Raw genomic sequence first — 57671 nt, forward strand, 5'->3', positions numbered from 1 at the left:
ATACGGCTGGGTGAAATCAATGTGCCTTACCGGCAACTCCACACCATCGTGGTAAGTATTATCCCGGCCATAGGTGTAATCCAGAATCTGGTTAGGCAAAACGATATCTCCAGGAATAAGGTGTTGTGAAATACCCCCTACCGTCGCTACTGCCAGCAAGTCTCTCACACCCACCGAATGCAACGCCCAGATATTAGCGCGGTAATTGACTGCATGTGGCGGAATGGTATGTCCGCCGCCGTGTCGCGCCAGGAAAACCACTTCCTTACCGTTTATTTCACCAAAAACCAGTGGCTGTGAAGGTTTGCCATATGGCGTGCGCACAATCAGGCGTTTTGAAATATTCAGATTGGTGAGCTCTGTCAGCCCGGTGCCCCCAATAATGCCTAACATCCTATGATCTCTCTCTATTAACGCTAGTTATATCCAAGGTGTAAGCGTATCACGGATTTATGGCATACTTAAGCCATGCAAGCCTTTTCCAAGCCAGTGAAGACACCGGCCAGCCTGCCACTGGCACAGACACATTATGAGAATTTCCCGGTAGCTTCATTGTTGCTCCCCGCGCATTTACGCTATGCGGTCAGTGTGATTTACCAGTTTGCGCGTGAAGCCGATGATATTGCCGATGAAGGCGACGCCAGTGAATCGGAGCGTTTGCAGGCACTACAGTCCTACGAAGACGAGTTATTACTGATCCAGGCCTATATTCAGGCTGAACGCCCGCTGTTTAAAACGCTGCAGCATGTAATCAGAACACACAAGCTTGAGGTGCAATCCCTGCTGGATTTAATCAGTGCCTTTAAGCAGGATGTCGTTAAAACCCGCTACGCCAATTTTGAAGAGTTACTGGATTATTGCCGCCGCTCAGCCAATCCGGTTGGCAAGTTGATGCTGCAATTATATGGCGTGGATACAGCGCAAAACCGGCAATGGTCAGACCAAATCTGCACTGCTTTGCAGCTGATTAATTTCTACCAGGACATAGCCATTGACCTGCAAAAGCATGGCCTAAATGGACGCATATATCTCTGCCAGGACGAAATGCTCGCTGCCGGTATCAGCGAACAGGATTTACACCAGCAACGATTAGATGCTATCTGGCAGGCATTCTTTTTGTACAATGTAGCCCGCGCCGAGCAATTATTGCAGGCCGGTAAACCGCTGGGCAGACATTTGACTGGCCGTATCGGGTTCGAGCTGCGCATGATAGTCGCCGGTGGCGAACGTATTATTTATAAATTGAAGCGTTGCCGTGGCGATATTTACCAACACCGTCCAACACTGAATGCTTTTGATTGGCCGATTATTTTGCTGAAAGCCCTGTTTAAACAATGACCCCGCAACAATACTGCCAGCAAAAAACAAAACAAAGCGGCTCCAGCTTTACCCTGAGTTTTGTGTTCTTACCCAAACACAAACGTGAAGCAATGACTGCGCTATATGCATTTTGTCGAGAAGTGGATGATGTCGTCGATGAATGTACGGATTACCAGATCGCACAAACCAAGCTGCAATGGTGGAAACAGGAAATACATCGTTTATTTCATGAAACCCCGCAGCACCCGGTCACCAAGGCATTGAAGCCAGTAGTGGAAGAATTTGGCTTGCAAGAAGCGCATTTCATAGAAATTATCGATGGCATGCAAATGGATACGCAGTACAACCGCTATGCCGATTTTGAGCAACTGGCATTATATTGCTACCGCGTCGCCAGCGTCGTCGGCCTGCTCTCGGCGCAAATTTTTGGCTACAGTGATAAATCCACCCTGGGCTATGCGCATGACCTGGGGATGGCTTTCCAGCTGACCAACATTATTCGCGATATTGGCGAAGACGCGCGACGCGGCAGGATTTATATCCCGATTGATGAACTGGAAAAAGCGGGTGTGACTGAACAGCAGTTACTGCAAAGCCAGGCCTCTGTACAGACACAGGCTTTATTACTCAAGCAGATTGAACGTGCAGAAATGTTTTATGACAAAGCCATCAGCCAGCTGCCTGAAGCTGATATCAAAACCCAGCTACCTGGCCTGATGATGGCAGGCATTTACCGCGCACTACTGCGGGAAATCAAGCAAGACCCTAATCTGGTGCTTAACCACAAAGTCATGCTGCCCCCTTTCAGGAAACTGAAACTGGCCCTGGGCGTATGGTTTAAACGCCGCTGATGCATTGGAATGCTTAACCACACACCTACTCCCCGCAATATCGCGGTTGTCGGTGCCGGGCTGGCCGGGCTGGCGGCCGCCTACACCTTACTGAGATCAGGAAACAAGGTATCGGTATTTGAAGCTGCTCCGCAAGCCGGTGGCCGTGCGCGTGGTGTGCCACATGCTGAAGCCATGCTAGATAATGGCCAGCATTTATGCATAGGAGCCTATCAGGCAACGCTGGCATTATTAGCTGAAGCTGGCCTTGACACTGAGCGACTCTTTACCCGTTTACCCCTGGCGTTGCATATGCATCATCGCGCAGATCGCATGTCACTCGTTACATCCACCTGGTTACCTGCTCCGCTGCATTTATTGTGGGGATTGCTCACCGCGCGCGGATTGACTGTTAACAGCAAATGGCGAGCCGTCCGCTGGATGTTGTGGTTAAAACAATCTGCATTTACATTAGCGCAAGATACCACTGTCGAACACCTTTTACAGCAAGGCCACCAAACAGAAACTGCTATCAAGGCGTTATGGGAGCCTTTGTGCCTGGCCGCATTGAATACCCCTATCCAGATTGCCAGTGCGCAGGTATTTCTGAATGTATTGCGTGACAGCTTTCAACAAAAGCGTTCAGACAGTGACTTTCTGATCCTGAAGTCGGATTTATCCAGCAGCCTGATTGAGCCTTTGCTGGGGAAAATTACCATCTCAGGTGGCAAAGTATCATTGCGCACGCCTGTGATTTCTGTCAAAAACGAACACTCTCATTGCGTGCTGGAAACCTCAGAAGGCACACAGTTATTCGATGATGTGATTCTGGCTGTAGGCCCGCATCAATTGAAAACCGTGGCTAGTGACATTGCGGTGCCAACATTTGAATACCAGCCGATCACCACGGTGTACCTGCAATATTCGACTTATTTCAGGCTACCCTACCCGGTAATGGGATTGTATGGCGGTCTGGCACAATGGGTATTTGACAGAGGGCAATGCTGTGACCAGGCAGGTTTGCTGGCGGTAGTAATCAGTGCACATGGGCCATTAAATGGTGTTAAGGCAGCATTGATACAGCAATGTATCAATGAGTTGAATCAGGCATTGTCATCGCATGACATCAAACTTGAAACAGCACCCTTGTGGACGCAAGTCATTACCGAAAAGCGCGCCACGTTCAGTTGCACGCCAGATTTACATCGCCCGCAACACAAGACTTCGCGGCCGCATATCTACCTTGCTGGCGATTATACTGCCGGACCGTATCCAGCTACCATTGAAGGCGCTGTCAGAAGTGGAGTCTCGGCTGCCAATCTGATATTGGGCTAGATCATACTCCACTAAAGCCAGCTTCAAGCTTGCGGATCTTTACAGCCTACTACCAAATGGTTTCTGGCCGGGACATAGATACCGTCACCTGCATCCGGATAAGTCTCACGATAGGAAAGATGCGGATCAACCTCAAAACCATGTGAGCAGTTTTCACTGGCTTTTTCCTTGCATTGCTCCAGCGTGGTATTAAATTCGCTACAGGTAAGTTTATAACCCGGCCTGCCATCGCTGGTGGCGTGTGAGGTTGGCTGGTTACTTGCGCAAGCAGATAGCAGCAGTGAAATCAGTATTAGCGTTTTTTTCATTGTTTCTCTCCATTTCCACCTTTATTACATCCCGTCATATTATTGTCATATTAGTGTGTTATGGACACACATAGGATAAGGCAAGAAACGAACCATATAGTTTCATGAAGATTTTGTGAAAATAACCGCGCCAATTCAACGCCAAGCCTTACCCAGACTTGTATCCAGACGGCTACAAACTGCTACAAAACCGGGCGCTTTGTAACTGACCTGCCAGTTCAAACTTCTTATACTGTACTCACTGGAATCAATACGCAGTCATGAATCAATATGAAGTCTTTAAAATGCTTTGTTAAGAATAAAACAGGATTTTATGCATAGCGGGCAGTTGCCCTGGAAATGCCTGTTGGCACAGTGAATAAAATTGAAAAAACTACAGGCAGATAAATAGCGAAGCTAGATTATCAAATATCAAACCCACTTCCCTGTGGCTGTTCAACCTCTTCTGAACAACCACCACTCAAGGCAACGATGCCACTCCCTGACATCGTTGCCATTTTTTTATCCCCGCAACAGATCGATAGCCTGTTCCAGCCTGTCAATTGCATCAATATGCAACCCAGGCACGCCGCCTTTAGGCGCATTGGCTTTGGGGATAATGGCATGGGTGAATCCCAGCTTGGCAGCTTCTTTAAGACGCTCTTGACCGCGTTGTACTGGCCGAACTTCTCCCGCCAGCCCTACTTCGCCAAACACAATTAATTTGTTTAGTAATGGCTTATTCTTAAAGGATGAAACAATCGACAGCAGTACTGCCAAATCCACGGCTGGTTCGCTGATTTTCACGCCGCCCACTGCATTGATAAATACATCCTGATCGAAACACGCGACGCCGGCATGTCGATGCAATACCGCCAGCAGCATTGCCAAGCGGTTCTGCTCTAAGCCAACACACAATCGCTTGGGGTTCGGAGCATGGGAGGTATCAACCAATGCCTGTATTTCAACCAATAAGGGACGGGTACCCTCTTGCGTTACCGTGATGCATGACCCTGGAACAGGGGTATCGTGATGAGACAAAAACAGGGCAGAGGGATTGCTGACCTCGCGCAAGCCCTTTTCAGTCATGGCAAACACGCCCAGCTCGTTCACGGCACCAAAACGATTCTTGAATGCACGGATCAGCCGAAAACTCGAATTCTGGTCACCCTCGAAATACAGCACGCTATCCACAATATGCTCAAGCACACGCGGGCCTGCCAACGAACCCTCTTTGGTGACATGGCCGACCAGTATCATGCTGATGCCCAATTGCTTGGCGATACGTGTGAGTTGCGCGCTACATTCCCGTACTTGTGCCACCGAACCTGGCGCAGACTGCAACGCTTCGGAATACACTGTTTGGATTGAATCAATAATCACCAGATCAGGCTGATGCTGCTGCAATACCTGGCTGATTTTTTCCAGATTGATTTCAGCCAGCACATCAACCTGACTGGCATCTAGCCCAAGCCGCTTTGCCCGCATGGCGATCTGCTGCGCAGACTCTTCGCCGCTGATATAAAACGATTTCAGGTTCTGTGACACCTTGCAGACTGTTTGCAGCAACAGTGTAGATTTGCCGATGCCGGGATCACCACCGATCAGCACCACACCGCCAGCCACCAGACCGCCACCGAGCACACGATCAAATTCATCGATTCCGGTTGGCTGACGCGAAACATCCTGTGCTTCAACATCTGCCAGCTTCTGCAACTGTGCCGTGGGTGCCAAACTGGCAAAGCGGCTTTGGGTAACGGTTTCCGGCACTGTTTCGACCAAAGTGTTCCAGGCATGGCAACTAGGGCACTGCCCTTGCCATTTAGGCTCGCTAGCACCACATTCGGTACAGGTATATTGTGTTTTTGCTTTAGCCATGAAGACCTTGATTTTGCTTATTGTGTGACCATGAATGACAGAGACTGCGTTTGGAACCTACCCATGGTTAAAGATCACCCGCAAATCTCAACTGATTTTTCTTCACAAGCCGAGCGGTTGCGACTAATCAATCACGTGCATAGGCACGCGTGCTGTCACTGCACAAAGCAGCTCATAGCCTATGGTTCCGCTGGCCTGTGCCACTGCATCGACAGGGACCAAACTGCCCCATAATTCAACCCTACTGCCAATATTGGCATCCGGAATATCCGTGATATCAACCGCCAGCATATCCATAGACACTCGGCCCAAAGTCCGTGTCAGCACGCCGTTGACAGCGGCAGGCGTTCCGGTAGGTGCATGACGTGGATAGCCATCTGCATAGCCGCAAGCGACGATGCCTACTCTGATGGGTTTATCGGCAGTGAACAAGCTGCCATAGCCTACACTCTCGCCCGCCTGAATTTCCTGTACGCCGATCAACCCGGATTGCAATGTCATCACCGGCTGCAACCCCAATGAAACGGCCGTTTTATCTGCAATCGGTGTAGCACCATACAGCATAATGCCCGGGCGTACCCAATCAGCATGGGTGTGTGGCTGCTGGACAATCGCCGCTGAATTAGCCAGTGAACGCTTGTAAGGCTGTATTGGCATGACTTGCCCCACGATAGTTATGGCCTGAGTGACACCGTCTGCAATATCTGAATTAGCAAAATGGGTCATCAGCACGATTTCACTGACATTTCCGCTGGCGGCCAATTGATCTAAAGCTGCTTGATAAGCAGAAGGCTGGAAACCCAGTCTATGCATCCCGCTGTCCAGCTTCAGGTAGACGCGGACTGGTAAATTCACTTGGTATTCCAGTAGCCATTGCAGCTGACCCCGGTGAGAAATAACCATATCCAGCCGGTAACGATCCACCTGTGCTATTTCTTCAGCTGAGAAAACACCTTCCAGCAACAGGATGGGATGCTGATATCCGGCATCCCGCAAAGTGACGGCCTCGCTGATATTCAAGACCGCAAACGCATCGGTTTCTTTTAGCCCACGCGCAGCATTCAGCAAACCATGACCATAGGCATTCGCCTTTACTACGGAAATGACTTTGGACTCTGGCGCATATTGCCTGACTCGTGCCAGGTTGTGTGCCAATGCTTTTTCTGAAATATAAGCAACGATAGGACGCATATTGAAAAACCCGGTGCGTTAATATTCGTCTTGCATGTATGCCGCATTAGCATAATTTTCGAAGCGTGTATGCGCGCCCATAAAGGTCAGGCGAACACGGCCAATCGGCCCGTTACGTTGCTTGGCGATAATAATCTCGGCAGAGCCTTTTTCAGCACTGTCAGGGTTGTAGTACTCATCGCGGTACACGAACATGATCAAGTCAGCATCCTGCTCAATCGCACCCGATTCACGCAAGTCACTCATGACCGGACGCTTGTCCGGACGCTGGTCCACACTGCGGTTTAACTGGGAAATGGCAATCAACGGCACATTCAACTCTTTTGCCAGCGATTTGAGAGAACGTGAAATTTCGGAAATTTCCGTGGCGCGATTTTCACCTGAGCGGCCAGAAGGTGCTGACATCAACTGTAAATAATCGATCACGATCAGTCCCAGTTCACCCGTTTGCCTGTGCAATCGCCGTGCACGTGCACGCACATCAAAACTGCTTAAGCCTGCACCTTCATCGATAAAAATCGGCGCTTCGTTGAGCTTACCCAGCGCAGTGGTCAGTTTTTCCCAATCTTCATCCTCGAGGTTACCGTTACGCATTTTGTGCTGGTCCAACCGGCCAATGGAGCCGATCATACGCGTCGTTAATTGTGTGGCGCCCATCTCCATCGAGAAAATGGCCACTGCCTTGTTGGTTTCCAAAGCGACATTCTCGGCAATGTTGATCGCAAAGGCAGTTTTACCCATGGAAGGACGGCCGGCAACAATCACAAGATCGCCACCCTGCAAGCCTGAAGTCATGGAATCCAGATCACTAAAACCGGTAGGCGTACCCGTCACATCTGAATGGTTTTCACGCGAATACAGGTAATCAATCCGGTCAGCAACTTGTGGCAGCAATACCTGCATCCCCAAAAAGCCCTGGCTTTTGCGGTTGCCGCCTTCAGCAATCTGGAAAATCTTGGCCTCAGCCTCATCCAGCAATTGCTGCGCATTACGCCCATTTGGCAGATAAGCGCTTTCGGCGATATCGGTACCTACAGTCACCAACTGGCGCATCACGAATCGCTCATGCACGATTTCGGCATAGCGTCGAATATTCGCAGCGGTTGGTGTGTTTTGTGCCAGCGCACCCAGATAGGCAACACCACCAATGGTAGTCAGCTCAGCCGTGCTTTCGAGTGATTCGGCGACAGTCACAATATCCGCTGGCTGATTGCGTTCAATCAACCTGGCAATATGTTCATAAATCAGCTTATGGTCGTGCTGGTAAAAGTCTTGTCCCGATAAAATATCAGCGATTTTGTCCAGCGCTTCATTGTCCAGCAACAGGCCGCCCAAGACGGATTGTTCGGCTTCGATAGAATGCGGGGGAAGTTTGAGAAATTCGAGTTGTTCATCAGCCATCTGGCGATTATACCGAAAAGCGAATCAGCGTTTTCGAGTTTTGAAATTAACTGTGGGCCTAGGCAGTTAAAGTGGGTAGATTATTAGTTGAGGATGTATCTTTTACAAAATAAAAAAGGCTACCGAAGTAGCCTTTTTATGTGTTATTAAACGCTTGAATTAAGCTTCAGCAACCACTGTGACATTGATATCAACAACAACATCATGATGCAGTGCAACGCTCACAACAAACTCACCCACATTTTTCAACGGGCCGTTAGGCAAACGTACATCTGATTTTTTCACTTCATGACCTTGTGCTTGCAAACCGGTTGCGATGTCCAGATTGGTGACAGAACCAAACAAACGACCATCAACACCTGCTTTTTGCGCAATAGTCAGAGCAAAACCAGCCAATTTTTCGCCGCGTGCTTGCGCAACTGTCAGCAAGTCAGCTTGTTGTTTTTCCAGATCTGCACGACGTGCAGCAAACTCAGCCTGGTTAGCTTCAGTTGCACGCTTTGCTTTACCTTGAGGAATCAGGAAGTTACGGCCGTAACCGTCTTTCACACGAACCACGTCACCCAAAGTGCCCAGGTTTGCTACTTTTTCTAATAAAATTACTTGCATGTTATTCTCCTAAGCCGCCAATTAACCTGGGTGTTTGTCTGTGTAAGGCATCAACGCTAAGAAACGTGCGAGTTTAACCGCAGTTGTCAGTTGACGTTGGTATTTAGCCTTAGTACCAGTCATACGGGCTGGAATGATTTTAAAGTTTTCAGAAACGAAATCCTTCAACAGATCTACGTCTTTGTAATCTACGTGTTTGATGCCTTCTGCACTGAAACGGCAGTAACGGCGACGTTTGTACATATCTCTTGCCATTTAAAACTCCTTCAATTCTTTATGCTGTATTAGCTGTATTTCTTGTATATGCATGACCACTTGTGTGCTTTTTGCACTGCGCTGCGCCAGGAAACCTTTAACTTTGATCTGATCTCCGCTTTGCAATGTCAGGTTGGCTTTTTCACCAATCAACACTGCCGCTAACTGGCACTGCACTTTGCGATTCAGACCTGCTTCCTGCTGCTCTGAATCATGTTGCAACTGCAAACGCAACAAGGGTAACCCGGCCGGTGTATAGCGTAACGGTTCAATTGCTTGCACCGTCGCTGCAATCACCAGCGTATTCACAACGATTTAGGCGGCTGCCTCAGTAGTGGCTGCAGGTGCGTCACCAACGATGGTTTTGGATTTTTCCTCTTTCATCATTGGGCTAGGTGCAGTTACTGCTGTTTTCGTCGAAATAGTCAGGTGACGTAATACAGCATCGTTAAATTTGAAGCCGTGTTCCAACTCTTCCAGCAACTCTTGGCTCACTTCAATATTCATCAGAACATAGTGTGCTTTGTGTACTTTTTGAATTGGGTAGGCAAGTTGACGACGGCCCCAGTCTTCCAGACGATGGATGTTGCCGCCATTGCCGGTGATTTGCGTACGGTAACGCTCAATCATCGCAGGCACTTGTTCACTCTGGTCAGGGTGGACAATAAATACGATTTCATAATGTCGCATGAGATCTCCTTACGGTTAAAGCCACCCTAAATGCGAATCAGGTGTGGCAAGGTTGGAAAAGAGCGGGATTATAGACTATAAGTCCAGTTTGAATCAAGGACTTATCTTGAATGCCTCAAAGGGAGCTTAGTTTCGCCAGGTGGAAAAATACCTGGCATCAGGAATTTCAAAGAAAACCGGAAAAGTTTGCTTGCCAGAATTAAATTTACCAATGCTTTAAAGCACTTTTTCTTAAATCACTTTTGAATTTTATTCTCAAGCTCTTTATCTTCTTTGGGTAGGTAATATGGGTCAGCCACATACCCGGGGCCCTTCATGATAATAATCACCACCAAGCCTATGATCATGGCACCGATAAAAAACCAGAACGTGAATAGCAAACCCAAAAACATGGAGGTGCGCTCAAGGTTCTGCGTCAGCAATTCGCCTTGCTGCCACCACGTATAGACTAGCGGGCTGGCAAATACCAGTGTTCCCAGTAACCACCACTTTGGCAGTTTCTTTAATAACTGCCATTCTTTATGGCTTGGGTAACGCACACCATTCGGAAGCTTGTTCAACAATCCCATCTCATTACTCACTTAAGCTACTTAACTTGGTAGACACTAAAAATAGTGATTGTTTCATTCTAATCCAGTGTCATTCAGATCTTCTTAAATGATTGTTTCATTCGATGAGCTTGGCTCTTCATAAAATCTCATATTAAAGAAACCCAGAATTCAGCCGTAAAAAACTCAGACCATGAATATTCACGGGCAAAGTTCGCCCTGAGCATAACAACTGAGGTGGCTTCATGCAGGCACAAAAAAAACAAACTCATTGGGAAGGCGTCTTGCATGCCATACAGACTTCCTATGCCATTAAACGCCATGTTGACCTGTTTAACTGGCTGAAACAGGACATTCATCCACTGATGCGTCACGATGTACTGCTTGCCGCATGGGGCAATTTCAGCACAGGTGACCTGCATTTTGATGTGTGCTCATCATTACCGGACGTGACAACACAATGCCTGTTACAAGACTCAGCCATCGTAAATTACCTGATGTGCAACCTGTACAAACGCTGGATTGAAAACGAAGAAAAGTGGTATGTCGTTAATCAATTCGATGCCAATGGCATTTATACACAATCGCCCAACCCGTTTACCCAGCAATTGAAAAAGATGCACTCACTGATGGTGTATGGGGTTCGCGATACCCGCCGCCAGGCTGATTGCATTTATGTATTTTTTGACCGCAGCAAAGAATTTCATGTGCCGGACCAGTTATTAGGAATGATCATGCCGCACCTGGATGCAGCCACTCGCCGCGTTGAACACCTAAAGCCAATTGTGAAGGATGAAGACCTGCTCGATACTATGGCGCAAGGTGGATTATCAGATCGCGAGCAGGAAATTCTGCATTGGGTACGCAGCGGTAAAACCAATTTGGAAATCGGCATGATCCTGGAGATCAGTGCCAACACGGTTAAAAACCATCTAAAACGTATTTTCCAGAAACTGGATGTTTCGTGTCGTGCCCAGGCGGTAGCCAAAACAGGTACTGTGACGGCCTACTCCAAGCCTAACTAGGCTAGCCCCATATTTAATCCCGACCAGTAAAGCGCTGAATATCACGCATTTGCCGTTTGGTGGGGCGGCCAACACCCCGATCCCGTTCGGCAAAGTGATCGGCGCCGCTTTCCTGGGCCTGTTGCCGCACACGCAGACTTTCTTCCGTTTCGCGGTAAAGCAAGGCTGCTTCTGGCGCTCCACGACGCACATTACTAAGCGCTAGCACTTCAACTTCTATTTGCATGTCTTTGTTTTTGATGCTGACGCGCATACCCGGCTTCATCTCCCTGGCATTTTTGGCGCGGTCACCATCTACCCGCACCTTACCGCCATCCACCGCATCTGCTGCCAGGCTACGCGTTTTAAAAAAGCGTGCCGCCCATAACCATTTATCCAGGCGGCAACTGTCGTTTTGGTCATTCTCTGACGTGGCTTTTTTATCTGCTTTTTGGTTGTGTGCTCTGGCCATTATCTTTATTAAGGCTTGCTTGTGTCAGCCTGCTGTTGAATGTAAGCCATGTGCGCCTGATTGCGTTCCAGGGTGGCTCTGAAGCTAGCGAGCACCGTTTGCGCGCGCGCCATCAGCGTATTACCGGTGTAAGTACCATCCGCCTCTTGTGTGCCTGCTTCACTATTGGTGAGGTAGGCAATCCCTTCCAGCACATGATCGATGGTGATAATTTTGAACATGCCATTATTAACTGCCGTCACTACGCTTTCATCCAGAATCAAATGACGCTGATTACGTTTCGGGATAATGACGCCCTGCTCTCCATTCAAGCCCAATGCCTGGCAAACTCGGAAATAACCTTCAATTTTTTCGTTGACGCCACCAATTGGCATCACTTCACCAAACTGGTTGAGGGCACCTGTGACCGCGATGCCCTGCTTGATAGGCAAGCCGGTCAATGCCGACAATAATGCAAACAATTCCGCGCATGAGGCGGAGTCGCCTTCAACGCCGTTGTATTCCTGCTCAAACACTAATGAAGCACTCAGGCTTAATGGTGCCAGTGCCCAAAAGCTGGCGCTTAACCAGTTTTGCAGAATATAGATGCCTTTATCGTGGCTAGGACCACTCATCTCGACCTCGCGGTCAATATTAATCACTCCGCTACGGCCAGGGTAACAGCGTGCAGTAATCCGAATCGGCGAGCCAAAACTGGCATCGCCCAATTCAATATGGGTTAAGCCATTCACCTGGCCGACCACGTCGCCATGGACCTGAATTAATAGTTCATTATCAATAATCGAATCACGGATTTGTGCTTCAAAAAACTGTTGGCGCAACAGGCGTGCAGATAATGCCTGATTCACATGCGTATCTGTCACCAGACGCTCATCCCCGGCTGCGGCTGCACTTTCATGCATAAGTTGATCCAGGTGTGCAAAGCGGATACTGAAGCGGCTTTGATCTTCTTCCAGCCTGTGCATGAATTGCAGCAACACATTGACGGCTGCACCACTAAAATGCGGCAGCGCTTGCTGCTGGCATTTTTGTGCGATATAGCCTGCCACCCAGGCATAATTTTCCAGCGTCGCCGACACCCGGTCCTCAAACTCGACCTTGACCGGGAAAAAATCAAAGAAATCCGGCTGGGCTTCCAGGCAATCATAATAATCTTCGCGGCTGGCAATCATGATCAGCTTCACATTCACAGGCAACGCACTTTGACGATTACCGCCTGTACCTTGTTGCGCATGGTTGGCCCAGTCTTCGATCTGAATCTCATGATTACGCATCAAACGGTACAGCTTCTCCAGCAAGGCACCGCCGTTACTTTCATCCTGCATCAGGTCACGCAAATGCAACATCAGCATGCCGCCGTCGGCGTGGTGCAAACTACCGGCACGCAAGCGTAAAAACTCAGGCCATTGCGCTGCTTCACCGGCAGCGCTCTCCAGCGTGCCAAACAAGGCAGCAAAGCCAGGGTCTTTTTCTTCCACGATAGGCTGCTTAACCCCTGCAGTCAGGTTGGCGCGCTGATCCACCAGCAGATTGACTCTAAAGCGCGACAAAAAGCCTTCATTCACCAGGCCATCCGCATTATTTTCGGGTTCATTGCCTAATTGTTGCCAAGCCTGCAAATAGGCCAAAATTTCAGGCTTGATCACATTGAAAAGTGGAGATAATTTGGCGCTGCTCAGCTGCGCGCGCATGCTATCGATACGCTCTTCCAGCCAAACTTCAGCCAGCGAAAGATTGGCTTGCCCATTGCTATCCAGCCACTGTGGCATTTCTGCCATCAGCGTCTTGATAAATATATCCATTACCGTACGCAGCTGTGAACCCAGCCCGGCGGGAAGCTTGATGTAATTAACACCGGATTGCTGGCTAAAATCGTATAAGGCGACCAGGTCTGTGAGTGAAGTATCAATACCGGTCACGGCTGCCGCTTTCATGGCGGCCATGGTCAGCCCGGCACGGCCGGAGCCTGGTGTACCCTGCACCAGCACATTGCAACCGGACTGCTGCATCGACAACCCCATCATCAGCGTTTTCTGTGCTTCGGGCTGGAGCTTCCAGCCATAATCGGTAAGGCTTAAGTCGCTGGCTTCCAGCAGCGTTTCGGTTGATTCAAACGACATCGGCGACAGTTTGTAAGAAACGGTCAGTTCATTAGGGTTTAATACTTGCATCATGTAGGTGACTTTCCATTATTCTTTTGCCACTGTTGTTTGGCATGTTCATCGGTCGCACGGGCTTCTACCCAGCGCTCACCAAAATCGCCTATTTCTTTTTTCCAGAAAGGTGCTTCTGTTTTTAAATAATCCATCATGAAAGCACAAGCTTCGAATGCCGCCTGCCTGTGCAGGCTGGTAGTCGCGACCAGCACGATCTGTGCTTGTGCAGCCAATGATCCCACACGGTGGATCAAGCGTATCCCCAGCAATGGCCATCGCTGGCAAGCCTGTTCGGCGATGCGCTGCAAAGCGGCTTCCGTCATGCCCGGATAGTGTTCAATGACCATTTCATCCAGTTTGCCATCTGCCGATAAATCTCGCACCATGCCGATAAAGTTGACCAATGCCCCCGCCTGCGGCGTGGCCGCTTTTAGCTGCTGCAACTCAGCCCCGGTATCAAAATCCTCCGGCTGTACAGAAATCTTGAGATACACAGGCGCGCTCAAGCTTAGCCTCCTGTCACCGGCGGGAAAAATGCCACTTCATCGCCTTCGTCCATGGTCGCCATATCATCAACCAGTTCATGGTTAATTGCAGCACGTACCACGCCACTGCCGTTAAACAGTTTCTGCCAGGTTTCACCGCGTGTAGACAGCCATGACTTCAAGGCGATAATAGTCTCTATACCCTCAGGCAACACCACATCTTCGGACGAGTAATTAACAACTTCCTTGATGCGTGCAAAATACAAAATGGTGATCTTCATGACGGGTTACTCTTCTCAATTTCTTCTAGTTCATCCAGCAGTTCCAACGTACCCAATCCTTCTTCCTGAGCCAGCTCCACTTTTTCAATCTGGGCAAAGCGCCGGGTAATCTTCTGGCTGCTGATATGCACATCCTGGGCATTTTCATGCGCCTGGCGGATATTATCAGCCAGTTTTTTCATGCGCGTATCAAAGCGGTTAAAGTCTTTGCTGAGCTTGCCGAGTTCATCTTTAATGATATGCACCTGCTTACGCATTTCCACATCTTTCAACACGGCGCGGGCAGTATTCAGCACGGCCATCAGGGTAGTTGGTGATACCAGCCACACACGTTTCTGCATGGCATAATCCACGACTTCGCTATGGTAGGCGTGAATCTCGGCAAACACCGCCTCAGCCGGGATAAACATCACCGCGCCATCCGAGGTTTCATTGGCAATAATGTATTTATGACTGATATCGTCGATATGTTTCCTGATGTCCGCCTTAAACTGTTTCCCTGCTTGCGCCTGCAATACTTCGCCCAGGCTGCTTTCATACATGCGATGGTAATTTTCGAGCGGGAATTTGCTATCCACCGCCACAGTCCCTGTTGGTTCAGGCAGGAACAACGCGCAATCCACGCGTGCGCCATTACTGAAAGTGTGCTGCATTGCAAAACTGTTGCTGGGCAGCACATTGCGCACCAGCCCCTCCAGTTGCACTTCACCAAAGGCGCCACGGCTGCGTTTGTCGCCCAATAACTCCTGCAAGCTGACCATGTTGACGCTAAGACCGTCAATTTTCTTTTGTGCTTCATCAATGGTCGCCAGGCGCGCCATCACGCTGACAAAAGTCTCGTTGGTTTTCTTGAATCCGGCTTCCAGCCGCTCGGAAACCTTGCCGCTCATTTCCTCAAGGCGCGAATCTACAATCTTGGTCAGCGCTTCAACGCTTTGCGACAATGTTTGTGTGGTCGTTTGCAATGCAGTCTTCAGCATGTTTTGCTGCGATATGCCTTGTTCAGCCAGGCCATTACGCAAACTCAGGCTGAGTTGCTCTGTGCTTTGGGTTAAATGATCACGCTGGGCAACCTGTAGCTCCTGCATGGCGACGCGCAATGTCTGCATGGATTCGCGCGTGGCGGTCAATTCTTGTGACAGTTGCGCACGCAAACGGTCCTGCTGGTCAGCGTTCAGGCTTTGCAATCTATCTGCCAGCAGATTGAGAGATTGATGCATTTCCCCCATCATCAGGCGATGCTTTTCTTCAAGTTGCTGTGAAAGCAATAACGCCAGGGCTTGCTGTGAGTTCTGTTGCTGCTTGCGTGAATGCCAGAGCAGAATGCCGATAATCAGCAGTAATAACAGTAATTGAATAATTTGAAGTGCCATGACGGCATTATAGCCGATGACAATAGCAGCCACATGGACTCAGGAAAATAACGACTAAAGGGGTTGCGTCTCCCGGCACGGGAGACTCTTAAAGGTTAAGTATGAATACTTTTAAGCGAGGCACTTACTAATGATTGTGCTCTTGCAAGCCAGGTGCACCATGCGCACGCGCCAGCCACTGCATTTCTGATGGGTTATGTTCCATGTCACCGAGGTCGGCATAATCCACATGCTGGTAATTGCTTAATGTCGCCAGTGTTGCCTTCGGCGGCTTGGCAGCATCGGTGGCAGCAAGCGCTCCGGTTTGCAAAGCTTGCATCCGGATGGTGACTGTATGCTCGGGATAGTGGTATTGCACTGTAAATGGCAATTTCAGCGCAGGCATCCACAATACTTCTGTACGCACACCGTTACCTAGTTCACCAGCATACTTTTCCACATCCTGGCCATATTGCTGTTGCTTGTCTGCCGGTATTTTTTTTAACTTCGCCAACTCTTCATCAGTGATCAGTTGTGACTTCACCTGCCAGATTTGCGCATCGGTTTTAATCGCCAGCAGTTTCAAGTCTACATCTGAATAATCAATGGCGCGGCCATCTTCGTGCATCAGGTAACTGTAGTTAAATTGCCCGGCCGGCTTTTTCATCCACAGGCTACTATTGTGTGCTGGCTGGCCATTCTGGTACAGGTGGCGGATCTCGACCTGGTCGTCTTCACGCATTAACCACCACTGCAAGCGTTTCGCTGAAGCAGCTGTGCAAGGTGTCGTGCACTGTGTCGTTTCAAAACGTGCATTGACGATTTCTTCTGCAATACTTGCTTTGGCAGCCATCATCAACACTGTCGCTAATCCTAGCGTTTGAATTATTTTCATACTTTTTTCCATCATGTGGCACAGGGCGACACATTGCCGCCCTGTATTGCAAAACACCTAAACTAGGTACGGACACTTTCTTAAAGAACCCGGAAGTGAGCGAGCGGGATAAAGTACAAGGCGCACGACACGCAAAAACCGGAATGTACATGAGTACATGAGGATTTTGAGTACCGCGCAACGCAATAATTTGCCCGCGCAGCCACTTGGCTCCTCAATTAATAACCAAAAGCGTCTTTCATCACTTGATAAATATAGCTTTGCTCTTGCACGCCATGTACCAGGTAAGATTTAGGACCCACCGCGTAAATCGCTACCTCTTCACCGGCGTGGGTTTCAGAGCTCAATGGCACCAAAGCTTCCTGGTGGAAATCAGGATCTTCAGTATCCACACCTGACATATCGACTACACGACCGGCAGCAATCGCTTCGTTATACACAGCGTCGCCTGGTGAGTTGGTGTGGAAGCCAGGGCCGTTAGCAAAGCTCACAGTGGTGTAAGGCTTGCCGTCAGCCGCCAGGGTTGGCGCTGTTTTGCCAGGCTCAACGACCTTACCCAAAATCGGGTTGCCACGTTTCGGGTAACCACCGATAGTCAGTGTATGACTATGGTCAGCCGTCACGATGATCAGCGTGTCGTTCAAGTTCACCTTGCTTGCGGCTTCGCGCACTGCGTCGGACAATGCCACTGCATCTTTAAATGTACGGTAAGCGTTACCTGCGTGTGATGCGTGGTCGATACGGCCACCTTCCACCATCAGGAAATAACCATTCTGGTTTTTCTTCAGGATATCAATCGCCTTGCCGGTCAATTCAGATAATGAAGGCTCGCCAGCGATATCGTTCGGACGGTCTTGTTCGTATTCCATATGTGATGGATTGAACAAACCGATCACCTTGTTGGTGGTCACTGGGTTCAATGCATCAAACCCGTTCTTGTCCTGAATATACACGCCACCAAACTTGCTCACATATTCTTGCGCCAGGTTACGGCCATCGGTACGACGACCTTTGCTACCTTCAATATCAGTCACTGTATTTGGCAGGAAGTAGCTGCGGCCTCCACCAAACACCACATCAATACCATCACCAATCTTGCCGCTACCAAAGTTGTCTATCAGTTGCGCAGCTATGTCTTTCACGCCGTTAGTCGCAGCAGCGGATGACAGGTTGGAGTTCGCTTCCCAGTCGCGGTTTGAAATATGGGCATAAGTTGCCGCTGGAGTTGCATGCGTAATACGCGCAGTAGACACCACGCCTGTAGATTTACCGGCAGCTTCAGCTTGTTCCAGGATAGTGGTTACCTTGCCAGCGTTGATCACAGATGGATTGGCTTCGTTTCTTGCCACAGACTGGTTCAGCGAAATAATGCCGTCATTGGTTTTCACACCAGAAATGATTGCCGTCATGGTCGGGGCAGAATCAGAAGTCTGCTGGTTAGTAGAGTAAGTCTTGGATAAGGCTACGTAAGGAAACTCTTCAAATGACAAGCGGTTGCGTTCGCCATCTATGCCTTTTAACTGGCCCTCAAAAATACGGGCACCAGTTACAGTAGAGATACCCATACCATCCCCCACAAACAGGATGATGTTTTTAGCTTTTTTAGCATTTGGCACCAGTTTTTTGCTGTCATTCAGGCTGGCAGCGCCATCATTCAGCCAGAACTGTGCATCTTCAGCCAGGGCAACGTTAGTAAGTGCGATTTGTGAGCCCAGTAGCATGGCAACCACGGCAGTGCGTTTCAAGTTTAAAAAGTCCATGATGATTCCTTTATTTAGAGTTTATAGTATTTTTAATTAATCTTTGCGGCGGCGCTTCACACCTGCCATCAGGCCCAGGCCAGCCAGCAACATGGCAACTGAATCGGCTTCGGGGACAGCAGATACTGTATTCAGGCTAATGTTATCGACACCCAGCTGTAATGAATTCTGGTTTGCCACAGTGGCAAAGCGCAGGATATAACTTCCGCCTGAAGCCAGGCTAGCACTCAGGTCAAAGCTGTAATTCACATAGTTGTTCGCTGCCAGCACACCATTGGCGCCGCCGATATAAAGACTTTGTACAACATCCGCGCTATTGATAGAGAAAGGGTCCGCACCTGCCTTCAAAATATCTACACGCACGTGCTGGTTAGGATTGTCTGTCGCATCTACGCTGTAATCCAAGCCTGCAGCATCGATATTAGTGGTGCTGTTCTGATTATTTACAAACATCTGGAAGCTTAAAGTAGCTGATGAAACCGCGCCGGTGTTGAAGGTCTGGAACAATGCATTGCTGGCATTACCGTAGTTATCCAGAATGCCATAGTAGCTGCCCTGATAAGCGCCAACGGTATTGTTTGCGGTGACTTCAGTAGAAGTGCCGGTTTGCGCCAGCACACTGCCAAAAAAGCCCTGCTCCGCCACTTGCCAGCCGGTGATATCGTAAACATCCGCGCCGTGTGATTCGAAACCGCCGTTTTGTATGAGTTCGGCCGCCTGTGTTGCAGGTGACAGTGCTGCCATTACCAGCATGCCAGTCATCGCCCAAGAGTTAAGCTTCATGTGAATATTCTCCCTGATTGTCTGTGATTAACTTGTACGCGGGTGTTTCGGCCTGCGTACTTACCCGAGTATTGTTAAAAACATCTGTTGCAGAAAGGTTTCACTCGCGTGAAGCTTATGTGACTAGTAAGACTACTGGCTAGTTAGGTACTAGAAAAGAAAAAACCCCGAATAAACGGGGTTATAAATGACTTTAACTTGAAAACACGACACAATCACACGAAGGCATCCATCATGCTGATGATCATGAGTAGCATAAATCCAAAAAACAGAATTTTCAGATTTAAACTCATAAACGGCCCTGTGCATTTGTGATGTTGCTAGAATAGGACTATCGCATTTGTCTCTCAATGGCCCGTTTGGGTCAATCCAGGCATGGCGTACGACAATAATACTAACCATCCCACCTTGGCGTCACACGTCATCACAAGGGAGCGATATGCTAAAACTAAAACTCATGCTGGGGTTCTGGCTGGCCAGCCTGACCCGCAGGCTGAAAAATAATTTTTACCTGTATCTGGCATTGCTGTTCAGCGCTTTTATTTTGCTGGATGCAGGTGTGTTCCATGTCGGGCAGAACATGCGTGACAAGGCGTTTGACATGATGGTGAAAAACCGCATTTTCAAACCGGACCCTGATCCTGCCATCGTCATTATCGATATCAATGAAGCCAGCCTGGAAGCGATGTCCAAGGAATATGGCCGCTGGCCGTGGCCGCGCCAGGTGATAGGCGAGCTGGTCGAGAATATCCAGCGCCAGCAACCGAAAGCGATCATCTTCGATATCGTGTTTTCGGATGCCGATGTGTATAACCCGGATAGTGACAGCTACTTCAATGATGTCATTACCGCTTGTGAAAACTGCTTCTTTCCGCTGTTGCGACTGGATGCCAGCCAGGACAGTAAAAGCCAGCTGACTTACGCGCAAATCCCCGGCTTGACTCATAGCACTGATGCAGACCAGCAAGCGACGTTTGCGGCTATCCCCCCGTATTTCAAAGGGGCATGGAAACAGCAGCGTATGGGTACCCATAATGTCTATCCGGATAGTGATGGCGTGGTGCGCCAATACCGCATGCGCCATCACGACAGAGGCTGGACCTTACCCGCCCTGCCCTTGCTGGTGGCAGATGCCATGCAGTTTGAGACCAGCAACACACCGGATGACATGCTGCTGAACTGGCGCGGCAAACCGTTTACCTACCAGTATGTTTCATTCAGTGATGTTTACACCGATAGCTCCAGCTCACAGCCAAAACGTGCTGGTGATGAATTCAAGGACAAGATTGTCATCATAGGTTCCACCGCGCCGGCACTGTTTGATATCAAGCCAACTGCGATGGATAAGCAATTTCCCGGCGTGGAGATTCTGGCAACGGCGCTGGATAACACCTTGCACCAGGATTACCTGAAAGTCTGGCGGGGCAAACTGCCTTATATTTTGCTTAGCCTGTTATTGGTGTGGCTGACCACACTGGCGTTTTATTTCAAGGTAGACCGCGACCGTTTCAATGGCATCTTTACCGGCAGCCAGATCGGCCTGCTGGTATTGTCATACCTGGCGATCAACTTTATTCATACTTATCTCGACCTGGCCGCGCCTATTGTCTGGGCAGTGGCTTATTTCGGTATCGCCAAAATCTATGCGCTGGCGACTGACCGTGCCCTGCAGCGCTGGCTGGCGTTTGGGCTCACATCTAACAGTGAAGAACTGGAAGTCTTGCTGATGCCGATAGCGATTGAAAGCCCGGAAACCCTGGGTGACGCCGTGATGAAACTGGTCCGCAAAGAAATCGAATTTGCCTGCCGCGCCCCCAACCAGACTGATATTCTGGTTGGCACCCAAAGCGGCATCTGGGGCTTGTTTGGCGACATGGTCATTGTTAGCTGGCAATATAAACCTGAAGACGCTTATCGTGAGGCTGCAGCACAGGATGCGCAGCAACTGGCGGCACAATTACCGTCATTGCTGAATAAGCTGGGTCTGCCAAACCACCCAACGCTGCGTTATGGCATGCACCAGGGCAATATCATCAACCGGGCCGACCAACTGGCGGCGCAATGGCGGCTCTTGTTTGCACAGGCGATGATAGAACTGGAAAAAGACTATTTATCAACCACGGAGAAAGTTGAGACACCTAGATGATAAAAAGAAGCATGATAAAGAACAGTCTACTGGGACTGTTGACCGCACTCGCTTGCAGCAGCGCGATAGCAGCCGAGACTGGCGTTGTATTAAAACCTGATCAATTACGCGCCGATGCTTTTAGCGATGCCAAAGTAGTCGGTAATGTGACTAAAAACGATACCGTCGACATATTGAACAAAAAAGGCGCCTGGCTGCAAATCAAATCCACAGGCAAAACCGGCTGGGTGCGTTTGCTGACGGTTAAACGTAACAGTGCTGGCGGTAATAACGTCGCCGGTGTAGTTGGCGTGGCTACCGGCCGCAGTGGCACGGGCAAAGTAGTCTCCACGACCGGTATCCGCGGACTGAGTGCCGAGGATCTGAAAACAGCACAATTCAATGAAGCTGAAACCAAAAAACTGGAGAGTTACACCGTCAGTGCGGATGAGGCAAAACAATTTGCCGCCAGCGGTGGCTTAAGCAGCCGCCAATATCCATACTTTCAGGGAGCCAGCCAGCCATGAATCACAGATTATTGAACAAAAACCTGTTAAAACAGGCAGTCATGCTGGCTATCTGTAGCGGCATGATGGCTGGCACCGCCGTCGCCCTGGACCTGAAAGGGGTGCTTAAAGATGCGGTGAATGAGCAACTTGGCGGCAAGACTGAACAGCCTGCACAAGCCAATGAGGGCCAGAATACTTCTGCGCAGGATAAACTAGCCAATATCAACTGGAAAAATCCCAGCCAGGAAGACGAAATTGCAGTTGGCCGTAACGTGACCGGCACCATACTTGGCGCCGCGCCGCTGGTCAACGATGCTAAGCTGCAAGCATACGTCAATAAAGTCGGGCGCTGGGTCGCCAGCCAGTCCGAGCGTACCAGCCTGCCCTGGCATTTTGGCGTGATTGATAGTACAGATGTCAATGCATTTGCAGCGCCGGGTGGGTATGTACTGATAACCAAAGGCCTGTATCAACGCTTAACCAGCGAAGCACAACTGGCTGGTGTACTGGGTCATGAAATCGCCCACATCGTGCAAAGGCATCATTTAAAAGTGATGCAAAAACAGGCGCTGATGGATGCCGGCACATCCTTCCTGAAAGAGAAAATCAGCAAAAATAAAATCACGCAGCGTGCCGTGACTACCGGTGCCGAAATCAGTGCCCGCAACCTGGATAAAAGAGCTGAATATGAAGCTGACAGCATGGGCACAGTATTAGCCGCAAGGGCCGGTTATGATGCTTATGGCCTGGCAGAAGTATTACAGGAGATGGAACTGCTAGGCAATAATGATGGGAGCGTAGCGCTGCTTTTCCAGACCCACCCTCACCCGGATGACCGTGTGGCGCAACTGAGTCTGGTCAGCGGTGACCAGATAGATAAAATCAGTGGTGGTAAAACCCTGGAAAACCGCCTTTACAAGCTGAAGTAAAATTTATTGCTGAAAACTAACAAGGCTCGCCGTGGCGAGCCTTGTTTAATCTAACAACCGGCACCTATACCCAACCGCGCTCGCGGCACTCATTTTTAATATAAGCGTAATATACAGGTGCAGCTACTATGCCCGCCAAACCGAAAGTGGCTTCCATTAGCAGCATCGCGACCAGTAATTCCCAGGCGTGTGCGCGTATCTGGCTGCCGACTATCCGCGCATTGAGGAAGTACTCCAGTTTATGAATCACAATTAAAAATAACAGTGACCCGATGGCGACGATAAAGGAGTGGCTGATACTCACAATCACAATCACGGTATTAGAGATCAGGTTACCGACCACCGGCAGCAAACCAACCAGGAAAGTCAGCAAAATCATGGTTTTGGTGAATGGCAAATGGATGCCGCAAAGCGGCAGGATAATCGCCAGGTAAATAGCAGTCAGGCTGGCGTTCACCGCAGAAATCTTGACTTGCGCAAATACGATATTCTTAAAAGCCTGCGCAAATAACCCCACTCGCTGCAACAGGCTTTGTGCAAACGGACGCTGGTTAGTTTTGGTTTGCACGTCATGCAAAGCCACCATCGCGCCAATCACCATACCAATGAGGATATGTGCAAAATGGTGCCCGGCTTCTTTACCCAGCAACTGCCAATCTGCCGAATGCGCACGTAACCATTCGATCACCGTTTGCTGTAGTGTAATGGCATCATCGGGCAGGCGGTCATTCAGCCAGACTGGCAGCACTGCACGCGAATCTTCAATAATACGGGCAAGCTGGTCAAACAGCATGGTCAGACCGCCAGTATCACTGCGGATCAGGGTCACGATACTCATACCCATCGCCACCAGTAAACCAATCACAAAGGTCGCGAGCAGAACCACCGCCAGCCACTTGGCATATTTTCCAGGCACCCTGCGCGCAATAATCGGTGAAATCACATGAATCAGCTCGAATACCAGCAGGCCTACCAGTAAAGCGGGCAGTAGCTGTACTTTTAATACCAGCCACATCAAAACGGCCATCAGCACATAGGTGGCGGTATCAAATTTTTGGGTTTGGGTCACAGCAGACTCCGGACTTTCGTCATGAATGGCTAATATTTGGCTTGCAACTGCCGGGCAGCATCGACCGGTAATTTAAGCAGGAAGTGGACAGCTTCATCAAACTGCTTGTCCAGCACTTCCCCGTTTAATCTTTGTACTTCCCGCGTCAGCTCATCAACGCGTTTGTAAGAAGTGGAAATTTTCAGGTGTACCATTTCAATAAACGGGATTGTCCCAGCCTGATCCATGGCCTGCCTGGCAGTACCGCCATAGGCACGCACCAGGCCACCAGTGCCCAGATTAATCCCGCCGTAATAGCGGATCACGGCGACGCAGCAATTGACATAATTTTGACCATCCAGCATTTGCTGAATCGGTTTGCCCGCAGTGCCTGCAGGCTCGCCCGCGTCAGAAAAGCGAGCGACTATGCCTTCAGCGGTTTTCATGCGGAAAGCATATGCCAGGTGACCTGCGCTTTGATGCTCACTGGCAAACTGGCGCAAAAACAATGCGAGCTCGCGTTCGTTTTCACACCGCGCAGCGCGGGCAATAAAGCGTGACTTGTTGATGGTTTGGTCGGTCTGGCCGAGTTGACTAAACGTCTGCATGACTAAGATTTCAGGAAAGGCCGCTTATTCTACCACTGGGATCCACGGTGATACGCTGGCTGGCGGGCTGTTTCGGCAAGCCCGGCATGGTCATAATGTCGCCACATACAGCGACAACGAAACCGGCACCACGCGATAATCGCAACTCTCGCACATGCAAGGTATGCCCTACCGGTACGTTGCGCAGCTTGGCATCAGAGGATAATGAATATTGTGTTTTTGCTACGCATACCGGCAAGCCGCGACTTGCTTCGGCCATGGCCTCTAACTGTTGTTCTGCCTGCGTGCTGAATGTCACATCTTTAGCACCATACAGCGATCGTGCAATGGCATGCAGTTTATCAGTTAATGACAAATCATCCTGGTAGAGCAATGTTGGACTGGCTGTTTGTTGCGCCAGGTTGGCAACCGCATGTGCCAGGTCGAGTGCACCCTTACCACCCTGCGCCCAATGCCGGCATACATGTAGACTGCTTCCCCAGGATTCAACGGCTGACTGTAACAACGCAACTTCAGCCTCAGTATCATGCGTAAAGTGGTTAAGTGCGACCAATACCGGCAAACCGAAATACTGGTGCATGTTATCCACATGTTTTTTCAGGTTAGCCATACCGACAGAGAGCGCTTGAAGATTCTCTGTATTCAGATCAGCCACTTCCACCCCACCGTGATATTTGAGTGCGCGGATAGTCGCCACCACTACAGCCATATCCGGCCTTAACCCGGATTGGCGGCATTTGATATCCATAAACTTCTCGGCACCGAGATCGGCACCAAAACCCGCTTCAGTCACTACGTAATCTGCCAGCCGCAAAGCGGTTTGCGTGGCGACCAGGCTATTACAACCATGAGCGATATTGGCGAATGGACCACCATGTAACAACGCTGGCGACCCTTGCAGGGTTTGCACCAGATTAGGCTGAAAGGCATCTTTTAACAAGGCGGTCATTGCGCCTTCCGCTTGCAAATCACTGGCAAAAATAGGCTCACCTTTTGTTGACTGTCCCACTTGCATACGACCCAGACGGCGGGTTAAATCTGCAAGATCAGTCGCCAGGCAAAAAATCGCCATCACTTCACTGGCTACCGTAATATCAAAACCGGTGTCATAGGCATACGGCTGGTTAATGGTAATCCTGCGCAAGGCGCGGTCATTCATATCCATACAGCGCCGCCAGCTTACATGATCAAACTGCAAGGCATTGCCATGGTAAATATGGTTATCCACTAAAGCAGCCAGCAGGTTATTGGCAGCACTGATGGCATGAAAATCGCCGGTGAAATGCAGGTTGATATTTTCCATGGGCACGACCTGCGCGTAACCACCACCGGTTGCACCACCTTTCATGCCAAATACGGGGCCTAAAGAGGGTTCGCGCAAACAGGCCAATGCCTTGTAGCCAGCCAAGTTTAAGGCATCGGTCAAACCCACCGTCGTGGTGGTCTTGCCTTCGCCTGCTGGCGTCGGATTGATGGCTGTCATCAAAATCAGTTTGGCACGCGCCGGTTGTATACGCAGTTGATTCACGGTGGATTGCGTAAGCTTGGCCATATGCTGGCCATGAAGATGCAAATCTGAATCAGAAAGCCCTAATTGCCGGGCAATATCAGTGATAGGGCTTAATGTGGCCGCTTGCGCAATTTCGATATCACTTAACATGCGTATCCCTGGTTCAGGTTTCAAGGTCAAGTTTGATGATTAACGTTTGGATTTGCTGCCTCCAAGAATAGATCCTAGCACGCCCCTGATAATGGCACGGCCCAGTTGAGAGCCAATCGCCCGTGCTGCAGATTTCGCTGCAGACTCTAATACCGAGTCGGAGCGGCTTGTTTTACCACTGAGAATTCCGCCCAGATCAAATCCGGAAGAGGACTCTTGCTCTTGCGGGGCTTTTTCCTCAGTGGCCGCAGCGGCTTGCTCAGCCCGTTGCTTGAGAGTCTCATAGGCAGATTCCCTGTCCACTAACTTGTCATACACTCCCGCAACCAGTGACTGCGTCATTACCTGGTTACGTTCAGCATCGGTTGCGGGACCCACCCTGCTTTCCGGCGGACAGATAAATGTGCGCTCTACCGGCGTCGGGGCACCCTTCTCATCCAGGAATGAAACCAGCGCTTCGCCTACCCCTAGCTCGGTAATGGCAGTAGCCACATTCAATTTTGGATTAGCGCGGAAGGTTTGCGCCGCGACCTGCACTGCTTTCTGGTCACGCGGCGTAAAAGCGCGCAAAGCATGCTGGACACGGTTACCCAATTGCCCTAGCACCACATCCGGAATATCCAGCGGATTTTGCGACACGAAATAGATCCCTACCCCTTTTGAACGCACCAAGCGCACCACTTGTTCGATTTTCTGCATCAACATTGCGGGTGCATCGTTAAACAGCAAATGCGCTTCATCAAAAAAGAATACGAGCTTCGGTTTTTCCAGGTCACCCACTTCCGGCAGTTTTTCGAATAGCTCGGATAACAGCCACAATAGTAAAGTGGCATAAACACGTGGTGAATTCAGTAATTTATCCGCCGCAAGGATATTGATATAGCCCAAACCTTTGGCATCGGTTTGCATCATATCTTCCAGGTTTAGCGCTGGCTCTCCGAACAAAGCATCTCCGCCTTCAGTTTCCAGTTGCAGTAACGATCGTTGAATCGCGCCCACACTGGCGGTTGAAATATTGCCGTATTGCGTCTGGTAGGTCGCGGCATTTTCGGCACAGTGCTGCGCCATGGCACGTAAATCTTTCAAATCCAAGAGCAGCATGCCATTGTCATCGGCCACCTTGAAAATCGCGTTCAGTACACCGCTTTGCACTTCGTTAAGGTTAAGCATGCGGGAAAGTAGCAAAGGGCCCATTTCGCTAAGTGTGGTGCGAACCGGATGCCCTTTAGCACCAAACATATCCCAGAACATGACCGGGTAAGCTTTATTGCTGTAATCCGTTAGCGCCAGCTGCTGCACGCGTGCCTCGACTTTGGCATTGCCACCGCCAACCTGGCTCATGCCGGATAAATCCCCTTTGACGTCAGCCATAAATACCGGCACACCAATACGTGAAAACTGTTCGGCCAGACTTTGCAAGGTCACGGTTTTACCTGTACCGGTGGCACCTGCAATCAGGCCATGGCGGTTGGCCATTTTTGGCAACATCACGCTGTCGGTTTCATTATTTTTGGCGATGAGCATCGGTTCTATCATTGGAAGCACTCGTTTAAGTAATTGTTTGGTTGAGTATAGGTGATGCCCCAGAAAAGTGGAAGGTAGTTGGCGGCAAACGATAGATCAAGAGTCGCTTAAAAATCACCGCGACGGGCTTTTTCCATCAAACCAATCAAGGCATCTTCCAGTTGTTGCGCAGAAGCCTGCGCCCTGGGAGTAGGATTTTTTATATTTTTCAGATCATGCGTAGGCCTATCCAGCCCTAGGTATAAACGCCGCTTGCCTTGCGCATCCGGTTTTTCATATACAGCCACCCGGCAAGGCGCAAATACCAGGAACTCGGGATGATCGAGGATAATTTCCGTGCCCATGCTGAGGTTACAAAAGGTGCGGACCTCCTTGATCCCTTGTGGGTCTTGCCCGCGCAATTTCATATGTTCGCCAATCGGGAAATTGGCTGGACTGACAAAATTCATGCCTTCAGAAATAGACTTTAAGCTATCCACCAGATCCTGGTAGCTGACATTTGGCTGAACCGGTACTTCATAAATCGCGTTATCCAGATCTACATCCGGCATGCCATGGCCGATTGCACGCATGTGCGGCCCTTTATCCATCGCCTGTGCACACCCCATAATCGGCATACATAGCCATAGCAAACAACATAAGCCCGAGATGCAGCGATGCATGGTCAACATTCCTTTTTTAATTGAAGTTCATTACAGCACAGCGCCCTAAGCAGTCATGTGACTAAAATCACGGCAAATCACCAGCAGGGTTTATAAGTCTTGATGAAAAGCGCGCTGCACCGTACGTTTGTCGTATTGCGGCGACAGCATGGTAATAAAATTCAACATATAGTCACGCAAAAAAGCATCACGACGCACGCCCAGATAAGTCGTGCTATTCGGGAATAGATGACTGCAATCCAGGCTTTTAAGGGGCGCATCTCGTACTTCGTCATAGGCCATATTCGCAATAAGACCTATCCCGAGACCAAGGTTGACGTAAGTTTTAATCACGTCGGCATCAATCGCGGTAAACACAACGTTCGGTTGTAAATCGGCGTCATGAAATACTTTAGAAACCAAAGTACCACCGGTAAATGCAAAGTCATAGGTAATCAGCGGGTAATCCGCCAGGTCTTTTAATGTCAGTTTGCCTTTTTGCAGCAAGGGATGTTGCGGCGGCACTACCAGGCAGCGGTTCCACTCGTAACATGAAAGGCACGACAAACGCTCGTCATCACTGATATTTTCGGTTGCGATGCCGATATCGGCCTCACCGGAAGCCACATGCTCGGTGACCTGTGCCGGGTTACCCTGGTGGATCGCCAGTTTGACGTTAGGATATTGCGCGATGAACTGTTTAACCGCAGACGGCAAACGGTACCGTGCCTGTGTGTGTGTCGTAGCAATGGTGAGTTCACCACTGTCCTCCTGGCTATATTCATCGCCCACGCGTTTGATATTCTGCATATCCAGGATCACGCGTGCTGCCAAATCTACAATCTTACGGCCGGGTTCGGTGACACCGATCAGGCGTTTGCCATTACGCTGGAATATTTGCAGGCCCAACTCTTCTTCAAGCAACTGAATCTGTTTGCTCACACCCGGCTGTGAAGTGTGCAGCACTTCTGACGCAGAAGAGATATTCAGCTGTTGACGGACAACCTCATGTATATAGCGTAATTGGTGAAATTTCATTGCCTGCTCAATATAACCAAAAGCTATATCATAGAACAACTGGTTATTAAATCAATAATTAAAAATCTGGTACATTTCGCGCACTAAAGTTAAGAAGATACTCCTCATGGAATTCGGATACATACTGGCAGGCTTTGTTGTCGGCTTTTTGGTGGGTTTAACAGGCGTTGGCGGTGGTTCGTTAATGACACCTATTTTGTTGCTGGTTTATAACGTGAAACCAGCGGTAGCAGTCGGCACAGACTTACTCTATGCATCCATCACCAAATCTGTCGGTATTTTTGCGCATGGCAAACTGGGGAACATTGACTGGCGCATTGTGAAGCGCCTGGCTATCGGTAGCGTACCTGCCTCTATGGTCACATTGTGGGCGCTGCAAAGTATGGACTTGCAATCTAGCAGTGCCGTCTCCACCATTAAGTTCTGGTTAGGCATTGCACTGATTATCACTTCTATCGCTGTTTTGCTGCGAAACAAACTTATCTCCCTGGTTGCCAGTGAAGAATGGATTCCCGTCCGCTATGTGCCCGCAGCGACGATAATTCTCGGCATCATACTTGGCGGATTAGTGACTCTCACTTCAGTCGGTGCCGGCGCTTTGGGCGTAACTGCGCTCATCATGCTCTACCCTAAAGAAAAGATCACCACTATTGTCGGCAGTGATATCGCGCATGCGGTGCCATTGACGCTGGTGGCTGGTGTAGGTCATGCCTCTTTGGGCACAATAGACTACACCTTGCTAGGCACATTATTGATAGGTTCAATCCCCGGCATCTACCTCGGTAGCCACCTGAGTTCGCGGGTTGCCGAGCACTGGGTGCGTATTGTGCTGGCTATGATATTGATTTATGTAGGCTTTAAGCTGGTTTTCCATTAAAATACTGCCTCTTCGCAATGGCGAAAAAGTGATTTAAGCATGTACAAATACGACCCTATAGACCAACAAATTGTCAACGAACGTGTCGCCCAATACCGCGACCAGACCCGCCGCTACATCGCTGGCGAGTTATCCGATGAAGAATACCGCCCGTTAAGGTTACAGAACGGCCTGTATATCCAACGCCATGCGCCTATGCTGCGTATTGCGATCCCTTATGGTTTGCTTGCAAGCAAACAGTTGCGCAAACTGGCAGATATTACAAAAAAATATGACCGCGGATACGGACATTTCAGCACCCGCCAAAACCTGCAATTGAACTGGCCAAAACTGGAAGATACGCCGGATATCCTGGCGGAGCTTGCCACTGTCGAGATGCATGCCATCCAGACCTCGGGCAATTGCATCCGCAATATCACGACTGATCAGTTTGCAGGGATTGCACCGGATGAAATTATTGACCCGCGTGCAATTGCAGAAATCATGCGTCAATGGAGTACATTCCACCCGGAATTTGCGTTGTTACCTCGTAAATTCAAGATTGCAGTTTCCGGTACAACGCAAGACCGCGCCATTGTGCAAGCGCATGATATCGGCCTGGAATTTTACAAAGACAGCAATGACCAGATGGCAATTAAGGTCTGGGTTGGTGGTGGCCTGGGCCGTACACCTATCCTGGGCACGGTAATTCGCGAGCATCTTGAATGGCAGCATATCCTGTCTTACTGCGAAGCCGTCATTCGTGTGTACAACGTGCATGGCCGCCGCGATAACGCTTACAAAGCGCGTATCAAGATTCTGGTGAAAGCCCTGGGCATTGAAGAATTCAAACGCCAGGTAGAAGAAGAATGGGCGCATTTGAAAGACGGCCCGCTCACGATTACCAATGCCGAACTCGACCGCGTGGCCCAATATTTTGAGCCTATGCCTTATGAAACCTTGCCAGCGCATGATCCATCATTTGATGCTGCTATTGCCTGCAACCCGGCATTTGCGACCTGGGTGAAGCGTTCAGTACAACCACATCGTGTACCTGGTTACCGTGCAGTGACCTTGTCATTGAAACCACATGGCAAAGCGCCAGGTGACGTCACTAGCGAACAAATGCATGTAGTTGCTGATCTTGCAGATGCTTACAGCTTTGGCGAACTGCGTTCTTCACATGAGCAAAACCTGATTTTGGCAGATGTGAAACTATCTGATTTGTTTGCCGTTTGGGAAAAAGCACGCGCAGCCGGTTTGGCAACGCCTAATATTGGCCTGCTAACAGACATTATTTGCTGCCCTGGCGGTGATTTCTGCAGCCTTGCCAATGCTAAATCCATCCCGATTGCAGAAGCGATTCAAAACCAGTTTGATGATCTGGATTACCTGCATGAAATTGGTGACATCGAACTGAATATTTCCGGTTGCATGAACGCTTGCGGCCATCACCATGTAGGCCATATTGGTGTGCTTGGCGTGGATAAAGACGGCTCTGAATGGTATCAGGTGACTATTGGTGGCAAGCAAGGCAATGACGCCAGTATCGGCAGCGTGATTGGTCCTTCTTTCTCGGCTGAAGAGATGCCGGGCGTAGTGCAAAAACTGATAGAAGTGTATATCCGTGAACGTCATGAAGATGAGCGTTTTATCGATACTGTCCGCCGGTTAGGCATCGCGCCATTCAAAGCGCATGTTTATGCAGACCAGAAAAAAGGAGCCACGGCATGAGTAACCTGATTCGTCTGAATGCCGAAGGTGTAGCTGAAATCGTGCAGGATGAATGGATACGTGTGATCCCCACTGCCCTCGGTGAAGAGTCTGTACGCAAGCAAGCGGGTAAAGTCGTATTGTTCAAGTTGACTGGCGAAACCACTTTTACACCTGAACAAATTGCCGACACACAAATCCCTGCAACTGGCAAAGTGCTGGTACCGCTGACGGTGTGGCAGGCTCGCAAGGCTGAGTTGCAAGCTCGTTTTGACGCTGGTGATGTTGGCATTGTGCTGGCAACCCATGAAACAGCAGAAGCTTTGCAGGCAGAATTTTCAGATATGAATAGCCTGCCGCTAGTTGCTGTATTCGTTGAGCGCTTTGCTGATGGCCGCATTTTCACCCTCGGCAACTGGTTGCGCACCCGCTTCGGTTACAAAAATGAATTGCGCGCCATTGGTGACGTATTGCGCGACCAGTTGTTTTTCCATAAACGTTCCGGCTTTAACAGCTTCCTGATCCGCGCTGACCGCTCTGCACAAGAGGCCGTCGCCAGCCTGAATGACTTTAGCCAGCCTTACCAGGGTGCTGTGGATGACGTGCCTGTCTGGCGGAGAGTAAATCGCTCATGAGTGGTGCTGTCAGCATGCTTAAGCCGGCCGCTAAAAATCCGGCTACCAGTCCTGAACTGATTGATGCATTGGTCAGCAGTGTGCAGGCCAAGCGTGCGCAAGCGTTAGAATTGCTGAAAGCAGCCGTTGCCGAATTTCCGGCAATCACCTTCGCCAACAGTTATGGCGCTGAAGATATGGTGCTCACAGACCTGATCGCAAAAGAGCAACTGCCTATCGAGATTTTCTCACTGGATACCGGTCGCCTGCCTGCTGAAACTTACACATTGATGGCTGATGTGGAAAATACCTATACCATTAAACCAATGGTGTTTTTCCCCAGGCACGAAGCGGTTGAAAATTATGTGCGCACGCAAGGCATTAATGCTTTTTACGAAAGCATTGAGCTGCGTAAAGCCTGCTGCCATATGCGTAAAGTCGAGCCATTGCAGCGCGCCCTTTCCGGCAAACAGGCATGGATCACAGGTATGCGTGCTGAACAGGCGACTACACGCAGCAACCTGCCGACCCGTGAATACGATGCAGGCAACAAGCTGGAAAAATTCAATCCTTTAAGTGATTGGACTGAAAAAGAAGTATGGGCCTATATCCGCATGTATAGCGTGCCCTACAATGATTTGCACGACCAGTTTTACCCAAGTATAGGCTGCGCGCCATGTACGCGTGCAGTCGCCATGGGCGAAGATATCCGTGCTGGCCGCTGGTGGTGGGAAGACCCGACGAATAAAGAATGCGGACTGCATGTTAAAAAGTAACGACAAATGAATACGGTTCAATACATACGCTGTGTTGAACCTGAAAGCATTTGTGGCTGATTGATAGAAGATTGAAATGACAACTAAACAACCTTTGTCCCACCTCGACTGGCTGGAAGCTGAAGCCATACATATTTTGCGCGAAGTCGCTGGCCAATGCTCAAACCCGGTATTGCTGTTTTCGGGTGGTAAAGACTCATTATGTATTTTACGCCTGGCAGAAAAAGCATTCCGCCCTGGCCGTTTTCCGTTTCCGCTTTTGCATATTGACACCGGTCATAACTACCTGGAAGTGGTGAACTTCCGTGACCAGCGTGCGGCTGAATTGGGTGAGCGCCTGATTGTGCGCTCAGTGGAAGACTCGATCAAACGCGGCACGGTGGTATTGAAATCGGCCGATGAACCGCGTAACAAGCATCAATCTGTGACTTTGCTGGAAGCCATTGAAGAATTCGGCTTCGACTGCTGCATTGGCGGTGCCCGCAGGGACGAAGAAAAAGCGCGTGCCAAAGAACGCATCATGAGTTTCCGTGATGAATTCGGTCAGTGGGACCCAAAAAACCAGCGTCCTGAATTGTGGAACCTGTACAACGCCCGCGTGCATAAGGGTGAAAACATCCGCGCCTTCCCGATTTCAAACTGGACCGAAATGGATGTCTGGCAATATATCGAGCGCGAAAAACTGGAACTGCCTAGCATCTACTTTGCGCATCAGCGCGATGTCGTGATGCGTAATGGCTCGATTTTCCCGGTGAATGTGCCCCTGTCTGACGGTAGCCTGATTAATCAGCCAAAAGCGGCTGAAGAAGTCATCAACATGCAGGTGCGTTTCCGTACTGTAGGGGATATCACTTGCACGGCGCCAGTGATTTCGGATGCTGATGATGTCAGCAAAATCGTGATAGAGACTGCTACAACGACTATCACCGAGCGCGGTGCGACCCGTCTGGATGACCAGACCTCCGAGGCTTCGATGGAGCAGCGTAAAAAAGAAGGTTATTTCTAAAAATGCAGATAAATCCATGGGTAGCATTCCATAGGGCGTTTCCCAAGAGTTCTTCAGCATTTTAATTAAGTGAACATTATGACAACACAACACAATGATTCTTTGCTACGCTTTATGACTTGCGGCAGCGTGGATGATGGCAAAAGCACTTTAATAGGCCGCCTGCTATACGATACTAAAACCATTCTGACCGATACGCTAAGTAATATTGAGCGTACCTCGAGTAAACGCGGTATGGATGCCGTGGACCTGTCATTACTGACTGATGGCCTGCAAGCTGAACGTGAGCAAGGTATTACCATTGACGTGGCTTATCGTTATTTCAGCACCGGCACGCGTAAATACATCATTGCTGATGCGCCTGGTCATGAGCAATACACGCGTAATATGGTGACTGCCGCTTCTACAGCGAATCTGGCAATCATTTTGATAGACGCCCGCCGTGGTGTGCTGACACAAACGCGCAGACACAGCTACCTGGCGCATTTGGTAGGTCTGCAGCATATTGTGGTAGCAGTGAATAAGATGGACCTGGTTGATTATGACCAGGCCACATATGAAAAAATTAAAGCGGATTACCTGGCATTTGCTACCGAAATTGGCTTGGCGCAAGCACGTGATATCAAGTTCATCCCGATGTCTGCCCTTAACGGCGACATGCTGGTAGACCGCCTGGACAACCTGGATTGGTATCAAGGCGAGACGCTGCTGGAAATCCTGGAACAGGTGCCTGCAGCGCACAGCGACCCGGCAGAACAATTCCGCTTCCCGGTGCAATTTGTTTGCCGCCCACATGATTCTGCTAATCCTGAACTGCACGACTTCCGTGGCTTTATGGGCAGGGTTGAGTCTGGTGAGATTGCTGTAGGCGATGCTGTTACCGTATTACCTAACGGCTACCAATCCAAAGTCAAAGCCATTCAGATTGGCAATGATCAGTTGCAAAGCGCGCAAACAGAACAAAGTATTACCCTGTTGCTCGAAGACGAAATCGACACCTCTCGTGGTGATATGATTGTGAAAACCGCAGAAGTGATAGAACCGGTGAAACAGATTGAAGCTCACGTTTGCTGGTTGTCTGAAACACCGCTGTCACCAGCCCGTACGTATGTCGTGCGTCACACTTCTCGTGAATCCAAGGCCAAAATTGGAGCGATTCAATACAAAGTTGATGTGAATACGCTGGAACAACAATCGACCGCTGACTTGAAAATGAATGACATTGCGCGTGTCAGCTTTAAACTGGCTCAGCCGTTGATGGTGGATAGTTACGATAAAAACCGTGCCACTGGCGCGTTTATCGTCATCGACGAAAGTACCAACAATACCGTTGGCGCGGGTATGATTGTTTGATCAATCGCAACGCAACTCATCGTCAATTAGACTAATTTGCAATAAAATATCGTTCTGGCTGACCCTAATATTTTGGCTGAAACCAAGCCGCTAAGGATTTGAAAAAATGACCTATGTAGTAACCGAAAATTGTATTCAGTGCAAATATACCGATTGCGTAGATGTGTGCCCGGTCGACTGCTTTGTTGAAGGCCCTAACTTTCTCGCCATTAACCCGGATGAGTGTATTGATTGCACCCTGTGTGTCGCGGAATGCCCTGCTGAAGCCATTTTCTCGGAAGACGATGTGCCAGCCGACCAGCAGCACTTTATCGAACTGAATGCGCGTCTTTCAACGGTATGGCCTACCATCACCTCGAGAAAAGATCCTCTGCCTGAAGCAGACGATATGAACGGTAAACCAGGTAAAACTGCGTTGCTGGTTGAGTAACCAACCTGCTCCAAATAAAAAACCGCTCAAGTGAGCGGTTTTTATTTGTTCACGCTTGGGTTTTAACCACTTGCCGTGACGGCCTGATGGCTTAAACCCACAACAAGCAGTTTTTTCACAGGTGCATAACTGCGACGGTGCTCAGCCGTTACACCGTATTCCGCCAGGCGCTCAAGGTGCAACGCAGTCGGGTAGCCTTTATGCTGGGCAAAGCCATACTGGGGATATTGTGTATCCAGTTCCAGCAAAGAAGCGTCCCTGGCTGTTTTTGCGAGGATAGAAGCCGCAGAAATTTCAGCGACTTTACTATCGCCTTTAACAATGGCTTCACATGGCAAATCAAACTTTGGCCGGCGATTACCATCTACTTGAATCAAGGTCGCATGCATATCAAAATCGTTCACCATTGCCAGATACGCGCGCTGCATCGCCAGCATACTGGCTTGCAAGATATTGATCTCGTCTATTTCCTGCGCGCTGACACTGGCAATGCCCCAAGCCAAGGCATGTGTTTTAATTTCAATAGTCAGTGAATTACGTTTGGCTTCAGATATTTTTTTGGAATCCGCCAACCCTGGGATGGGGCGTTCTGGATTAAGAATCACAGCCGCTGCATACACCGCACCGGCCAATGGACCCCTACCCGCCTCATCAATGCCACAGAGCCGCTGAATAGTCATGATGCGGCCGGCAAGAACTGCCTGATGACAGCAGCCGCCTTTTGCGCACTGTTCTGTTTTAATTGCGTATGGATAGCGCGATATTTTTCGCGCAGCACCGCCAGGCCGGTTTTATCTGCCAGTAAGTTATACAGCGTCTGTGCAATTTGTTCGGGATTGGCGTCCTTTTGTAATAACTCAGGCACAATAAATTCACCCGCCAGGATATTCGGCAAACCTACATAAGGTTGCAGACGCATGCGTTTCAGCAGTTGCCAGCTCATATTAGACATTTTGTAAGTGATTACCATCGGTTTTTTAAGCAAGGCTGCCTCAAGCGTTGCCGTGCCTGAAGCAACCACAATAGCATCAGCGGCTATCATGGCCTCATGGGCATGGCCGAACATGATCTGCATATCGATGTCGATATCAGGCTTTTGTGTCAGTAACTGATGCCATGCATTCTGGAATATATCGCGTGTTTCACGCGTCACCAGTGGCACCAGGAATTGCACGGTATTGCCATTCTCGCGCATCAACCGCTCAAATGAAATGGCCGTTTCCAACATCAGCTCAGCATGAAAAATCACTTCTGACTGACGGCTGCCAGGTAATAGTGCAATCACTACACTATTCTTCTTCAATTTGAGCTTTTCACGCATTTGCGGCACATCTGGTTCCATAGGCAAAGCATCTGCCAGCGGGTGACCGATATAGGTCACAGGAACGCCTATCTGCTGATACAGGGGGGGCTCAAACGGGAACAGTGCCAAGATATGCGAAACCGCACGTTTAATACTGTGAATACGGTTTTTGCGCCATGCCCAGATGGAAGGGCTCACGTAGTGAATAGTCGCAATGCCTTTGGCTTTCAGTTTCTTTTCTAACCAGAAATTAAAATCAGGCGCATCAATACCAATAAACACATCAGGTTTCTGTATCAGGATTTGTTTGAGTAACTCTTTGCGTAGCTTTAGCAAGCCCCAAAGATGCCGAAGCACTTCCAGGTAACCACGTACCGAAAGGCGTTCAATCGGGTAAAGAGATTTAGCCCCTAAACTCATCATTTTAGGTCCGGCAATGCCAAAAATCTGAATATCTGGATGCAGTGACTTGAGCTCCTGGATCAGGTGGTAACCCAGCAAATCACCGGAGGCCTCGCCCGCCACCATTGCAATTTTAGCCATAGTGTTTTTGAACTAACGCACAATGCCGCGCGTAGTTTGCGCGAGAAAACGGGTCATCAGGCCGATTTCAGGGCATGATTTTTCCATTTCAGCCAAAGCCAGTTTTGCTTCTTCAAATGACAAACCCTGGCGGTAAAGCACTTTGTAAGCACGCTTGATCTGCTGAATCGCTTCCGGAGTATATCCGCGTCTCTTCAGGCCTTCCGCGTTAATACCATGCGGTTGCGCATCATAGCCGGCAGCTGTGACGTAAGGTGGAATATCCTTGAATACAACTGAACCAACCGCAGTAATAATATGTTCGCCAATCTGGCAGAACTGATGCACCAGGGTAAACCCGCCGAGGATAGCGTGATCGTAAATGGTGACGTGACCCGCCAGGGATGAGTTATTGGCCATAATCGTATGGTTACCGACGATACAATCATGCGCAATATGCACATAGGCCATAATCCAGTTATGGTCGCCAATTTTGGTCGTGCCTTTATCCTGGATGGTGCCGCGGTTGAAAGTACAAAATTCGCGTATGGTGTTATGGTCACCGATTTCCAGTGTCGTCGGTTCATCCTTGAACTTCTTGTCCTGGGGTTTTGCACCCAGGGAAGAAAATTGGAATATCTCGTTTTGTTTGCCGATAGTGGTCGGCCCTTCTATGACCACATGAGAGCCAACTTTGGTACCCGCATCAATACGTACACCGGCGCCTATGGTGGTGAATGCACCCACTTCAACCGAACTATCCAGCTCAGCTTTGGGGTCAATAATGGCAGTAGGATGAATCAGGCTTTGCATCTTTTAATGTGTGCTGCATACCGCAGCAATACGGAGATAAGGGTTATTTTTCAATCGCTTTGAGAATACACATCATGCTGGCTTCAGCCACCACTTCGTCAGCCACTTTGGCGACCGCATTGTATTTCCAGATACCTTTTAAGATACGATCAATTTTGACATTCAGAATAATCTGGTCACCTGGGGAAACCGGCTTTTTAAAACGCACATTATCGATTCCGGCAAAATAATACACAGAGTCATTCGTCGGTTTAATGTTCATGGTTTTGAATGACAAGATGGCAGCTGCTTGCGCCATTGCCTCCACAATCAATACACCTGGCATCACAGGATGATAAGGGAAATGACCTGGGAAGAACGGCTCGTTCACTGAGACATTTTTCACTGCCACAATTTCCTTGCCTAGTTCCATCGATAAAACGCGATCCACTAATACGAACGGGTAACGATGCGGCAAGTGTTCCAAAATCTCATGAATATCCATGCTATTCACTGCATTCTCAGCCATAAATTCTCTCAATCTTCTGTATGTTTTTTTATACTGCTTACTGCTTGCTCAAGCTGCTTGAGCTTGAGATTGGTTTGTTCTAAATGCCGGATATTCGCAGCTGTCCGTAACCAGTCTTCATGTTTCTGGAACGGCATCAACGCAGTGTAAGTACCCGGTTGCTGGATTGAACGCATGATCATGGAGCCTGGTGATATCGTTACGCCATCTGCAATCTGCAGATGGCCCAATATCATTGCGGCGCCTCCAATTTTACAATGCTGACCTATCACAGCGCTGCCCGCAATGCCGGTACAGCCTGCAATCACTGTATGCGCGCCAATGCGGACATTATGGGCGACCTGTATCAAATTGTCCAACTTCACACCATCTTCGATGACAGTATCATCCAGGGCACCCCGGTCTATGGTGGTATTAGCACCTATATCTACATGATCACCAATAACGACGCGGCCTATTTGCGGTATTTTAACCCATTGACCCTGCTCTTCGGCATAGCCGAAGCCATCATTTCCAATAATACTGCCAGAAAACAGATGACAGTCATGACCGATGACAGTGCCATGCTTGACGACTACGCGCGGCTCGAGAACCGTATGTTCGCCGATAATGACATCATCCTCAATTACGCAGCCTGCGCCAATACGTACGCCCTTACCTAATGTCACCCGGTCACCAATCGTGACCATCGCATCTATGGTTAGCTCATGAGGGAGTTTAGTCTCATAGCCAATCACAGCACTATCATGAATATGATTGCTATATTGCTTGGGCGGATTTAGCAGAGCCGATAGCTTGGCAAAATAGGCATAGGGATTTTCTGTCAGGATGCACGGTAATTCAGTCAGATGCCTGTGCTCAGCACGCAAAATAACCGCTGAGGCTTGCGTCGCTCGCAACGACTGCGTGTATTTGGTGTCATTGAAAAAAGCGATGGATCCAGCCTGCGCTTGCGCCAGGGAAGACATGCGAGAGACTTTAACGGATGTTTCTTCAGGCGATGACCCTGTACTGACTTCGCCTCCCAATGACGCCGCAATATCTTGCAATGAAAAAAGTTGCGTCATGGATACCAGACCTTAGAATGCTTTCTGACTATATCGCAGGCTATTTTTTGCCAAGCAACTTGAGTACTTTATCGGTGATATCGATACGTTTGCTAGCGTAGGCAATGCCACTATAGGCAACCAGATCGTAGCCTTCATTTTCGGCAACGGTTTGTACTGCTTTGTTAATACGTTCCTGCAACACGGCCAATTCTTCATTCTTGCGTAAGTTGATATCTTCACGCAGCTCACGCTGCTTGCTTTGGAACTCCAGGCGCATATTATTCAGCTGGCGTTCTTTGACACGACGATCAGACTCATTAATGCTCGTGCGATCATGATCAAGCTGTGCCTCCAGATCGCGAATCTGCTTTTGCAGTTTTTCCAGATCCAGAGAGCGTGGACTAAACTCTCTCTCCAGCTTTTTGCCCGTTTCAACCGTTTGCGGTGCTTCTTGCAGCAGTTTATCGACCTGCACGTAGCCTACCTTGAAATCGGCAGACCAGGCTTGTCCGCACCACAGCATAAGGCTCAGCCACACCACCAGAAGACTTCTCATGCAGCTACCCCTTTCTGCGTTTGCATTATCCTAAACTTAAGCAAGGATGCCATTAAAATTGCTGACCAAACTGGAATTGCAATGTTTGTGTATCATCATTTTCTTTTTCTTTAAGTGGCTTGGCAAGAACAAGCTTCAATGGGCCGAATGGTGACACCCATGTCACACCGACACCAGTTGAAAATCTCAAATAATCGGAATTGATAGAATCGTTCTCACCAAAAACACCACCGCCATCCACGAATGCACTCAATCTGAACTGGTTAGACTGCGAGACAAATGGTACCGGCATAAATAATTCTATGTTTCCAACCAACCGTTTAGTACCGCCGACCGCAAAATCGGAACCTGAAATCGGGTTTACATCACGCGGACCTAATGATGAGTTCAGGAAACCACGTACACTGTTCACACCACCGGCATAGAAGTTCTTGAAGAACGGGTAATTTTTGCCGCCATAACTTTTCGCATAACCTGCTTCACCATTCAACATCAAGGTGAAATCTTTGCCCATGTCTTTAAACCAGCTATGTTGGTAACTCATTTTGTAATATTGCAAATCCAGACCTGGCAATGACACATCGCCAGACAAACGTTGCAACACACCACGGCGTGGGAAAAGAATGTTATCCCTGGAGTCGAAAGTCCAACCCGCATTCAGCACCACAGAGTTACTGCTACAACCATTGCTGTTTTCACAGAATCTCAGATATTGAATCGGACTGTCAGCGGACAAATCAACACTGGTAAAATCAAGCGTCACACCGGCACTGAGGAAATCCATTTCAGATAGAGGCATACCGAAACGCATACCTACACCGTAAGACTGGCTGTTATAGTTACCCACGTTTAAAGTAGAGGAATTTCTTCTGCTGGTATCCACGTCACGGCGGTATATATCGAAGCCACGGCTGATGCCATCCGGCGTGAAATAAGGGTCTGTGTAAGACAATGAATACACAGTGTTATAGCTACTGGTGTTCACTTGCAATGCCACACGGTTACCAGTTCCCAGGAAGTTAGGCTGGTTGACGTTGAAGCCCAATACCACACCATCACTACTGGATAAACCGGCACCAAACTGGACGCTGCCAGTGGCTTTTTCAGCCACCGTCACCGTCATATCGACCTGGTCGTTAATACCTGGGACGGATGGTGTCTCTAACTCAACACTATCGAAGAAGTTCAGGCGCTGGATACGCTCTTTAGAGCGCTTGATCTTATCACCGGCATACCAGGCGGATTCCAGCTGGCGCATCTCGCGACGGACTACGGCGTCACGTGTTCTGGTGTTGCCTTGCACATTGATACGGCGAACGTACACTTTGCGGCCAGGATCAACAAAGAAGGTAAAAGCAACGGTGTGTTCCAGTTTATTGATTTCCGGCACTGCATTCACGTTAGCGAACGCGTAGCCTTCTTCACCCAGCTTGTCATTGATATTTTTGCTGGCATCAGTGACTTTTTGACGGTTAAATACATCGCCATCCTGGATATTGATCAGCTTACGCAGGTCCTCTTCCGGCAATAACATTTCGCCAGCCAGTTTGGTCTTGCTGATGTTATATTTTTCGCCTTCGGTGATATTGACGTTGATGTACACATCACGTTTATCAGGAGAAATCGATACCTGTGTTGAATCAATGGAGAATTCCAGGTAACCCTGATTCATATAAAACGAACGCAAAGCTTCAAGGTCAGCGGTCAGTTTTTGTTTAGAATACTGGTCATCTTTATTCCACCAACTCATCCAGTTTGGTGTCGTCAGCAAAAAGTTAGCGCGTAAATCCTCTGTTTTGAATAGATGATTACCGACGATATTGATATCGCGGATTTTAGCAGCCGGGCCTTCAGTGATTTCAAAGCGGATAGATACGCGATTGCGCTCAAGCGGACTGGAAGTTGCTTTTACTTCGGCACTGTACTTGCCTTGCGAAAGGTACTGGCGCTTGATTTCCTGCTCGGCACGATCCAGTAAGGATTTATCAAAAATCTGTCCTTCGGCAATACCGATTTGTTTGAGGCCTTCTTTTACTTTGTCAGTTGGGAAAGATTTGTTACCGCTAAAGTCAATCTGGGAAATGGAAGGACGTTCCTGGACAGTCACTACTAATACGTCACCATCATTTTCAATACGTACATCCTTGAAAAAACCGGTGGAATACAGCGATTTAATCGCCTGTGCGGCCTTTTCATCGCTCATCACATCACCTACCTGCATCGGCAGGTAATTAAACACCGTACCGGCTTCGGTACGTTGCAAGCCCTCTACACGAATGTCAGAGATGACAAAAGGCTCTGTCGCGTAGGCTTTCAGGTGGATAATTGCTGTTAACAGGCACAACAATAACTTGGAACTAGACTTTATTCTCATTAACTATGCTCTCAACCTACCAGGTAACGATTAATGTCATTGAAAAAAGCGATGAACATTAAAGCACCCAGCAACCCCAAACCAAGACGCTGGCCAATCTCCAGCACCTTGTCAGGCAAAGGTTCTCCTCGAATCAATTCCGCCATATGATACAACAAATGCCCGCCATCCAATACTGGTATCGGTAGCAGATTCATGACTGCAATGCTGATACTTAACAATGCGATAAAGCCGATATAAGGCTTAAGTCCTAGCCCAGCGGTTTCGCCAGCTGCATCAGCAATACTGACAGGGCCACTGATCGCTTTTAAAGAGGCTTGCCCGGTCAGCATTTTACCAATCATTTTTAAAGTAAATACGATGGTTTCCTGTACACGGTGCACTGCGCGTATGGCTGCCTCGGATACGGTGTAATGGCGTTCAACGCGGTAGGGTGCCAGGTCAACAGCCTCCATATTGACTGCTGCACCAAGGCGCCCGATTTTTTGCCCGGCTTCTACCACCGTTTCCGGCAGCAATTTCACCTTTAATATTTCGCTGCCCCGCTGATATTCAACTTTCAATGGTTTCGATGGGTTGGCCCTCACCCACTTCACAAACTGCTGCCAGTCTTCGACCGGCTTATTATTAACGCTGAGAATATGATCGCCTACCTGCAAGCCACTGGTTTCCGCGACCGAGCCCGGCAGAACCTCTCCGACTACTGCAGGAATGACGGGCATCTGCATGGAAATGCCAATTTTCTGCAAGACGTCGCCTTCTGGCTCGCCAGGTAAGGCCGCCATTGGCAGGATATGCGTATGCGCTTCGCCCTGCACTGTGCGGGTGACCACTTTGATTGACTGATGCGCCACCCAGGCTTCAAGCAACTGCCATTGGGCGTCTTGCCAGGTAGTGACCGGTTTGTTATCGAGGGAAACCACCAGGTCGCCTGAGCGCAGTTTAGCCTCGGCTGCCAGTGAACCTGATTCTACCGGGCCAATATATGGTTTCAAGCCTACCTCGCCCTGGGCAATCAAGCCCCAGTAACAGACAAAGGCCAGTAACAAATTAGCCAGCGGCCCTGCAAATACAATCCACATTTTAGCGGCAACATGTTGGCGGTCAAAAGCGCGCGACCAGTCGGTGGTGGTGGCTTGATATTCTGGCGCTTCGAGGGATTCGGACTCACGGCTATCAAGCATTTTGACATAGCCGCCCAGTGGAATCCAGGATAGTACCCACTGAGTGGATTCTGGCGAGTTCTGGTATTTAAAAATAGGCTTGCCAAAACCAATCGAAAATTTAAGCACCCTGACGCCACAACTTCTTGCAGCCAGGTAGTGACCAAACTCGTGGATGGTGACCAGCACACCGATGGCGATAATGAATGCCAATACAGATGTCATAGCGCTACCGCTTTAAAAACAGAGGTGACTGTTGTTTTCGCAATCGCATTCTGGACACAGGTACGAGCCTTTGCATCAATTTCCAGTAATTGCTCTATGGAATTCACTTTTTCGACCGGCAGTTTTTGCAGCGCTTCATGCAGCAACCGCGGAATATCTAAATAATGAATTTTATCCTTGAGGAAAGCCGCCACCGCAACTTCATTGGCAGCATTTAGGACGGCAGGCGCGGTTCCCCCTGCGGCCAGCGCATCATAAGCCAGTTGCAGGCAAGGGAAACGATCAGTATCAGGGTCTTCAAATTCGAGTTTAGCAATATCGACCAGGCTCAGCGGTTTGACACCTGAAGTGATCCGTTGCGGGTAACCAAGACCATAGGCAATCGGCGTGCGCATATCGGGGTTGCCCAATTGCGCCAGGATACTGCCATCCACATAAGACACCATCGAATGAATGACACTTTGCGGATGCACCACCACTTCAATCTGGTCAGGACGTGCATTAAACAACCAATGCGCTTCAATGACTTCCAGGCCTTTATTCATCAGGGTAGAAGAGTCAACGGTAATTTTTGCGCCCATCACCCAGTTGGGATGCTTAAGCGCCAACGCGGGCGTCACTTCGGCCAGCTGCGCGTGCGTATAACTGCGGAACGGACCACCGGAAGCGGTCAGGATTATCTTATTGACGCCAACATCGGCAATGTCATCATACGCCTGTCCCGGCATGGCCTGGAAGATGGCATTATGCTCGCTATCAATTGGCAGAAGCGTCGCTTGTCCTTGCTTGACCGCATCCATAAACAATTGGCCGGCCATCACCAGCGTTTCTTTATTGGCGAGCAATATCTTTTTGCCAGCGTTTGCAGCTGCCAGCGCAGGCAATAATCCGGCGGCGCCTACAATCGCGGCCATGACAGCATTCACGGTTTCATGCGCTGAAACTTCGATCAACCCCTCAATTCCAGAGAGCACTTCTATCTTAAGATTTTCAGACTGTACACGTTGGCGTAAACGCTGCGCTGCATCTGTATCCTGCATCACGGCATATTGTGGTTTGTAGCGCGCGCATTGTTGCAACATGGCATCCACATTCTGGTGTGCGCTTAAGGCAAACACGGCGTAGCGGTCCGGATGTTGTGAAATCACATCCAGCGTCTGCTGACCAATGGTGCCGGTACTGCCCAGTATAGTGACGTATTGCAAAATGGCCTTTTAAAATGAGTAAGACTGTTGCCAGTAATGAAACCAGAATACCAGGCATAAACCTACCGGCAGTGCCGGGATCACGCCATCGACACGGTCCAAAAATCCCCCATGCCCTGGTAAAAACTGTCCACTATCCTTCAGGTTGGCGCGACGCTTGAAAAACGATTCGAATAAATCGCCATATACACCAACAATGGTGATCATCCACAAGCCTGGCAGCACCCACCAGGTTGTCACGGCTCCGGTAGCTTTCAAAGTAACAGCATACACCCCAACCACCAGCAAAGCACCCAGCACGCCTTCCCAAGTTTTGCCAGGGCTGATGGCTGGTGCCAGTTTATGCTGCCCAAATTTTTTACCAAAAAAGTAGGCCGCGGTGTCAGCCAGCCAGATAGTAGAAATGATAACCAGCAATACGTAAGGATTGACCTCTTGCGCAGTCACCAGTGCCATCCACAATGACAGCATCAGGAAGCAGCCGAGGAAAAGATTAATTGCCTTCTGCTTGAAAAAGGTATTAAAAAACATCGCCACTGGCACAACAATTAACCAGAAAAATGTCATCCCTATAAACACTTGCAAGGCATGATAGAAAAACCAATGGAAACCCCATCGCTGCAACAAAACCAGCAAGGCCACGCCAGTGAGTGTAGCAAATGTTAAATAGATCCAGGTCTGCGTCGGGCTTAGCTGCAAAAAACCGGCCCATTCATGCAAGCAGACCAGCGTTAGCAGTAACATCGCAGACGCCCACCACATCATGGGCAGGTAAAACAACGCCGGGAGAAATAGCCCTAGCAATACTACTGCCGTGATCACTCTGGTTTTCAACATAGGTATAAATAAATTAAGTCGCGCTACTATCGCTGCTGAATTGTTCACTGGTACGTCCGAAACGACGTTCACGTTGACGGTAAGAAACTAACGAAGCTTCAAAGGCGGCTTCATCAAAATCAGGCCACAAAGTATCTGTGAAATAGAGCTCTGTATAGGCAAGCTGCCACAACAAGAAATTACTTATGCGTGTTTCACCGCCGGTGCGGATAAACAAATCCGGTTCCGGTGCATAAGGCATTGAGAGATATGGCGTCAGGTCAGATTCATTGATTTCAGTGACCTTGCCGTCCTTGGTTTGCAATAGAGCATTTACTGCATTGATCACGTCCCAGCGTCCGCCGTAGTTAACGGCAATGGAAAGGGTCAGTCCGCTATTACCAGCTGTCTTCTGCTCGGCTTCGAGCATTTTTTGTTGTAACACTTCATTAAACAGGCTACGCTCGCCTATCAATTTGAGAATGATGTTGGCTTCGTGCAGCTTGCTGACTTCCCGCTCCAACGCTTCCAGGAACAAACCCATCAGGAAGGTCACTTCTTCAGAAGGACGGCGCCAGTTTTCGCTGCTAAACGCAAACAAGGTCAGAAATTTGATATCCAACCGCACGCAGGCTTTCACCAACTGCCTGACAGACTCAAGGCCGCGCTGGTGTCCTGCTACCCTGGGTAAAAAACGTTTTTTTGCCCAGCGGCCATTGCCATCCATAATCACCGCCACATGTTGCGGCAGCTCGTTGGTGTCGGGGACTTGCTTGGTAGAACTGGAAAAGAAACCCAAAATATACGCTCAACTAGATAGCAGCTTACACTGCCATCAAATCCGTTTCTTTCTGTTGCAGCAGTTTATCCACTTCAACCACCGCTTTATCGGTCATTTTTTGTATTTCTTCTTCAGCACGACGCTCATCATCTTCTGAAATCGCTTTGTCTTTTTCCAGTTTTTTCAATGCATCGTTGGCATCGCGGCGTATATTACGAATCGCCACTTTGGCGCTTTCACCTTCTGTGCGTACAATTTTAGTCAAGTCACGACGACGCTCTTCAGTCAGCATAGGCATAGGTACACGGATCAAATCGCCGTTGGTTGCCGGATTCAATCCCAGATCACTGTCGCGAATAGCTTTTTCCACTTTTGCAATCATGTTTTTTTCATAAGGCTGCACATTAATCGTACGTGCATCACCCAGGTTAACGTTGGCAACCTGGTTAACCGCCACCATAGAACCATAGTACTCAACCATGACATGGTCCAGCAAACCGGCATGCGCGCGACCTGTGCGTACCTTTGCCAAATCTGTTTTTAATGCGTCCAGAGACTTTTGCATTTTCTGCTCGGCAGATTTTTTAATGTCTTCAACCATGTTTTTTCTCCAATCTCACTTTACTTCCGCAACCGTCAAGCCTTGACGCGTGTGCCTTCGTTCTCACCCAGAATAATGTTCTTAAGCGCGCCTTGTTTGAAAATACTGAATACTGCAATTGGCATTTTCTGGTCACGGCATAAAGTAAACGCGGTAGCGTCCATTACTTTCAGGTTTTTATTAATCGCCTCATCAAATGAAACGGTGTCGTAGCGGGTCGCTGTCGGGTCTTTTTTCGGATCAGCCGTATAAATACCATCGACCTTGGTCGCTTTTAAAACGATTTCTGCATCAATCTCTACGCCACGCAATGCAGCAGCCGTATCGGTGGTAAAGAACGGGTTACCGGTACCGGCACCAAAAATCACCACTTTACCCTCCTCCAGGTAACGAATTGCTTTGCCACGAATATAAGGTTCAGCCACTGCTTCGATATTCAATGCACTTTGTACACGCGCAGCGACACCCGCGTGCTTCATGGCGTCCTGTAATGCCATGGCATTCATGACCGTAGCCAGCATACCCATATAATCAGCAGTCGCACGGTCCATCCCCTCGGCTGCAGGTGCGATGCCACGGAAAATATTGCCGCCACCAACCACTATCCCTACTTGCACGCCCATATCGACGATTTCTTTGACTTGCAAAACAATCGCATTCACTGTCTCACGATTAATGCCGTAAGCATCATCGCCCATTAGCGCCTCACCGGATAATTTAAGGAGAACACGCTTGAAAACAGGTTGTGCCATTGCTATTTTTCCCAAACTCAAAATGTGCCTATTTAATCACAAAACGCGGTTTCTTGGGCCAGAAACCGACCCGTTAAGCATAAAAAAAGTGGAATCCGCAGATTCCACTTTTTAGTGATTGCTTGAAAGCAATTAAACTTTTGCCGCAGCAGCTACTTCAGCTGCATAATCGACCACTACTTTTTCAATGCCTTCACCAACAACATACATCGTAAATGAAGCAACGCTTGCATTGTTATTTTTCAGCAATTGCTCAATCGACAGTTTGTCATCTTTCACAAAAGTCTGGCTCAGCAAAGTCACTTCTTTCAAGAATTTTTGCACAGTACCGTCAGCGATTTTTTCCAGCATGGCGTCTGGCTTGCCAGCTTCTTTAGCTTTCTCAATCGCTACGCGACGCTCTGCTTCAATCAAAGCCGCATCCACGCCACTGGCATCCAGTGATTTCGGTTTCGCAGCAGCTATGTGCATGGCCAGGTCTTTACCCAGGTTCTCGTCACCACCAACCAAGTCAACCAGCACACCGATTTTGCTACCGTGTACATAGCTATACAACTGGCCTTTGGCTTCAGTGCGTACAAAACGACGTGGCGTGATGTTTTCACCGATTTTACCAACCAGTTGCGCACGCACAGCTTCAGCAGTCTCACCACGCATTGGCAAACCAGCAACCGCTTCGATATCGGCCGGATTATTTTCATTAACCACTTGTGCCAGTTCAGACACAAATTTCAGGAACTCTTCATTTTTGGCACAGAAATCTGTTTCAGAGTTTACTTCGATCAAAGTACCAACTTTACCACCAGCGGCGATATTGATACCTACGGTACCTTCAGCTGCCACACGGCCAGCAGCTTTGCTTGCCTTGTTACCAAAACGCACACGCAGAATTTCTTCGGCACGTGTCATATCGCCTTCAGCTTCAGTCAATGCTTTTTTACAGTCCATCATTGGTGCATCGGTGCGCTCACGTAACTCTTTCACCATGCCTGCGGTAATTTCAGCCATTTACTACTCCTTTTGTTAGGATTCCTGCTTGAGGATTTACTAAATATTCTTTTAATCAACAATACACTGACGATGTGTCAGCCATATTGCATGCGATGCAATAGAAAAAGGGGCGAATAGCCCCTTTTTTCGCTGCGAGTAATTACTCGGCAACAGCCTCTGTAGTCGCGGCTGCTGGCGCGGCTTCTTCTTGCGCTGCTTTAACGATTTCAGTAATCGCGTTAGCACGGCCTTCCAGCACTGCATCTGCCATACCACGAGCGTACAGACGAATCGCACGTGATGAGTCATCGTTACCAGGAATTACATAAGTAATACCATCTGGTGAGTTGTTGGTATCAACGATACCAATCACTGGAATACCCAGTTTGCGTGCTTCAGTAATCGCGCCACTTTCATGACCAACGTCGATCACGAAAATCGCATCTGGCAAGCCGCCCATCTCTTTAATACCACCGATGGAACGCTCCAGTTTTTCGATTTCGCGTTTGATGCCCAAAGCTTCTTTTTTACCGAACTTTTCGATGCTGCCGTCTTGCATCATGTTTTCGAAGTCAGTTAAACGCTTGATAGATTGTTTAACAGTTTTGAAGTTAGTCAACATACCACCCAACCAGCGATGGTTAACGTATGCGCAGCTGGCACGTTGCGCTTCTTCTTTAACGATATCGCGGGCTTGACGCTTGGTGCCTACGAACAGAATACGGCCCTTGTTGGCTGCCAGAGTACGCACATATTTTTGCGCATCTTCAAATAAAGGCAGGGTTTTTTCAAGGTTAACGATATGGATTTTGTTACGATCGCCAAAAATGAACTCAGCCATTTTCGGGTTCCAGTAACGAGTTTGGTGACCAAAGTGAACACCAGCCTCCAACATTTGACGCATAGTCACTGACATAATAAGTCTTTCTATTTCAAAGGGTTATTCATTCACATGCATTCAATAACACCCTTGCGGGCACCCTATGTGAATACATGCCAAGTTAATTGACAAAAAAGTCAATCCGCAATTATATGGCAGAAAACGCTTGTTTTCAAGCACTTACCACGATTACTCATACGGAATGGGTGTCCCCGTCAGGACTCGAACCTGAAACTAGCCCTTAGGAGGGGCTGGTGATATCCTGTTTCACCACGAGGACAGCGGCAGCATTTTAAACGCTAGTGATCAAAACGCCTAATCCAGCAGAAGATAAAACAAGCTTGCCATGCACAATTGCTTATCAGTAGCATAATGTTTGCATACTTAAAAGCTTGCCTGAAAACACATAGATGATGACATTAACCCAAGATGAATAGCGACACAATTAACCATAAGGCTGCAGCCATTCGCGCTGCCATTCTGCAACATGAAGCGGATATCGAAGGCCTGGACCGGGAGATCGGCGATGGCGACCACTACATTAATATGAAGCGCGGCTGTGAGGCAATTGTCGGCATTGCCCCGGAACTCGAGGCTTTGTCAGCCGCTGATGCGCTTAATAAAATCGGCATGAAATTGCTGAGCACGATAGGCGGCGCCTCCGGCCCTTTGTTCGCCAGCTTCTTCATGAGCATGGGTAAAACCCTCAAGGCCTTCGATAACATAACCACTAAGGAAATCGCGCTGGCTTTTGACGCTGGCGTGCAGGCAATCATGCAGCGCGGCAAAGCACAGGCAGGTGAAAAAACCATGCTTGATGTACTGATTCCAGTGTCGACTACATTTAAACAATTAGTCGAACAAGATAAATCTGCAAAAGAAATCGCATCAGCATTAAAAGTGGTTGCCAGTGAAGGCCTGGACTCTACGCGCAATATGCTAGCCACCAAAGGTCGCGCTTCCGGCCTAGGCGAGCGTGCTATCGGCCATCTGGATGCCGGCGCCAAAAGCTGCCAGGTGATGATACATAGCGTTTGTGATCTGGTCTTAAGCAATTAAAATCATCTGCAAAACTGATACGCGATGCAAAACCAAACAATTAAAAACGATTAGCGGCTTACTATGTCGGGCACAGGAGTAAATATGAAAAAATTTCTAAACAATGTAGATCATATGCTGGTCGAAAGCCTGAGTGGCTTTGCCACTGCGCATGCCGATCTGATTGAAGTGCAATTCGAGCCTACCTTTGTCATCCGCAAACAGAAAGCAAAAAATAAAGTCGCGATTATATCCGGCGGCGGTTCTGGCCATGAGCCATTGCATGCCGGCTATGTGGGCAAAGGCATGCTGGATGCCGCCTGCCCCGGGCAAGTCTTTACCTCGCCAACGCCAGACCAGATGCTGGCGGCAGCAGAAGCGGTGCATGCCGATAAAGGTGTGCTATTTATCGTTAAAAACTATGCCGGTGATGTGATGAACTTTGAAATGGCGGCTGAAATGCTGTCATTTGAGCATGCAACGGTATACACCTCAGATGATTGCGCTGTAGTTAACAGCACTTACACGACTGGCCGCCGGGGTGTGGCCGGTACCGTGATCGTAGAAAAATGTGTAGGCAGCCTGGCAGAAACCGGCGCGGATCTGGAAGCATGCAAAACACTAGGTGAAAAAATCAACCTGCGCACATCCAGCATAGGCGCAGCGTTGACCAGCTGTACGGTGCCGGCTGCGGGCCGCCCTACTTTTGATATTTCAGAAAGCGAAATTGAAATGGGCGTTGGCATTCATGGAGAGCCTGGCCGTCGACGTGAAAAGATGCGTGAGGCAGATGCAATCGTCAGTGACATGGTGGCTGCGATTTTGCACGATATTGAAGCTAAACAATTACCTCTCAATGGCGAAGTACTATTGCTGGTCAATGGCCTGGGAGCGACACCATTGATGGAGCTTTATTTGATCTACAATACCGCTGCCAAACTGCTGAAAGAAAAAGGCTTTACTCTCGCCCGCAGCCTGGTTGGTAATTACATCACGGCTATTGATATGGCAGGTGCATCAATGACCGTTTGCTTGCTGGACGAAGAAATTAAGCAACATTGGGATAGCCCGGTGCATACTGCTGGCCTGCGCTGGGGCGTATAAGAATCTGGGGGGGGGGCTTCCTCTTTGTCAGCCTTTGGATTCAAATACCGACTGCCATAGGGCAATCACTGGCTGTTGCAATGGTTCTGCCAATGATTTTTCGACCTTGGCCGGCTCACCCTGTAATTTACTTGCGTGTATCCAGGCACGGTACTGACGGTATGACTGCTGCACCAGTTCGGCAAGTGGCGCATTGATCAACCCACTTTCTGCCAATACTCCCAGCAAGGCAATATTACCAATGTTCTCGGTTAATTTTTGGTAATCTGCCGCATGCAATAACACCAGATATTGCACCAAGAACTCAACATCTATAATGCCGCCAGCTTCATGCTTAAGGTCAAACATGGCAGGGTCAAAACGATGGGAAGCACGCATCTTCTGTCGCATATCCAGTATCTGTTGCTTGATATCTGACTGATTGCGCCTAGACTTCAATATATCCATACGGATACGCTCAAACTGCTGCCCCACTTTGGCTTCACCGGCGACAAAACGCGCACGAGTAATGGCCTGGTGCTCCCATACCCAGGCTTTATTTTTCTGGTACTCCTCAAAAGCACCCACACTACTCACCAGCAAGCCGCTGTTACCATCCGGCCGTAATTGCAGATCGGTGTCATACAGCAAACCGGCATTGGTGATGGTATTGAACCAGGTATTCAGCCGTTGCGCATAACGGGCATAGACTTCCTGCGCGTTATCGGCGTCATCGTCATACAGGAAAATAATGTCCAGGTCGGATAAATAGCCAAGTTCCTTGCCACCCAGCTTGCCATAGCCAATCACTGCAAATTGTGGCGTTTCTCTATGTTTGAACGAAACATTCTGCCAGACAGTTTGCAGGCTGACCTGTAGCACCACTTCAGCGAGCGCGCTCAGGTCATCTGAGATCGCTTCCAGCGGCAAAGCCGTCATCAAATCCTGTGCGGCGATTTTCAGTACATTGGCATGCTTGAAGTGGCGCATGGCATCCATTTGCGCTTCCACATCACCCGCCAGATGCGCCATATGCTGGATCAATTCGGCTTTTAATTGCGCTGCATCCAGCCGTTTAAACAGGGTTTGTTTATTCAGTAATTCATCAAGTAAGACCGGGTGTGCGGACACATATTGTGCAATCCACGGGCTGGCGGCACACAATTTCACGATCAAAGCCAACGCATCGGGGAATTCAGTCAGCAAGGCTAAATAGCTGGCGCGGCGGCAAATGCTTTCCAGTAAATCCAGCGTACGAATCAATGCCGTGTCCGGTACTATGCTTTGCTGCTGTATCGCCTCACGCAGCAGTAGTGGCATTAATTGATCGAGGCGGCGTTTGCTTTGTTCGGGTAATTGCTGAATTCTCTGGCTGGCACGCGTGTTTTGCAGCAGCTGTACAATATCGGCAGCTCGGGTATAGCCTTGCTCCTGCAACCATTTCTCAGCCTCACTTGCGGCAATCGTGCCTTGCCAAATGGCTATTTCCTGTTCTAAATCATTTGCTTGCTGATCATTAGTTCTCTGATCCTTGAAAGTATCATCAAAGAATCGCTGCACTCGGTCCCTGTGCTGATTCAGCTCGGCGATAAAACTGTCCCAGCTCTGATGTTTAAGCATGCGTAACAGGTAGTCACGATAGGTCTCTGAATCCGGTAGCTCCTGTGTCTGCTGGTCATCGATATACATCAATCTATGCTCCAGGTTACGCAGGTAGATATAACTCTCTGTTAGGGCCGCGACATCTTCCGCAGGCAGCATGCCGCGTTCCGCCAGACGCGCCAGCACAGCCAATGTTGGCTTGATCTGTAAGTCGGGCAACTGCCCGCCACGGATCAACTGGAACACCTGTGCAATAAACTCAACTTCGCGTATGCCACCGCGACCCAGCTTGATATTGTTCGACATGCCGCGTTGCACCACATCGCGCTGGATCTGCGTTTTCAGGTCACGCATTGAGGCATACGCGTTAAAATCCAGGTATTTACGGAAGACGAATGGCCGGATTAGCTTATTCAAAGCTTGCGCTGGCCCATAGACCACCCTTCCCTTAATCCAGGCATATCGCTCCCATTCGCGTCCGTAGTTCTGGTAATAATCTTCCAGTGCATCCAGGTTACAAACCAGTGCGCCTTCAGAACCATACGGGCGCAAACGCATATCCACGCGGAACACAAAGCCTTCGGCAGTCACATCATCCAGCGCCACAATCAATTTTTTACCCAGCCTGGTAAAGAAATCCTGATTGCTGATGGATTTTTCCCCATCAGTGTCGCCTTCGTGCTCATAGGCAAAAATCAGGTCTATATCAGATGACACATTCAGTTCACGCCCGCCCAGCTTGCCCATACCAACTACGATTAGTTGCTGAGGATGGCCTTGCGCATTACGCGGCGTGCCATAAGTCTTGACCAGTTCGGCGTGATAGAAATCTGCCGCCGCAGCAATCGCCGCTTCCGCCAGCGCACTGGTGGTCTCTACAACTTCTTCAAAATTAGCCAGACCATTCAGGTCGCGAGCTATCATGTGTGCCATCAAGCGTTGACGAATCTGCCTGATTTGTTGCAAAAAAACCGCTTCTGCCTGATTTTTTTCAGTTGAATCCAGATTTTTTTCGACTGAAAATAGCTTGGCGACATCTGCAGTCTTATAGGTCTTGTATAAGTTATCTAACAGATCAGTCAGGAAATCTGTATTTTTTGTAGCGAATCTGGCAAAAAACGGGCTACATGCCGCCGCATGCAGCAAATAGGCCGCTTCTGTAGACGGCACCTGCTTTTCTGTTAGAATTTCGGCAAGCTGTTGCATGAGATATCGCTCTTAATGAGGGTGTTTTGTGTGCTCGGAGAGTTGGTCAATCAGAACCAGAACAATAATACCTGAGGTTCACCAAACCTGCATTTTGGTTTGATTTTTTAAGATTGATTTTTGGCATTTTTTGACATTGATTTTTGGGGGACGCTATGTCTATCGAATCTGTACTTCATGAGCACCGCGTGTTTGCACCGGGCGCAGCTTTTTCCAGCAAGGCAGCCGTGGGCAGCATGGAGGAATACAACCGTTTGTGCAAAGAAGTTGCACAGGATTACGAAGGATTCTGGGCCAACCTAGCACGGGAATTATTGATCTGGCACAAACCGTTCACTAAAACACTGAATGAAGAGCAAGCTCCGTTTTACAAGTGGTTTGAAGATGGTGAATTAAACGTTTCAGCCAACTGCCTGGACAAGCATTTAAAAACCATCCCGAACAAGACAGCCATTATCTTTGAAGCCGATAACGGCGACATTAAAAATGTCACTTACAAAGAGCTTTATCATCAGGTTTGCCAGTTTGCCAATGGCCTCAAATCACTCAATCTGGTCAAAGGCGACCGCGTCATTATTTACCTGCCTATGGGCATTGAGGCAATTGTCGCCATGCAGGCCTGTGCACGCCTCGGCCTTATCCACTCTGTGGTATTTGGCGGTTTTTCTGCCAAAAGCCTGAATGAGCGCATCATTGACGCCGGTGCTGTCGCAGTCATTACCTCTGACGGCCAATACCGTGGTGGCAAAACACTGCCATTGAAACAAGCAGTGGATGAAGGTATCGCGATGGGGGGCTGTGACAGCATCCGCAATATCGTGGTGTTCAAGAAAACCGGACAGGATGTGGCCTGGGACAGCAAATGTACCTGGTGGCATGACCTAATTGCAGGAAAACCCGACGAGTGCGAGCCGGTGATGGTCGAGGCCGAACATCCTTTATTTCTGTTGTATACCTCAGGTTCCACCGGTAAACCTAAAGGTGTACAACACAGCTCGGCGGGTTATTTGCTCCATGCCATGAACACTATGCGCTGGACTTTTGATATCAAACCGGATGACATTTACTGGTGTACCGCCGATGTAGGCTGGATTACCGGCCATAGTTATGTGACCTACGGCCCGTTGGCCGTGGGCGCAACGCAAATCGTGTTTGAAGGTATCCCTACTTTCCCTAACGCGGGCCGTTTCTGGGAAATGATACAGCGCCATCAGGTCAGCGTGTTCTACACTGCGCCGACCGCAATCCGCTCACTGATTAAAGCTGGCGAATCTGATGCTGCTACGCACCCTGGAAAATATGACTTATCCAGCCTGCGCTTGCTGGGCACGGTAGGTGAACCGATCAATCCTGAAGCGTGGATGTGGTACTACGAGCAAGTAGGCGGCAGCCGCTGCCCTATCGTGGATACGTTCTGGCAAACAGAAACCGGCGGTCATGTCATTACACCGCTACCGGGCGCTACTAAGCTAGTTCCGGGTTCATGTACCCTGCCCTTCCCCGGCATTGATATTGATGTGGTGGATGAAACCGGCAAAGATATTCCCTGGGGCAATGGCGGTCTGCTGGTAATCAAGAAACCCTGGCCGTCCATGATTCGTACTATTTACAATGACCCAGAACGTTTCAAAGCCAGTTACTACCCGGCTGAACTGGGTGGCAATATTTACCTGGCGGGGGATGGCGCCGTACGTGATGCCACCACAGGTAACTTCACCATCATGGGCCGGATTGACGATGTGCTCAATGTTTCCGGTCACCGCCTTGGCACCATGGAGATTGAATCGGCACTGGTTGCTAACCCATTGGTCGCTGAGTCAGCTGTCGTGGGCAAACCGCATC

Annotated in this window: 57 protein-coding genes (2 of these 57 running past the window's edge); 17 read left to right on the forward strand and 40 right to left on the reverse strand. The window is 49.1% G+C overall.

Annotated elements, in window-relative coordinates; all coding sequences use genetic code 11:
• On the reverse strand, window positions 1-393 hold the 5' portion of the coding sequence (locus tag ASG34_RS01570) for an S-methyl-5'-thioinosine phosphorylase (RefSeq protein WP_055825729.1). 363 nt of this gene lie to the left of the window's left edge; only the first 393 of its 756 coding nucleotides appear in the window; it begins with the start codon at window positions 391-393; its stop codon lies beyond the left edge, outside the window.
• Window positions 394-468: 75 nt separating this feature from the next.
• On the opposite strand from ASG34_RS01570, the gene hpnC reads away from it, so the two are divergent.
• From hpnC to hpnE, 3 genes are read left to right on the forward strand one after another with little or no spacing between them, the layout of a single operon-like run.
• A complete protein-coding gene (gene hpnC, locus ASG34_RS01575) occupies window positions 469-1338 on the forward strand; it encodes a squalene synthase HpnC (RefSeq protein ID WP_055825732.1) in 870 nt (289 codons plus the stop codon).
• Window positions 1335-2171: a presqualene diphosphate synthase HpnD gene (gene hpnD / locus ASG34_RS01580; RefSeq protein WP_055825735.1), complete on the forward strand. Its 837-nt coding sequence runs from the start codon at window positions 1335-1337 to the stop codon at window positions 2169-2171. The genes hpnC and hpnD overlap by 4 nt, the downstream gene beginning before the upstream one ends.
• A 9-nt stretch (window positions 2172-2180) precedes the next feature.
• Window positions 2181-3485: a hydroxysqualene dehydroxylase HpnE gene (hpnE, locus tag ASG34_RS01585; protein ID WP_055825738.1), complete on the forward strand. Its 1305-nt coding sequence runs from the start codon at window positions 2181-2183 to the stop codon at window positions 3483-3485.
• Between the two features lie 23 nt (window positions 3486-3508).
• On the opposite strand, the gene ASG34_RS01590 is transcribed toward hpnE, so the two are convergent.
• The 9 genes from ASG34_RS01590 to ASG34_RS01630 all read right to left on the reverse strand — a co-directional run bounded on the left by ASG34_RS01590 (window position 3509) and on the right by ASG34_RS01630 (window position 10365).
• On the reverse strand, window positions 3509-3793 hold the full coding sequence (locus ASG34_RS01590) for a hypothetical protein (RefSeq protein WP_055825741.1): 285 nt from the start codon (window positions 3791-3793) through the stop codon (window positions 3509-3511).
• A gap of 501 nt (window positions 3794-4294) precedes the next feature.
• Window positions 4295-5650: a DNA repair protein RadA gene (gene radA, locus ASG34_RS01595; RefSeq protein ID WP_055825745.1), complete on the reverse strand. Its 1356-nt coding sequence runs from the start codon at window positions 5648-5650 to the stop codon at window positions 4295-4297.
• 123 nt (window positions 5651-5773) lie between these two features.
• Complete coding sequence (gene alr / locus ASG34_RS01600) at window positions 5774-6841, reverse strand: alanine racemase (protein WP_055825748.1); 1068 nt, start codon at window positions 6839-6841, stop codon at window positions 5774-5776.
• Window positions 6842-6859: 18 nt separating this feature from the next.
• The gene (gene dnaB, locus ASG34_RS01605; RefSeq protein ID WP_055825751.1) at window positions 6860-8242 is read right to left on the reverse strand and encodes a replicative DNA helicase; all 1383 of its coding nucleotides are present in this window, start codon (window positions 8240-8242) and stop codon (window positions 6860-6862) included.
• A gap of 159 nt (window positions 8243-8401) precedes the next feature.
• Window positions 8402-8851: a 50S ribosomal protein L9 gene (gene rplI / locus ASG34_RS01610; protein ID WP_055825754.1), complete on the reverse strand. Its 450-nt coding sequence runs from the start codon at window positions 8849-8851 to the stop codon at window positions 8402-8404.
• A gap of 21 nt (window positions 8852-8872) precedes the next feature.
• The gene (gene rpsR, locus ASG34_RS01615) at window positions 8873-9106 is read right to left on the reverse strand and encodes a 30S ribosomal protein S18 (protein ID WP_055825757.1); all 234 of its coding nucleotides are present in this window, start codon (window positions 9104-9106) and stop codon (window positions 8873-8875) included.
• Window positions 9107-9415 carry a primosomal replication protein N gene (priB, locus tag ASG34_RS01620; RefSeq protein ID WP_055825761.1) on the reverse strand — a complete coding sequence of 103 codons (309 nt, stop codon included), beginning with the start codon at window positions 9413-9415 and terminating at the stop codon, window positions 9107-9109.
• A 6-nt stretch (window positions 9416-9421) separates the two neighbouring features.
• Entirely contained in the window at window positions 9422-9796 is a 375-nt protein-coding gene (gene rpsF / locus ASG34_RS01625; RefSeq protein WP_055825765.1) for a 30S ribosomal protein S6, read from the reverse strand.
• A 236-nt stretch (window positions 9797-10032) separates the two neighbouring features.
• Window positions 10033-10365, reverse strand: a complete 333-nt coding sequence (locus ASG34_RS01630; protein WP_055825768.1) for a hypothetical protein — start codon at window positions 10363-10365, stop codon at window positions 10033-10035.
• A 224-nt stretch (window positions 10366-10589) separates the two neighbouring features.
• Here ASG34_RS01630 and epsA point away from each other — a divergent pair, with 224 nt between their 5' ends.
• On the forward strand, window positions 10590-11369 hold the full coding sequence (epsA, locus tag ASG34_RS01635) for an XrtB/PEP-CTERM-associated transcriptional regulator EpsA (protein ID WP_055825772.1): 780 nt from the start codon (window positions 10590-10592) through the stop codon (window positions 11367-11369).
• Window positions 11370-11382: 13 nt separating this feature from the next.
• Here the strand turns inward: epsA and ASG34_RS01640 are convergent, their stop codons facing one another.
• From ASG34_RS01640 to ASG34_RS01675, 8 genes are all read right to left on the reverse strand, one after another.
• Window positions 11383-11820, reverse strand: a complete 438-nt coding sequence (locus ASG34_RS01640) for an RNA-binding S4 domain-containing protein (protein WP_055825776.1) — start codon at window positions 11818-11820, stop codon at window positions 11383-11385.
• Window positions 11821-11828: 8 nt separating this feature from the next.
• Window positions 11829-13994, reverse strand: a complete 2166-nt coding sequence (locus ASG34_RS01645) for a Lon protease family protein (RefSeq protein WP_055825779.1) — start codon at window positions 13992-13994, stop codon at window positions 11829-11831.
• The gene (locus tag ASG34_RS01650; RefSeq protein WP_229007569.1) at window positions 13991-14482 is read right to left on the reverse strand and encodes a molybdenum cofactor biosynthesis protein MoaE; all 492 of its coding nucleotides are present in this window, start codon (window positions 14480-14482) and stop codon (window positions 13991-13993) included. The genes ASG34_RS01645 and ASG34_RS01650 overlap by 4 nt, the downstream gene beginning before the upstream one ends.
• 2 nt (window positions 14483-14484) lie before the next feature.
• A complete protein-coding gene (gene moaD, locus ASG34_RS01655; RefSeq protein WP_055825780.1) occupies window positions 14485-14742 on the reverse strand; it encodes a molybdopterin converting factor subunit 1 in 258 nt (85 codons plus the stop codon).
• Complete coding sequence (locus tag ASG34_RS01660) at window positions 14739-16115, reverse strand: DNA recombination protein RmuC (protein ID WP_055827251.1); 1377 nt, start codon at window positions 16113-16115, stop codon at window positions 14739-14741. Before ASG34_RS01660 ends, moaD begins: the two co-directional genes overlap by 4 nt.
• A 127-nt stretch (window positions 16116-16242) precedes the next feature.
• Entirely contained in the window at window positions 16243-16989 is a 747-nt protein-coding gene (locus ASG34_RS01665; protein ID WP_055825783.1) for a hypothetical protein, read from the reverse strand.
• Between the two features lie 218 nt (window positions 16990-17207).
• Window positions 17208-18749 (reverse strand): alkaline phosphatase, encoded by a 1542-nt coding sequence (locus ASG34_RS01670; RefSeq protein ID WP_055825786.1) that lies wholly within the window; start codon window positions 18747-18749, stop codon window positions 17208-17210.
• A gap of 36 nt (window positions 18750-18785) precedes the next feature.
• Entirely contained in the window at window positions 18786-19532 is a 747-nt protein-coding gene (locus ASG34_RS01675; protein ID WP_235559631.1) for a PEP-CTERM sorting domain-containing protein, read from the reverse strand.
• Between the two features lie 439 nt (window positions 19533-19971).
• On the opposite strand from ASG34_RS01675, the gene ASG34_RS01680 reads away from it, so the two are divergent.
• The 3 genes from ASG34_RS01680 to ASG34_RS01690 are packed head-to-tail and all read left to right on the forward strand — an operon-like array spanning window position 19972 to window position 23095.
• Window positions 19972-21678: a CHASE2 domain-containing protein gene (locus ASG34_RS01680; RefSeq protein ID WP_055825792.1), complete on the forward strand. Its 1707-nt coding sequence runs from the start codon at window positions 19972-19974 to the stop codon at window positions 21676-21678.
• Between the two features lie 11 nt (window positions 21679-21689).
• Window positions 21690-22184, forward strand: coding sequence for an SH3 domain-containing protein (locus ASG34_RS01685; protein WP_055825795.1), 495 nt, complete (start codon window positions 21690-21692; stop codon window positions 22182-22184).
• Window positions 22181-23095, forward strand: a complete 915-nt coding sequence (locus ASG34_RS01690) for a M48 family metalloprotease (protein WP_200934420.1) — start codon at window positions 22181-22183, stop codon at window positions 23093-23095. Before ASG34_RS01685 ends, ASG34_RS01690 begins: the two co-directional genes overlap by 4 nt.
• A 64-nt stretch (window positions 23096-23159) precedes the next feature.
• Here ASG34_RS01690 and ASG34_RS01695 read toward each other — a convergent pair whose 3' ends face one another.
• From ASG34_RS01695 to ASG34_RS01720, 6 genes are all read right to left on the reverse strand, one after another.
• Window positions 23160-24164: an AI-2E family transporter gene (locus tag ASG34_RS01695; protein ID WP_055825798.1), complete on the reverse strand. Its 1005-nt coding sequence runs from the start codon at window positions 24162-24164 to the stop codon at window positions 23160-23162.
• A 29-nt stretch (window positions 24165-24193) separates the two neighbouring features.
• Complete coding sequence (locus ASG34_RS01700) at window positions 24194-24751, reverse strand: IMPACT family protein (RefSeq protein ID WP_055825801.1); 558 nt, start codon at window positions 24749-24751, stop codon at window positions 24194-24196.
• Between the two features lie 10 nt (window positions 24752-24761).
• Entirely contained in the window at window positions 24762-26411 is a 1650-nt protein-coding gene (locus ASG34_RS01705) for a formate--tetrahydrofolate ligase (protein WP_055825805.1), read from the reverse strand.
• A 39-nt stretch (window positions 26412-26450) separates the two neighbouring features.
• Window positions 26451-27947 carry a helicase HerA-like domain-containing protein gene (locus ASG34_RS01710; protein ID WP_055825808.1) on the reverse strand — a complete coding sequence of 499 codons (1497 nt, stop codon included), beginning with the start codon at window positions 27945-27947 and terminating at the stop codon, window positions 26451-26453.
• Window positions 27948-28042: 95 nt separating this feature from the next.
• Entirely contained in the window at window positions 28043-28543 is a 501-nt protein-coding gene (locus ASG34_RS01715; protein ID WP_235559663.1) for a DUF302 domain-containing protein, read from the reverse strand.
• A 144-nt stretch (window positions 28544-28687) separates the two neighbouring features.
• Window positions 28688-29614, reverse strand: coding sequence for a CysB family HTH-type transcriptional regulator (locus ASG34_RS01720; protein WP_055825815.1), 927 nt, complete (start codon window positions 29612-29614; stop codon window positions 28688-28690).
• Between the two features lie 106 nt (window positions 29615-29720).
• On the opposite strand from ASG34_RS01720, the gene ASG34_RS01725 reads away from it, so the two are divergent.
• The 7 genes from ASG34_RS01725 to fdxA all read left to right on the forward strand — a co-directional run bounded on the left by ASG34_RS01725 (window position 29721) and on the right by fdxA (window position 36362).
• Complete coding sequence (locus tag ASG34_RS01725; RefSeq protein WP_055825818.1) at window positions 29721-30491, forward strand: sulfite exporter TauE/SafE family protein; 771 nt, start codon at window positions 29721-29723, stop codon at window positions 30489-30491.
• A gap of 39 nt (window positions 30492-30530) precedes the next feature.
• Window positions 30531-32204 (forward strand): nitrite/sulfite reductase, encoded by a 1674-nt coding sequence (locus ASG34_RS01730; RefSeq protein WP_055825821.1) that lies wholly within the window; start codon window positions 30531-30533, stop codon window positions 32202-32204.
• Entirely contained in the window at window positions 32201-32818 is a 618-nt protein-coding gene (locus ASG34_RS01735) for a DUF934 domain-containing protein (protein ID WP_055825823.1), read from the forward strand. The genes ASG34_RS01730 and ASG34_RS01735 overlap by 4 nt, the downstream gene beginning before the upstream one ends.
• On the forward strand, window positions 32815-33573 hold the full coding sequence (locus tag ASG34_RS01740; RefSeq protein WP_055825826.1) for a phosphoadenylyl-sulfate reductase: 759 nt from the start codon (window positions 32815-32817) through the stop codon (window positions 33571-33573). Before ASG34_RS01735 ends, ASG34_RS01740 begins: the two co-directional genes overlap by 4 nt.
• Window positions 33574-33649: 76 nt before the next feature.
• The gene (gene cysD, locus ASG34_RS01745) at window positions 33650-34579 is read left to right on the forward strand and encodes a sulfate adenylyltransferase subunit CysD (RefSeq protein ID WP_055825829.1); all 930 of its coding nucleotides are present in this window, start codon (window positions 33650-33652) and stop codon (window positions 34577-34579) included.
• Between the two features lie 78 nt (window positions 34580-34657).
• On the forward strand, window positions 34658-35932 hold the full coding sequence (cysN, locus tag ASG34_RS01750) for a sulfate adenylyltransferase subunit CysN (protein ID WP_055825833.1): 1275 nt from the start codon (window positions 34658-34660) through the stop codon (window positions 35930-35932).
• 106 nt (window positions 35933-36038) lie between these two features.
• The gene (gene fdxA, locus ASG34_RS01755; protein WP_055825835.1) at window positions 36039-36362 is read left to right on the forward strand and encodes a ferredoxin FdxA; all 324 of its coding nucleotides are present in this window, start codon (window positions 36039-36041) and stop codon (window positions 36360-36362) included.
• Between the two features lie 62 nt (window positions 36363-36424).
• Here the strand turns inward: fdxA and rnhB are convergent, their stop codons facing one another.
• From rnhB to rpsB, 15 genes are all read right to left on the reverse strand, one after another.
• Window positions 36425-37042: a ribonuclease HII gene (gene rnhB, locus ASG34_RS01760; RefSeq protein ID WP_055825838.1), complete on the reverse strand. Its 618-nt coding sequence runs from the start codon at window positions 37040-37042 to the stop codon at window positions 36425-36427.
• Window positions 37039-38208 (reverse strand): lipid-A-disaccharide synthase, encoded by a 1170-nt coding sequence (lpxB, locus tag ASG34_RS01765; protein WP_055825841.1) that lies wholly within the window; start codon window positions 38206-38208, stop codon window positions 37039-37041. Before lpxB ends, rnhB begins: the two co-directional genes overlap by 4 nt.
• 12 nt (window positions 38209-38220) lie before the next feature.
• Window positions 38221-39000: an acyl-ACP--UDP-N-acetylglucosamine O-acyltransferase gene (gene lpxA / locus ASG34_RS01770; RefSeq protein ID WP_055825844.1), complete on the reverse strand. Its 780-nt coding sequence runs from the start codon at window positions 38998-39000 to the stop codon at window positions 38221-38223.
• 43 nt (window positions 39001-39043) lie between these two features.
• Window positions 39044-39508, reverse strand: a complete 465-nt coding sequence (gene fabZ, locus ASG34_RS01775) for a 3-hydroxyacyl-ACP dehydratase FabZ (protein ID WP_055825847.1) — start codon at window positions 39506-39508, stop codon at window positions 39044-39046.
• 8 nt (window positions 39509-39516) lie between these two features.
• Window positions 39517-40575, reverse strand: coding sequence for a UDP-3-O-(3-hydroxymyristoyl)glucosamine N-acyltransferase (lpxD, locus tag ASG34_RS01780; protein ID WP_055825849.1), 1059 nt, complete (start codon window positions 40573-40575; stop codon window positions 39517-39519).
• A 40-nt stretch (window positions 40576-40615) separates the two neighbouring features.
• Window positions 40616-41113, reverse strand: coding sequence for an OmpH family outer membrane protein (locus ASG34_RS01785; RefSeq protein ID WP_055825851.1), 498 nt, complete (start codon window positions 41111-41113; stop codon window positions 40616-40618).
• A gap of 52 nt (window positions 41114-41165) precedes the next feature.
• Window positions 41166-43487 carry an outer membrane protein assembly factor BamA gene (bamA, locus tag ASG34_RS01790; protein ID WP_055825852.1) on the reverse strand — a complete coding sequence of 774 codons (2322 nt, stop codon included), beginning with the start codon at window positions 43485-43487 and terminating at the stop codon, window positions 41166-41168.
• An 11-nt stretch (window positions 43488-43498) separates the two neighbouring features.
• A complete protein-coding gene (rseP, locus tag ASG34_RS01795) occupies window positions 43499-44875 on the reverse strand; it encodes an RIP metalloprotease RseP (protein WP_055825855.1) in 1377 nt (458 codons plus the stop codon).
• Window positions 44872-46080, reverse strand: a complete 1209-nt coding sequence (gene ispC, locus ASG34_RS01800) for a 1-deoxy-D-xylulose-5-phosphate reductoisomerase (protein WP_055825857.1) — start codon at window positions 46078-46080, stop codon at window positions 44872-44874. The genes rseP and ispC overlap by 4 nt, the downstream gene beginning before the upstream one ends.
• 9 nt (window positions 46081-46089) lie before the next feature.
• On the reverse strand, window positions 46090-46917 hold the full coding sequence (locus tag ASG34_RS01805) for a phosphatidate cytidylyltransferase (protein WP_055825859.1): 828 nt from the start codon (window positions 46915-46917) through the stop codon (window positions 46090-46092).
• A gap of 13 nt (window positions 46918-46930) precedes the next feature.
• A complete protein-coding gene (uppS, locus tag ASG34_RS01810; RefSeq protein ID WP_055825863.1) occupies window positions 46931-47695 on the reverse strand; it encodes a polyprenyl diphosphate synthase in 765 nt (254 codons plus the stop codon).
• 25 nt (window positions 47696-47720) lie between these two features.
• On the reverse strand, window positions 47721-48278 hold the full coding sequence (gene frr, locus ASG34_RS01815; RefSeq protein ID WP_055825866.1) for a ribosome recycling factor: 558 nt from the start codon (window positions 48276-48278) through the stop codon (window positions 47721-47723).
• Window positions 48279-48313: 35 nt separating this feature from the next.
• Window positions 48314-49030 carry a UMP kinase gene (gene pyrH, locus ASG34_RS01820; RefSeq protein WP_055825869.1) on the reverse strand — a complete coding sequence of 239 codons (717 nt, stop codon included), beginning with the start codon at window positions 49028-49030 and terminating at the stop codon, window positions 48314-48316.
• 132 nt (window positions 49031-49162) lie between these two features.
• On the reverse strand, window positions 49163-50038 hold the full coding sequence (gene tsf, locus ASG34_RS01825; protein WP_055825873.1) for a translation elongation factor Ts: 876 nt from the start codon (window positions 50036-50038) through the stop codon (window positions 49163-49165).
• Between the two features lie 142 nt (window positions 50039-50180).
• Window positions 50181-50936, reverse strand: a complete 756-nt coding sequence (rpsB, locus tag ASG34_RS01830; RefSeq protein ID WP_055825876.1) for a 30S ribosomal protein S2 — start codon at window positions 50934-50936, stop codon at window positions 50181-50183.
• 393 nt (window positions 50937-51329) lie between these two features.
• On the opposite strand from rpsB, the gene dhaL reads away from it, so the two are divergent.
• Entirely contained in the window at window positions 51330-51959 is a 630-nt protein-coding gene (gene dhaL / locus ASG34_RS01840; RefSeq protein WP_055825878.1) for a dihydroxyacetone kinase subunit DhaL, read from the forward strand.
• Window positions 51960-52043: 84 nt separating this feature from the next.
• Complete coding sequence (gene dhaK, locus ASG34_RS01845; RefSeq protein ID WP_055825881.1) at window positions 52044-53042, forward strand: dihydroxyacetone kinase subunit DhaK; 999 nt, start codon at window positions 52044-52046, stop codon at window positions 53040-53042.
• 27 nt (window positions 53043-53069) lie between these two features.
• Here the strand turns inward: dhaK and glnE are convergent, their stop codons facing one another.
• Window positions 53070-55829: a bifunctional [glutamate--ammonia ligase]-adenylyl-L-tyrosine phosphorylase/[glutamate--ammonia-ligase] adenylyltransferase gene (glnE, locus tag ASG34_RS01850; protein ID WP_055825883.1), complete on the reverse strand. Its 2760-nt coding sequence runs from the start codon at window positions 55827-55829 to the stop codon at window positions 53070-53072.
• Between the two features lie 155 nt (window positions 55830-55984).
• Here glnE and acs point away from each other — a divergent pair, with 155 nt between their 5' ends.
• Window positions 55985-57671 carry the 5' portion of an acetate--CoA ligase gene (gene acs, locus ASG34_RS01855; protein ID WP_055825885.1) on the forward strand. The gene runs 290 nt beyond the window's last position, so only the first 1687 of its 1977 coding nucleotides appear in the window; it begins with the start codon at window positions 55985-55987; the stop codon falls past the right edge of the window.

Origin of the sequence: Methylophilus sp. Leaf416, from assembly GCF_001424665.1 — a bacterium.
GTDB lineage: Bacteria > Pseudomonadota > Gammaproteobacteria > Burkholderiales > Methylophilaceae > Methylophilus.

Bases quoted from the DNA above. Each gene is read 5' to 3' on its own strand.
- ASG34_RS01690 (WP_200934420.1), top strand. From the start codon at position 22,181: ATGAATCACAGATTATTGAACAAAAACCTGTTAAAACAGGCAGTCATG.
- ASG34_RS01715 (WP_235559663.1), bottom strand. From the start codon at position 28,543: ATGGGGTGTGCACAGGCGATGGATAAAGGGCCGCACATGCGTGCAATC.
- rnhB (WP_055825838.1), bottom strand. From the start codon at position 37,042: ATGACTATTCAGCGGCTCTGTGGCATTGATGAGGCGGGTAGGGGTCCA.
- rpsF (WP_055825765.1), bottom strand. From the start codon at position 9,796: ATGCGACATTATGAAATCGTATTTATTGTCCACCCTGACCAGAGTGAA.
- ASG34_RS01640 (WP_055825776.1), bottom strand. From the start codon at position 11,820: ATGGCCAGAGCACACAACCAAAAAGCAGATAAAAAAGCCACGTCAGAG.
- tsf (WP_055825873.1), bottom strand. From the start codon at position 50,038: ATGGCTGAAATTACCGCAGGCATGGTGAAAGAGTTACGTGAGCGCACC.
- ASG34_RS01685 (WP_055825795.1), top strand. From the start codon at position 21,690: ATGATAAAGAACAGTCTACTGGGACTGTTGACCGCACTCGCTTGCAGC.
- ASG34_RS01725 (WP_055825818.1), top strand. From the start codon at position 29,721: ATGGAATTCGGATACATACTGGCAGGCTTTGTTGTCGGCTTTTTGGTG.
- ASG34_RS01645 (WP_055825779.1), bottom strand. From the start codon at position 13,994: ATGATGCAAGTATTAAACCCTAATGAACTGACCGTTTCTTACAAACTG.
- dhaL (WP_055825878.1), top strand. From the start codon at position 51,330: ATGAATAGCGACACAATTAACCATAAGGCTGCAGCCATTCGCGCTGCC.
- rpsB (WP_055825876.1), bottom strand. From the start codon at position 50,936: ATGTCAGTGACTATGCGTCAAATGTTGGAGGCTGGTGTTCACTTTGGT.
- alr (WP_055825748.1), bottom strand. From the start codon at position 6,841: ATGCGTCCTATCGTTGCTTATATTTCAGAAAAAGCATTGGCACACAAC.
- ASG34_RS01785 (WP_055825851.1), bottom strand. From the start codon at position 41,113: ATGAGAAGTCTTCTGGTGGTGTGGCTGAGCCTTATGCTGTGGTGCGGA.
- pyrH (WP_055825869.1), bottom strand. From the start codon at position 49,030: ATGGCACAACCTGTTTTCAAGCGTGTTCTCCTTAAATTATCCGGTGAG.
- fabZ (WP_055825847.1), bottom strand. From the start codon at position 39,508: ATGGCTGAGAATGCAGTGAATAGCATGGATATTCATGAGATTTTGGAA.
- ASG34_RS01740 (WP_055825826.1), top strand. From the start codon at position 32,815: ATGAGTGGTGCTGTCAGCATGCTTAAGCCGGCCGCTAAAAATCCGGCT.
- lpxD (WP_055825849.1), bottom strand. From the start codon at position 40,575: ATGACGCAACTTTTTTCATTGCAAGATATTGCGGCGTCATTGGGAGGC.
- rseP (WP_055825855.1), bottom strand. From the start codon at position 44,875: ATGACATCTGTATTGGCATTCATTATCGCCATCGGTGTGCTGGTCACC.
- ASG34_RS01705 (WP_055825805.1), bottom strand. From the start codon at position 26,411: ATGTTAAGTGATATCGAAATTGCGCAAGCGGCCACATTAAGCCCTATC.
- ASG34_RS01590 (WP_055825741.1), bottom strand. From the start codon at position 3,793: ATGAAAAAAACGCTAATACTGATTTCACTGCTGCTATCTGCTTGCGCA.
- epsA (WP_055825772.1), top strand. From the start codon at position 10,590: ATGCAGGCACAAAAAAAACAAACTCATTGGGAAGGCGTCTTGCATGCC.
- ASG34_RS01670 (WP_055825786.1), bottom strand. From the start codon at position 18,749: ATGGACTTTTTAAACTTGAAACGCACTGCCGTGGTTGCCATGCTACTG.
- rplI (WP_055825754.1), bottom strand. From the start codon at position 8,851: ATGCAAGTAATTTTATTAGAAAAAGTAGCAAACCTGGGCACTTTGGGT.
- lpxB (WP_055825841.1), bottom strand. From the start codon at position 38,208: ATGGCTAAAATTGCAATGGTGGCGGGCGAGGCCTCCGGTGATTTGCTG.
- fdxA (WP_055825835.1), top strand. From the start codon at position 36,039: ATGACCTATGTAGTAACCGAAAATTGTATTCAGTGCAAATATACCGAT.
- glnE (WP_055825883.1), bottom strand. From the start codon at position 55,829: ATGCAACAGCTTGCCGAAATTCTAACAGAAAAGCAGGTGCCGTCTACA.
- dnaB (WP_055825751.1), bottom strand. From the start codon at position 8,242: ATGGCTGATGAACAACTCGAATTTCTCAAACTTCCCCCGCATTCTATC.
- ASG34_RS01665 (WP_055825783.1), bottom strand. From the start codon at position 16,989: ATGAAAATAATTCAAACGCTAGGATTAGCGACAGTGTTGATGATGGCT.
- ASG34_RS01710 (WP_055825808.1), bottom strand. From the start codon at position 27,947: ATGATAGAACCGATGCTCATCGCCAAAAATAATGAAACCGACAGCGTG.
- lpxA (WP_055825844.1), bottom strand. From the start codon at position 39,000: ATGCAAAGCCTGATTCATCCTACTGCCATTATTGACCCCAAAGCTGAG.
- hpnD (WP_055825735.1), top strand. From the start codon at position 1,335: ATGACCCCGCAACAATACTGCCAGCAAAAAACAAAACAAAGCGGCTCC.
- rpsR (WP_055825757.1), bottom strand. From the start codon at position 9,106: ATGGCAAGAGATATGTACAAACGTCGCCGTTACTGCCGTTTCAGTGCA.
- ASG34_RS01660 (WP_055827251.1), bottom strand. From the start codon at position 16,115: ATGGCACTTCAAATTATTCAATTACTGTTATTACTGCTGATTATCGGC.
- ASG34_RS01680 (WP_055825792.1), top strand. From the start codon at position 19,972: ATGCTAAAACTAAAACTCATGCTGGGGTTCTGGCTGGCCAGCCTGACC.
- ASG34_RS01730 (WP_055825821.1), top strand. From the start codon at position 30,531: ATGTACAAATACGACCCTATAGACCAACAAATTGTCAACGAACGTGTC.
- cysD (WP_055825829.1), top strand. From the start codon at position 33,650: ATGACAACTAAACAACCTTTGTCCCACCTCGACTGGCTGGAAGCTGAA.
- ASG34_RS01630 (WP_055825768.1), bottom strand. From the start codon at position 10,365: ATGGGATTGTTGAACAAGCTTCCGAATGGTGTGCGTTACCCAAGCCAT.
- hpnC (WP_055825732.1), top strand. From the start codon at position 469: ATGCAAGCCTTTTCCAAGCCAGTGAAGACACCGGCCAGCCTGCCACTG.
- bamA (WP_055825852.1), bottom strand. From the start codon at position 43,487: ATGAGAATAAAGTCTAGTTCCAAGTTATTGTTGTGCCTGTTAACAGCA.
- ASG34_RS01735 (WP_055825823.1), top strand. From the start codon at position 32,201: ATGAGTAACCTGATTCGTCTGAATGCCGAAGGTGTAGCTGAAATCGTG.
- dhaK (WP_055825881.1), top strand. From the start codon at position 52,044: ATGAAAAAATTTCTAAACAATGTAGATCATATGCTGGTCGAAAGCCTG.
- ASG34_RS01700 (WP_055825801.1), bottom strand. From the start codon at position 24,751: ATGCAGACGTTTAGTCAACTCGGCCAGACCGACCAAACCATCAACAAG.
- moaD (WP_055825780.1), bottom strand. From the start codon at position 14,742: ATGAAGATCACCATTTTGTATTTTGCACGCATCAAGGAAGTTGTTAAT.
- ASG34_RS01675 (WP_235559631.1), bottom strand. From the start codon at position 19,532: ATGAAGCTTAACTCTTGGGCGATGACTGGCATGCTGGTAATGGCAGCA.
- frr (WP_055825866.1), bottom strand. From the start codon at position 48,278: ATGGTTGAAGACATTAAAAAATCTGCCGAGCAGAAAATGCAAAAGTCT.
- ASG34_RS01805 (WP_055825859.1), bottom strand. From the start codon at position 46,917: ATGTTGAAAACCAGAGTGATCACGGCAGTAGTATTGCTAGGGCTATTT.
- cysN (WP_055825833.1), top strand. From the start codon at position 34,658: ATGACAACACAACACAATGATTCTTTGCTACGCTTTATGACTTGCGGC.
- radA (WP_055825745.1), bottom strand. From the start codon at position 5,650: ATGGCTAAAGCAAAAACACAATATACCTGTACCGAATGTGGTGCTAGC.
- ASG34_RS01720 (WP_055825815.1), bottom strand. From the start codon at position 29,614: ATGAAATTTCACCAATTACGCTATATACATGAGGTTGTCCGTCAACAG.
- hpnE (WP_055825738.1), top strand. From the start codon at position 2,181: ATGCTTAACCACACACCTACTCCCCGCAATATCGCGGTTGTCGGTGCC.